Source organism: Pseudomonas sp. BLCC-B112, assembly GCF_028550695.1.
GTDB lineage: Bacteria > Pseudomonadota > Gammaproteobacteria > Pseudomonadales > Pseudomonadaceae > Aquipseudomonas > Aquipseudomonas danubii.
The window spans coordinates 1-56,584 of record NZ_JAQQGK010000013.1 but is presented as its reverse complement, the minus strand read 5'-3'; the positions used below and the strand labels follow the sequence as shown (position 1 = coordinate 56,584).

Here is a 56,584-nt window from a genome sequence, read left to right as displayed (position 1 = left end):
GCTTGAGCTGGAAGCTGCGGGCGCCAAAGACCTGTCCCTGGTTCAGGCGCTGGTTGAGGGCGGCGAACTGCTCGTCCAGGCTGCCGCTGCTGCCCAGGTGCTGGGCCTGGATTTCCACCGCGCCGCCGAGGAACGGCACCAGGGTGCCGCCGGCATCGTACTGGCCACTGCTGCCGCCGAGGATGCTGCCCGCCAGGTCGACCCGCCCGGCCGCGCTGTCCAGAGCCACCACCCGCAGCTTGCCGGCCTGGTTGTGGCTGGCCGAAAGATCAATGGTCGAGCCGGCCGCCTGCAGCACGTTGCCGCTGCGGCTTTGCAGCAGCACTTCGCCGCCGGCGCCGTATCGGGTCAGGTCGTTGAACGCGATGGCGCGACCGGCCACATCGACCCGCGCCGCGTCGGTCAGCAGCACATCGCCACGGGCGCCCAGGGTCACCTTGCCGCTGGGCAGGACCACGGCGCTGGCCAGACGGATGCTGTCGCCCTGCAGGGACAGTTCCGCGCCCTGGCCATTGGCCGCGCCACGGGGGCCCGCCGAGGCACCGATGTCGATGGCGCCACCGGCAGTGATGCGGTTCACCGAGCCGGCCTCGCCAGTCATCAGCGGGGTGAGGATATTCAGGTTGCCGCCACTGTAGGCAAAGCCGCTGAGCGGGTCGAAGGCGCCCTGGCTCTGGTAGACCGCCAGGCTGCCCTTGTGGTTGGCGGTGATGCGCTGGCTGGCATTCAGGTTGACGTTGGCAAAGCCCAGGGCCAGGCGGTCGAAGCTCTGGGTGGTGCTGGGCTGGGCGAAGGCGCCGTAGCCGAACTCGATGCGCTCGGCGTCGATCGCAAGACGCCCGCTGCCGGTCCCGGCCCCTCCGGCCACCACCGCCCCGGCCGGGGTCACGGCGCCCTGCCAGATCAGGTTGGCGGTGTGGATGCTGGCCACGTCATTGGCCCCGCCCGCGCCGTAGATCGCCGGAGTGGAGAGCATCAGGTTGCTCAGCAGCGACTTGCCGGTCAGCGGGTCGTAGGTGTCCAGGGTGGCGCTGCCGTAGAAGTTGAAACCATCCCGCGCCGAGAGCTGCAGGGTCTCCAGGGCCGGCGCACCGAACTGGGTGTCGCCGCGCAGCAGGCGGTCCAGTACCTGCTGGGTCAGGGTCATGCCACTGGGCAGGCGGTTGCCCGCCGCCGCGGCCGCCAGGGCTTCGGGGCTGCCGACATTGATGTTGTTCAGGCCCAGGTTCAGGTGGCGGGTGCCGTAGCGCACCTGATCGCCCAGTTCGAAGGTGTTGTCGGTCAGGGCGACGATGCTGCCGTCGGAATACAGCGCGGTCTGCCCGCTGCAGGGCGCGCTGGCGCAGGAACCGACCTTGATGCCGCCGCTGCTTTGCCCGCCGGCCTGGACCTTGCTGATGACATTGAGCAGGCCATTGGACACCGCCAGCATATTGGCCACCTGGTAGGTGAAGCCGTCCCGGGCGTCATAGCTGGCCTTGCCGCGACCCAGGGTGTTGATCGAGGCGCCCTGCTCCAGGACGATCTCGCCGCTGTTGCTCACCAGGAACACTTCCGGCGCGGCCAGGGTCACGCCTTCGCGCAAGGTGATGGAGCCCTTGGGCGTGTTGATGCCTTCGGCCAGGGTGATGTAGTTGCCGCCCTGGCCGTATTTGACCAGCGTCAGGCCACCGAGCATCAGCCGCGCCGCGCCCAGGGTATTGAGGCTGTCCGCGTCCAGGGTGACGCCGCTGAAGCCGCTGGTGGCCGACTTGCCGGTGGCCACCACTTCAATGCCGCCGCTGCCCATGTTCAAGATCGCCACGGTGCCGCCGTAGCCGCCCTGGGCGGCGTCGAAGCGACCGATGCCGCGGAAGGAGAAGGCCTCCGCCCCGGCCCCCGCTTGCAGCGCCAGCTTCAGGGTCTTGGCGTCCACCGGCAGCATCGGCCGGGGCACCCCGAGGCGCGCCGCATCGGCCAGGGCGAACTGGGCGTAGCCGGTTTCGTTGTACTGGGAATAGCGCCGCAGGGTATCGGCCGAGGTCAGGATCAACTGGCTGGCCACGCTGTTGCTGATCCCGGTGTTGGCGATCGACAGGCGCCCGGCGGTGGACCAGGAGCCATTGCGCAGCTGCTGGGCCGCGCTTTCGCTGCCAAGCCCGGCCAAGCCGTTGATTTCGACGCGAAAGGCCCCCGGCATCAGCGCATAGGTGGACGGCATCAGGGTGTAGGTGCCCGCCGCCAGCCCCGGCACGCCACTGCCGATGGTGATCTGCTGGCCGATCAACGGGTCCACCGCGCCGCCTTCCGGGGCCACCGGCGCATAGCCCGGCTGTGCCCCGGGGACAATGGCGTAGATCGGGTTACTGCCCAGGCCCGGCAGGATGAAGCTGCCGTTGGCGCCGATCTGCACCAGCGGGCTGTAGCGCGCATCGGTGGAACCGCCGCGCCCGGAAATGAACCCGGCCCCCAGCAGCTCGCCGCCACCGGACAGGTCCACGGTGGCATTGGGTTGCACCTGCACCGACTGGCCGCCGAGGATCACCCCGACGCTCAGGTCGCTGTTCTCATTCACCAGGGCACCCTGGCCGAGGAAGGTCACGGTCTTGCCGTTGTACTTGTAGACCTGACCGTCGACGGTGCCGCCGTAAGGCAATACCAGGCCCTTGCCGCTGACCGAGGTCAGGCTGCCGGGCAGCAACTCCACCTGGCTGGCGCCCAGGTTGCCGATCTCGATCAGGCCCAGGGGCGCACGGATCACCCCGCCCTGCTTGATGCTGGCCGCGCCCAGTTGCAGGCGGCCGAAGGCCGAGTACGGCACCGCCGGGTCGCCATTACCGGTGCGGCCGATGGTCAGGGTACGGCTGGGGTCGAAGTTGATGCGGGTGCCGGAGATATCGTTGAGGTAACCGGCAATCACCCGGGCCCCGACCTCGGTGGCCGGGTACAGCTGCGCGGCCCGCAGGGTCATGTCGCCCTGGGTCAGCAACTGGGTGCTGATGCCCTTGGCGATCACATCGGCACCGGCCCCGGCGAGGAAACGCATATCGCCCTGGCTGGTCAGTTGCACATCGTCGAAGCCACGGCGCTCGACGCTCAGCAGGCTGTTGTCGGCCTGGCGCAAGCTGCCCTTGCTGCCGAACACCACGTTGCCGCGCACATCGATCAGGTTGGCGCTGGCGTTGAACTGGGCCTGGGTGCCCCGTTGCGACGGCGTGCCGGTGGACACCGGCCGCAGGTACTGGTCCTTGGCTTCCAGTGGCGCGAGGATGCCCGCCAGCAACAGGTAGGGCGCCGACAGATTGACCCGGGCGTTGGCCGCGGCACTCTCGCTCAGGTTCAGCGCGCCGCTGTACAGGCGCAGGCTCTGGCCCATGTTCAGCGACACATCGCCGTCGAAGCTCAGCAGGCCGTTGCTCAGCAGCGCCAGATTGTCGAAACCGCCAGCCGTGACCTGATCCACCCCGAGGCGGCCATGGCCGTACTCCAGGCTGGCGGCTGCGGCGTCGGCGCTGGCGGGTAGCCCACTGCCCTGGTGGACCTGGCTGAGCACCAGCTCCCGCGCCTTGAGCACCCGGTCGTTGACCGCGTTCTTGATGTAGTACGGGCTTTCCAGGGCCAGGGACAAGGTGCCACCCGCCACGCCGGCGCCCCCGGCCCGGGCGACGAAGCTGCCGTCCAGGTACAGGCCGTTGTTGGAGGCGAAGCTGATGCTGCCACCGTTGCTGGCCACCTGCACCCGGCCCTGGCCGGGAATGTCCAGGGCCGCCTGGGCCCCGGAAGCGTCAAGACGCGCACCGTCGCGCACCACCACAAACAGGTCGCTGGCCTTGGCAATGCCGCTGGCCAGGTCGATCTCGCCGCCGATGGCGATCTTGCCGCCATTGCGCACCTGACCGTAAAGGCGCCCGCGATTGTCCACCGCGCTCACCGCCCGCGCCGCCACGTCGATCAGCGCCTGCTCGCCGACCCAGATCGAACGCCCGTGACCGGCGGCATTGGCGGCCTCGGAACTGGCCACGGTCAAACCACCGAGGCTGACGCTGCCACCCCAGGCATTGAGGGTGCCGTTCATCGTCAGTTGACCGACGCTGCGCAGGTTGATGGCCTGCCCCGGGTCGACACTGATCACCGCGCCCTGCCCCACGGTCAACGCCGTGGTGGCCAACTGGGCAGCCGTGGAGTACTGATTACCGGCGCTCAGGGTCAACCCGGCGCCACGGCGCTGGGTCAGCACGCCCTTGGCCGCGTCCTGCTGGTACAGGTCCGGCAGCCAGGGCTGCAGAACGCTGGCCGGATCGCTGCCAGTGGCACTGCTGCCAGCCTGGGCTCCGAAGCGGTAGACCGGCATCTTGACCTCGACCTGGGCGCCGTCGGCCACCGTCAGGCCTTCATTGCCGGTGATGTCGTAGGCACCGAAACCCTTGTTGAAGAAGTCCCCCGCCAGTTGCAAGGTTCCGGCTTGCGGGGCCACGTCCTTGGCGCCGATCAGCACCTTGTGCGCCTGCAGGGCCAGGGTGCCGCCACCGTTGACTCCATGGCCGTGCAGCTCGCCCTTGAGGTCGAGCTGGCCGTCGGCGGCCAGGGTCACGTCGCCGCCCTTGCCACCGCTGGCCTTGCCGTCATAGCCGAGGCTGGCGCCGGAGCTGGCATCCACCAGGGTGCCGTTGCCCAGGTTGAGGTCGCCGCTGCTGCGCAACGACAGCTTGCCACCGTTGATAAAGGCCAGGCCGCTGCTGTCCGACGGGTCCAGGGCCAGGTTGCTCCAGCGTCCGCTGACATCCAGCTTGACCCCATCGGCCACATTGACCCGGGCCTGGGCGCCGCCGCTGGGCGCGAGGATCACATCGCCGACCACGAAGTTGCGGTTCACATCCACCTGGTTCAGCACGTTGCCGGCGTTGATGCTGCCGCCGTGGGCCGTGAGGTTGGCGTTGAGCTGGACCTGGGGGCCGAACAGAGTGATGTCGCCACCGTGCGCCACCTGCAGCGCGCCGTTGACCTGAATCTGCTGTTTGGCGCCGACCTTGATCGCCCCCAACTGGAAGCCGTTGAGGGTGTCGCTGTCGAGCACCAGCTGGCCCTGGCGGTTGGCCGGCAGGGCTGTGGTGAGGTCCAGGCCGGCGGCAATCTGCTGCTGGTTGGCCTCGATCAGCACCTTGTCCACGGTCGGGCTCAGGGCATGGCGCAGGGTGCCGCTGGCCTTGTTGTAGATCGGCGTGTAGTTGCCAATGATCAGTTGCGCGCGCTGGGCCGCGGCCTTGTGCGATTGCTGGTAGCCGTCGAGGTTGACGTTGGGCGCCTGGGTCTGGCGGTCGCCCTTGAACACTTCGCTGACCAGCTGGCCTTCAAGCACTGCATTGCCGGTGCCGATCACCAGCTTGCCGGCGTCGCGGCCCACGGTATAACCGGCCTCGTAGCGGCGCTGCTGGGCAATCAGCGGGTTGTAGTAGTAATCGGTGCGGCCCCAGCGCGGGCTGCTGTCCACGTAGCCCTTGTAGATGCCGGTGTAGAGCAAATCCCCCGGGGCCCGGGACAGCTCGTACAGGCGCCCGTCAACGCCCTTGAGCCAGGTCTGCTGGATGTAGCCGGCCTGCACGTCGACGGTGCCGCCGGACAGGTTCAACTGGGCCCCAGACTGGGTCACCACCTCCTTGCCGGTGAAGGTCAGGGTGCCGCCCTGGGCCATCCACTCGCCAATGTTGTGGCCCTGGGTGCCCAGGTAGCCGCCCACTTCCAGCAGGCCGCCGGCGGTGTACCAGCGATCGGTGGCATAGCCGTTGGTGCCCGCCGGAACGAACACCAGCTCGCGCAGGTCGACCCAGACGTCGTTGTTGATCAACTGGCCGCTGTCGCGGTTGCCCGCCGAGTCGCGCTGCTCGTTGCCCTGGACGTTGATCTTGATGGTGTTGGACTCCATCGCCACCTTGACCCCGACCGCGCCGGCCACGTCGATCACCGCACCGTCGCGCACCAGGCTGCGCTGCCCGGCACTGACCGCCACCTGGCCACCGGTGGCCAGGGTGATGGAGCCGTTCTGGAAGTCCACGCTGCCGCCGCTGACGATCTCCACCCGCGACTGGTCGCTGCGGTCGGCCACGCTGCTCAAGTTGTTGAACTGCCCGGTGATCAGGTTGGTCGGGGTGCCGTCGAGGTTGATCAGGCCATTGTTGCGCTGGCTGTCCAGGGCGGTGTTGCCACTGCTGTCCAGCAGGATCGCGGTGGTGCTGCCCTGCCCCAGGGTCACGCTGCCGGTGCTGTCGCTGGCGGCGTTGAGCAAATGGATGGTGCCGCGGGTGTCCACCGAGGTGCTGGCCAGGGCCACGCCGTTCTGTTGCACCCGGTGCCCGGTCAGGGTGATGTCGCCGGTGGACGCCATGATCAGGCCAGTGTTGTTGACCGTGCCCGCCGTGCTGCCGGGCTTGAGCGAGGTGGCGACCTCGTTGCCCCGTGTCGTCGAGTGCTGGTTGCCGCTGGTGCCGACCCCGCGGCGGATGTAGAAACTGTCGCCGGCAGCCAGGGTGGTCTGGCCCTTGGCGGTGACGATGGTGCCGGCGTTTTCCACTTCCGACCCCAGCAGCAAGGCGTAGCCACCGGACTCGGTGGAGCTGGCCGCCGGGTGGGTCTGGATCAGCGCACCGCGCTGCACCTGGACCTTGCCCAGGGCATCGGTGAAGGTCGGCTGGGTGCCGTTGGCGTCCACATAAAGGCCTTGCTTGGTGAACTGCTCGTCGCTGATGGTGGCCGCAGCCGCCACCAGGTTGCGCACGTTGACCTGGCTGGTGCCGCTGAAGATCACCCCGTTGCGGTTCATGATCATCACCGTACCGGCGCCCTTGATCTGGCCCTGGATCTCGCTGGGCCGACCGTTGGGGTCGTTGACCTTGTTCAGCAGCGCCCAGTTGGACTGCTGCTGGAAATCCACGGTGGTGTTGCGCCCGACGTTAAAGGTCTCCCAGTTGAGAATGGCTTTGTCGGCGGTCTGTTCGATGGTCACCGTGGTCTTGCCGCCGGACTGGCTCTGCACCGGACCCTTGGCGTTGATCCAGCCCTGGGCCAGGCTGTTGTCGACCTTGAGCCCGCCCTGGCCGAGGCCATCGGGAATCTGGCTCACCGTGCCGAACGCCGCCTGACGCGCTGCGGCCTGGGCCGCCTGCTGGGCGGCAATGGCGGCGACGCTGGCGTTGAGATTGCTCAAGGAACGCTGCAACTGCTGGTTGGCACGGGTCTGCTGGGACAACGACGGAATCCCCGGCACCTGGCCGTTGGTGCGCGCGGCGGTGGCGGCCTGGGACGCGCCCTTGGCGGCAAACCAGCCGGAACTGAAGGCCGTGGCGCCATGGGCACTGCCCGCCACCATCAGCAAGGCAATGGCCTGGGCCAGGGGCTTGAGCCGCAGGCTCGGCATCTCGCCATCAAGGCGCAGGGCTGGGGATTTGACCGGTGGTTTGCAGCGAACCATGACTACTCATCCTTTGTTATGACGCCCACGGGAGCGCGACGCTGATAGGGCCCAGGGCACGCGTCACTGCTTTAGGGGATAGGCCGTTGGCGCGGGGCGCGACCGAACGGATGTCACGGAAAATTCATCTAGCGGGTGTCACTGGCTGTGCGCAGGGCGTAAGCCCGCTGGATGCGCGCTCTGAACAGATGCTGGATGAAAAAATCAGCAACGACCGAAACCGTTGCTGATCGGGTGTTGCCGCTCGGTGGGGTTCGCCGTTACAGCGGACGACCGATGTTGTTGCAGACGTTGGTGTTGCCGATGCTCAGGGTGTTGGAAGCGGTCACGAAGGTGGTGCGGATCGCGGTTTTCCAAGCGGTAGGCAGTGGTACGAAACGGTTGGCGGTGATGGCCGCGTCGTTGTTGGTGGTCGCGCCGTAGTGACGGGCGAAGAAGTTACGTACCTGGGTGCTCTGAGTGGCGTCGGCATAGCACTGGCTGAAGATCAGGTTGGTGAAGCCCAGGATTGGGTAGCCAGTATCGGGATAAGGCACGGTGCCGGTCGCGCCGGCCTTGCCGAAGACAGGTACCCACTTGTCCGGATTGCCGCGATCGGCCGCAGCTGGAACCGGAACGCCACCGATGGCGGCGGAAACGTTGGCAGGTGCAGGCGAAACGCCGGCCACCTTGGCCACCTTGGTGGCGTCGTCCAGACCGGCCAGGCTTGGCGCGGCGTAGTCCGGGCTCATGTAGGTGATGCGGCCGTCGCCGGCGTTCAGGGCATCCATCACGCCTTGGCTGCCCACTGCGGCCACAGCGCCGGCAGGCAGGCCACCGGTGTAGCTGGTAGCGAAGTTGGTGGTCACGCCGAAGGTGCCGGTCTCGGCGCATTTGGCGTTCAGGAAGCGGGTGAACAGCTCGGTGGTGCCGCTGCTTTCGTTGCGGTAAACCACGGTGATGGTGCCAGTACGGCCTGAACCGGCGATCTGGCTCCAGTCGGAAACACGGCCGGAGAACACGCCGCACAGGTCATTGACGCTCAGGTTGACCGCAGCAGTGCCGGCCTTGTTGAACGGAATGGCAACCGAAGTGGCCACCGAAGGCACCTGGATCAGTTTGCCCCAGGCCGCTTCGTGACCGGTGGCGTAGGCGCTCAGTTCAGCGGCAGAGAGCTTGGAATCGCTACCGGCCCAGTGCACGTTCTTGCCGGTAGTGCCGGCCACGAACTTGGTGTAGTCGTTGTTCAGGAAGGCAGCCTTGCCGTTGCCGCTGCCTACGCCGATGTAGGGAGCGAAGCCGGCGGTCAGTACGCCAGCGGTCTGGTACAGCGGTTGTGGCAGGGTGGCGCCACCGCCGTTGATATCAGCCAGGGCAGCCTGTGCCGAGCACAGGGCAGCCAGGGTCAGGGATGCCGCGAGAACGTTGCGCTTAAACATGAAGAATCTCCTTTCGTCGTGTTCGTACGTTGGGTGAATAGCTCTTGCATGACGCCATGGCACTCGGGCCAGAAGCCTTGATCCAGAGGGCTTGAGGGGTGAGGCCATGGAGAGAGAAGTTCGCAGCTTCCGGTGACAGATAAAGGAAAAAACCTCGGGAGAAACCGACTGTTTTGGCAAAAGATTCTCGGGTGTTTGGCGCCGTTTTCCGGGCCTTTCCCGGGTAGGTGAGCGCCAGGTTGCCCGAGCTGGCGCCGGCATCGCTCTGCAAGCGCCGAAGCTAGTGCAGACAGCGCCGGAACATGACAGAACAAGGAACCCGAGCTTGGCCGATTGCCGGGTCGGGAGTGAGGCAGGCCGCGTGAAATTTTCCAGCTGCCCTGCGCTTCGGACCACACCTTCGCTACGCCCCTCGTAGGAGCCGGCTTGCCGGCGAAGGGGCCCGCGAGACCTGCATCGCCGGGGCCGACGCCTTCGCTAGCAAGCCAGCTCCTACGGACCGGCCCAGACCGGGCCGGACGGGGTCAGGTCCGGTCGGGTTGTGCGGTTCAAGTGACCAACTGGTTGATCTCGATGATCGGCAGCATCACCGCCATCACGATCACCAGCACCACACCGCCCATGACCACGATCATCAGCGGTTCGAGCAACGCGGTCATGCCCATGGCCCGGCGTTCGATATCCCGCGACAGGGTCAGGGCCGCCCGCTCCAGCATCGGCGGCAAGGCCCCGGTCTTTTCACCACTGGCGATCAGGTGGATCAGCACCGGCGGGAAGACTTTCTCCACCCGCAGCGCAGCCGCGAGGTTGGCCCCCTCGCGCACCTTGGCCGTGGCCTCGCTGACGCTCTGGCTCAGGCGGTCGTTGGACAGGGTCTGGCGCGCCGCGTCCAGGGCCCGCAGCAGCGGCACCCCGGCGCCACTGAGAATCGCCAGGGTCGAGGCGAAACGCGCGGTGTTCAACCCCAGGACAAAACGCCCGAACAGCGGCAGGCGCAGAATCCGGCTGTGCCAGCTCAAGCGTGCCCGGGGGTTGCGCAGGTACAGCCGCCACCCCCAGAACCCCGCCACCAGGGCGCCGAAACACTGGATGCCCCAGGCACGAATGAAGTCGCTGGCATTGAGCATGGCCAGGGTCAGCCCCGGCAGATCCTGGCGGGCCTGGGAAAAGGCGCTGACCACCTGGGGCACCACATAACTGAGCAGAAAGATCACGATGCCGATGGACACCAGGCCCACCACCCCGGGGTAGATAAAGGCAGTGAGGATCTTGCCCCGCAGGCCGTTGCGCTCCTCGATATAGTCCGCCAGCCGCTCCATGACCTGGGCCAGGTCGCCGGACTCTTCACCTGCGGCAATCAGTGCCCGGTAGATTTCCGGAAAGTCCCGGGGACGCGCCGCCAGAGCCTCGGCCAGGCGCATGCCGCTGCGCACATCCGCGCGCACCGCGCTCAGGGTCTGGGCGATGTGCTTGCGCTCGGCCTGCTCCACCGTGGCGCTGAGCGCCGCCTCCAGAGGCAGGCTGGCCCCCAGCAGGCTGGCCAGCTGGCGCGTGGCCCAGGCCAGGTCGTTGTCGCTGAGCCTGGGGCTGAAGAGCCCCCCAGCTGCGCCGCTGCCTGGGTTGCTGTCCAGTTGCACCTGCAGTGCGGTCAGGCCGCGGCTGCGCAGGCTGGCGAAAGCCGCGCCCTGGCTGTCGGCTTCCAGGTGGCCGGACTCGATCTTGCCGAGGGCGTCGGCGGCTTCGTAGCGATAGCGATTCATCAGGCGTCCCGTGTCACACGTAGGATTTCTTCCGGTGCGGTGGCGCCGCTGCGTACCCAGCGCTCGCCATCCTCACGCATGCTCAGCATCCCCGCCCGCCGCGCTGCTGCCCGCAGGGCCTGCTCGTCAGCGCCCTGGTGGATCAGGCTGCGGATGTCATCGTCGATGCAGAACAGCTCATGAATCCCGGTGCGGCCGCTGTAGCCAATGTGGTTGCAGGCCGGGCAACCCACCGGGTGCCAGGTGCCGGGATTGGCCGGATCAGCTTGCTTGCACTGGTTGCACAAGCGCCGCACCAGCCGCTGGGCCAGCACCCCGAGCATCGACGAGGCCAACAGGAACGGCTCCACCCCCATGTCGATCAGGCGGTTGACCGCCGACACCGCGTCGTTGGTGTGCAGGGTGGCCAGCACCAAGTGCCCGGTAAGCGAGGCCTGGACCGCGATCTGCGCGGTTTCCAGGTCGCGGATCTCGCCGATCATGATCACGTCCGGGTCCTGGCGCAGGATCGCCCGCAGCGCCAGGGCGAAGGTCATGTCGATCTTGGCGTTGACCTGGATCTGGCTGATGCCCGGCAGGTCGTATTCCACCGGGTCCTCGACGGTGAGGATATTGCTGGTGCTGGCATCCAGCCGGGCCAGGGCGGCGTAGAGGCTGGTGGTCTTGCCGCTGCCGGTGGGCCCGGTGACCAGGACGATGCCGTGGGGCTGGCGGATCAGGCCATCCAGACGCGCCAGCAGGTCCGGGTCCATGCCCAGGGTTTCCAGTTGCAGGCGCCCGGCCTGCTTGTCCAGCAGCCGCATCACCACCCGCTCGCCATGGCCGGTGGGCACCGTGGACACCCGAATGTCGATGGGCCGCCCGGCCACCCGCAAGGCGATGCGCCCGTCCTGGGGCAAGCGTTTTTCGGCGATATCCAACTGGGCCATGATCTTGATCCGCGACACCAGCGCCCCGTGCAGCGCCTTGCGCGGCGAGACCACATCGCGCAGGGTGCCGTCGACCCGGTAGCGCACCACCGAGTGGGTTTCAAAGGGCTCGATATGAATATCACTGGCCTCGTCCCGCGCGGCCTGGGTGAGCAAGGCGTTGATCATGCGGATCACCGGGGCGCCGTCCTGGGTGTCCAGCAGGTCGGTGATTTCCGGCATGTCCTGCATCAGGCGGTCCAGGTCCACCTCATTCTCCGCGGCCCCGACCACCGCTGCGGCGCTGCCGGTGTCGGCGTAGGCCGTGGCCAACAGACCGTCGAGTTCGTCGTCGCGGATGCGCTCCAGGCGTGCGGGGCCGAACTGGCGGCGGGCTTCGCTGATGGACCAGCCGGGGGTCGAGGGGCAGACCAGCAGGGTGGCGCCCTGCTCGCTGTGGCGCAGGAGAATGCGTTGGGATTTGGCCCAGGCGTAGGGGAGCTGGAGGGGCTGAGTGGGCATTGTTTGGGTCTCCTGATTGGGGGGCATATCCGTTGCTGCGGTCACGGCCACTTATGGTTTCGCTCTTACAGCCATCCCTTTCAAGGTCTTTGGAAAAAGCCCCAAAGCATGATCATTTTTTGACCAAAAGAGATGCTGGCTGAGCTAAATTCAACTCGTTTTTTTCTTAATTTCATCCTGGAATTGGCGTAGGACGCGATTTAGGCAAAGACCTTGAAAGGGATGGCTCTTACAGCGACTCACTTTTGAAAATCCGGAATGCCGGCCCAGACAAAAGTAAGCAAAACGCTCTGCCCCTCCACTCGGTGCCTCGCCTAGGCTCGGCATGCCCTCACTCCGGCATTGATCCGTGGGCCGCCGCCACCGGCCATCCATGGCCGGGTGGCGGCTAACCCGGCATCCCTGCCGGGTTACCCACGGCTCAATGCCTGCGTTCGGCCATCGTGGTTAACGGGGCGTTCAGATCAAGATCAAGATCAAGAGCCAGACGGCGGCCTTGCGGCCGGCCTGAAGCTAGGGGGCGTGCGTTTCTGTAGGAGCTGCGGTGGTTGGGCCTCCGTGGGAGCTGGCTTGCCAGCGAAGGCGCCCGCCCAGGCGCTGCAGGTCTTGCGGGGCTCTTCGCCGGCGAGTCGGCGCCTGACCTGACGGAATGGATCAACAAGGTGGGCAATGAGGCGCTGGGCGAAAGGCGTTCGATCAAGGCGCTCAGGCTTTGCCCACGCTGCCCACTGGTTGATCGAGGGGCGCTTTCTTTGGCCCGTCGCTATCCAGTTCGATCAGTTCGGCCAGGGGGACTGCCGGGGAGAAGATGTAGCCCTGGGCGCAGCGGATGCCAATGCTCTGGAGAATGTCGATCTGCTCCTGGGTTTCAACCCCTTCGGCTGTCAGTGTCGCCTGGTACAGGCGTGCGCTTTCCTGGGCGATGGAGACCGCGGTGCGCATCCGTTCATAGTGCAGCAGGGAAATCATCGAGTGGTCGATCTTCACTTCGCTGAAAGGATACTTGGCCAGGATGCTCAGGGCCGAGTAGCCGGTGCCGAAATCGTCCAGGGACAATCCCACGCCGTGATCCTTGAGCAGAAGCATGTTGTGCGCCACTTGCTGGGTGTCTTGCAGCAGGGTGCTCTCGGTCAGTTCCAGGGTCAGGCGAGCGCCGGGAAGCCCGGCTTCCTTGAGGCGCTGGATCAGCAGGACGGCAAAGTTGGCATCGCTCAGGGTCGAGGACGAGACGTTCACCGCCAGCGGTCCCTTGAGTCCGGCATCGATGTAGTACCGGGCGTCGCGGATCACCGCTTCGATGGTCGCCCATTCGAAGGCTTGCTGCAGGTCGTGGTGGCGGATCACTTCCAGGATCAGCAAGGGGGAAATCGCCGCGCCCTGGTCGTCCTGGGCCCGCAGCAGGGCTTCGGCGCCGATGATCGTGCGTTGGCTCAGGCAGAACTTGGGCTGGTAATACAGCGGCGGGGTGTTCGATCGCACCCACTCCAGCAGTTGCTGGCGGATGCGTTCGTTGCTCTGGGCCTGTTCGATCAGCGACTGGCGCAGGTAACGCACCGGCTGTCTGCTGTCCTGCAGGGCCAGGCTGATGTTGCGCAAGGTGACGTTGGCGCTGTCCCCGGCACAGGCATCGATCACGCAGAACTGCAGCTTGGGCGACAGGCTGCCGTCGCTGGGCAAACCGGCCTGCAAGGTCATCTGCAGGGTGGCGAGCAGCGCCGATTCTTCGACCTGCTGGATGGAGCGGTACGGCACCACCAGTGCCAGGCTCAGGTCCGAGAACATGAAGGCGCGGTGGGCGGCACTGGCTTGCAGGGCATGGCTGGAGGCGCCGCTGCTGAATTCTTGCGCCAGGGAGATCAGCAACTGGTCGGTCCAGTCATGGCCGTGGATGGCGACCAGGTCCTTGAGGTTGCTGATTTTGATCACGATCAGGGTGTGGGGGACGCGCCGCTCTTTGTTTTGCTCCAGCACCTGGTCGAGGTGGTCGCGCAGGGCACGGCGATTGGGCAGTTGGGTGGTCGGATCGGTCAGGGCCTGTTGCAGCAGGCTTTGCTGGGCCAACTGGTAGCGCGCTTCGCGGCGCAGCATGGCGAATATCAGGATGATCATGGGCAGGGAGAACAGGGTCGAGCTCAGTCGCAAGGACAGCAGTTGCGCGGTGATGCTGGAGCTGACCGTGCCCATCCAGTCGATGATCTGCATCGGGACGATGGCCGCGCCGAGGCGCATCAGGATCACCAGCAGCATGTCCTTCAGGCTCAGGGCGCTCAGGTCGCGGGTTTCGAACCAGCGATGGAGCAGCATGCCCCCCAGGGCCACCAGGCTAAAACTGAACAGCGCCTCTTCGAACTGCGCGGCGCCGGCAATCCAGTAACGAGCCAGTGCCACCAGGACCAGGCAGGTCATGCCGCCCCACCAGCCTCCCAGCAAACCGGCGAGAAACAGCATGTCGTTGCTCAGGAAAATCTTCACCGGGGTCTGCATGAACCCGGAGGCGAGGGCGATCAAGGCGGCGTTGCTGGTGCCCAGGATCAAACCCAGCAGGATCTTTTTCGACTTGATCAGCCGCTGGGCGTCCTGACGCAGCATCAGCAGGATGCTGAAGATCCCTACCAGGGCAACGTATTGCAGCAGGACGATGGGCTGGAGCGAGGCGTTGAGCGCAAGGTCGAGAGACAGGAGCTCCCACATACCGCTGTGCATGGTGTCGAGGTACCTGATTCGAGTCGAAGTGTGGGAACTTCGCGGAGAATAAAGGCCTGCTGCTTGGGTTGCCTATAAGCCATTTCTTGTTTGGTGATCAGGCGTTTCTTGAGTTTCTCAGGAATTTTCAACCTGTCTCCTGCTGGGAAATAGCCCCGTGGTCGTGCTAAAAAACCGGCCTCAGCCCTGATGTTCCTTTGTCGAGATAACCCCTTGCCGGCCACCCGTTTGACGCTGATCTGCCACGCCCGTACCGCCGCCCAGAAGCTGGGGCGCTTTCCCCTGGACGAAGCCGTGGAGATGGATTGGCAGGCCCAGGCCCTGAGCCGGGCGGCGCAGTTCAGGCACCATCCGCAGGTGCTGTGCGGGCCGGAGCGGCGGACCTGTCAGACGGCGGCGCTGTTCAGCGCAGCGCCGCAAGTGCAGGAAGCCCTGCGTGACTATGGCTTCGGTGCCTGGCAGGGGATGGGGATCGGCGATCTGCAACGCCAGCAGCCGCAAGCCTTGCAGGCCTGGCTGGATGACCCTCACAGCGCTCCGCCGGGAGGCGAGTCGGTCGCCGGGTTGTGCCGGCGCGTGGCGCAGTGGCTGGAGCAGATGGCCCAGCGTCCGGGGCACTGGTTGGCAGTGACCCATCCCTTTGTCATGCGTGCGGTGCTGCTGCAGTTGCTGCAGGCGCCCCTGGGCAGTTTCAACCTGATGGATATCGAGCCCCTGTCGCGGATCGATCTCAGCCATGCCGGTCGCTGGCGCCTGCGCCTGGATGGCCGTGACTGAGACCTGTGCCGGGCGTTCGGGGCATTTCTCCGGGCGTCAAAGCCGCCCATACTTGCCCCCTGGCACAGCAGCGAGAACCAGATCCCCATGAAAACCCTCCTGATCATCGGCATCGGCGCCGGCAACCCCGATTTCATCACCATTCAGGCGATCAAGGCGCTGAACCGCAGTGACGTGGTGTTCCTGATGGACAAGGGGCCGAGCAAGGACTCGCTGATCGATCTACGGCGCGAGCTGTGCCAGCGTTATCTCACCGAGCGTCCTTATCGCTTCGTCGAAGCCCAGACCCCGGAACGCCAGCGCGGCGATGTGGACTACCAGGCCAGCGTCCAGGCCCTGAACCAGGACAAGCAGCAGGTCTTCGAGCGGCTGATCAACGAGGAACTGGCAGAGGGCCAGACCGGTGCCTTCCTGGCCTGGGGCGACCCGTCGCTGTATGACAGCACCCTGCGCATCCTGCAGCAGATCCTGGCCAGTGGGGCGGCGCAGTTCGAGTATCAGGTGATCCCCGGCATCACCAGCGTCCAGGCCCTGGCCGCGCAGCACAAAGTGCCGCTCAACCGCATCGGCCGCTCTGTGGAAATCACCACCGGCCGCCGTCTGGCGGCGGGGCAGGCCGGTGATGCCGACAGCCAGGTGGTGATGCTCGATGCCGAGGACGCCTACCGCCAGCTGCGCAATCAGGATCTGGACATCTATTGGGGTGCCTACCTGGGCACGGCGGACGAAATCCTCATTGCCGGGCGCCTGGACGAGGTCGCCGACGACATCCAGCGGGTCCGTCGCCAAGCACGCGAGGCGCATGGCTGGATCATGGATACCTACCTTCTGCGCAAACCGGAGCCTTAGACACTGGCCGCAATGGACGCCACCGGATAAGCGTGGTGTTCTTCGCCGGCAGCGGGCTCTCCCTCTTTTCCCGTAGGAGCGGGCTTGCCCGCGAAGAGGCCGGGATGGACACCACCGGATGAACGTCGTGTTCTTCGCCGGCAAGCCGGCTCCTACGAGGGGGATTTTTGGCCGAAGCGTTCGCGGTAGGCCGAGGGCGGCAGGCCCACCAGGCTGCGAAAAGCCACGCGAAAACTTTCCACCGAACGATAACCGCAATGCAGGGCGATGCTTTCCGTGGTCTGGCTGCCGCTTTCCAGCAGTTCCCGGGCCCGGGCCAGTCGCTCATGCTGCAGCCAGGCCTTGGGCGTGGCGCCGGTGGCGGCGCTGAAACGTCGCAAGAAGGTGCGTTCGCTCATCAGCGCCCGGGCCGCCAGGTCGCTTACCGTCAGCGGCTCATGCAGGCGCTCCCGAGCCCATTGCATGACCTGCGACAGGTCGCTGCGCGGGGTGCGGCTGACCGGAGCCGGAATGAACTGGGCCTGGCCGCCGGTACGCTGGGGCGACATCACCAGGCGTCGGGCCACGCTGTTGGCCACCCGAGTGCCAAAGTCCCGGGCCACCAGGTGCAGGCAGGCATCGATCCCGGCGGCGCTGCCGGCAGACGTGATCAGTTGGCCGGCGTCCACATAGAGCACGTCCGGGTCCACCCAGATGTCCGGGAAGCGCTCGGCCAGCTCTTGGGTGTAGCGCCAGTGGGTGGTGGCGCCCAGGCCGTTGAGCAGGCCGCTGGCCGCCAGAGCGAACACCCCCGAGCAGATCGACAGCAGCCGTGCGCCGCGCTGGTAGGCCCGCCGCAGGGCTTCCATCAGCTCGGGCGGCGGCGCCTGGTCGCGGCTGCGCCAGCCGGGAATGATGATGGTCCGGGCCTGCTCCAGCAGTTCCAGGCCGCCATCGGCCAGTATCCGGATACCGCCCGCAGCGCGCATCGGCCCCGGGTCCACGGCGACGATGCAGTGCTCATACCAGGGAAAATCGAACTCTGGCCGGGCCAGGCCGAAGATTTCCACGGCGATGCCGAATTCGAAGGTGCAAAGGCCGTCGTAAGCCAGGATCGCGACCAAACCGGGAGGATTGTGCATTTGGCGGAAAGTTACCAGTGGGTGTCCGGGGCGCCACTTTAACGCGGTGGGGCAGGGCCGATAAAGTTCTTCCCATCTTAATCGCGACGTTCTGGAGACGCCCATGACCAGCCTGGTCCGCAGCATTGCCGCCGCCCCTTCGGCCATTGCCCTGATGCATTTTTGCAACCGCCTGACCTTTGAAACCGACTGTTCTGACGTCTACAGCAGCCAGGAGGCCGGTGAAGTGGATTTTGTCCTGGTGGATGTGCGGGGCCCCGAGGCCTTTGCCCGCGGCCATGTCCCCGGGGCGATCAATCTGCCCGGGCACTTGCTCACCGTCGAACAGCTGGCCGGTTATCCCCGCGACACCCTGTTCGTGGTGTATTGCGCCGGTCCTCACTGCAACGGTGCGAACAAGGCGGCGGTCAAGCTGGCGGCCCTGGAATACCCGGTCAAGGAGATGATCGGTGGGGTCACCGGCTGGCTCGATGAGGGCTTCGAGCTCAGCACCGGGCAACCGCGCAGCGAGGGGCCGGATCTGTCCTGCGCCTGCTGAGGGGCCACTGCGCTGGCGGCGGCCCCAGGCTACGGCTAGCGCAGGATGTGTCGGTAAAAATGGTCCGTTCTGAGGCGAACGTCGGGTGGTTCAGGGACAAACGCACCACGCCGGGGCGAGGGGGAGGGCACAGAATCGCGGCTGCATGTTTTTTATAAGTATTTGTCGCATAAACACAATTTGCTTCCCGGGAGCCGCTCTAGACTGCTGGCCACTTCGATTTGCCCATAATCGAAACCAGCCAATAAAAGTCTCCGCCTCCTGGAGTTATAAATGAATAAGTTTGCGCTGTTTGGTGCCTTGGCACTGTCGCTGTTTTCCCTGACCGCTTCGGCCGATGAGGCCAAGCCGATCCGTATCGGTATCGAAGCCGGCTACCCACCGTTCTCGATGAAGACGCCCGACGGCAAGCTCACCGGTTTCGACGTGGACCTGGGCGATGCCCTGTGTGAGCAGATGAAGGTCAAGTGCACCTGGGTCGAGCAGGAGTTCGACGGCCTGATCCCGGCGCTGAAGGTGAAGAAGATCGACGCCATCCTGTCGTCCATGACCATCACCGACGATCGCAAGAAGAACGTCGATTTCACCATCAAGTACTATCACACCCCGGCGCGCTTCGTGATGAAGGCCGGCACCACGGTCAAGGACCCGCTGACCGAGCTCAAGGGCAAGAAAGTCGGCGTACTGCGCGCCAGTACTCATGACCGTTTCGCCACTGAAGTGCTGGTGCCGGCCGGCATCGACCTGGTGCGCTACGGTTCCCAGCAGGAAGCCAACCTGGACATGGTGTCCGGTCGTGTCGACGCGCTGCTGGCGGACTCGGTCAACCTCGACGACGGTTTCCTGAAAACCGACGCCGGCAAGGGCTTTGCCTTCGTCGGTCCCGAGTACAACGATCCGAAGTACTTCGGTGGCGGCGCCGGCATTGCCGTGCGCAAGGGCGACAAGGAGCTGGCAGAGAAATTCAACACGGCCATCACCGAGATCCGCGCCAACGGCAAGTACAAGCAAGTGCAGGACAAGTACTTCGACTTTGATGTCTACGGCGAGTAAGCCGCAGGCTGCAAAGCTTGGGTAAAAAAGGTGGCGCCCGTGATCCGGTCGCCACCTTTTTTGTGCGCCGCTGTTTTATTCTGCGCCACGCCTTTTTTGATCCCTGGAGCCACTATGCAACGCATCGACCATTCCTTGCCCTGGGGCCACCTGGGCACTGCACGCCAGCTCAGCGTGTTTCGCTTCGGCAGCGGTGGCCGCAAGGTGTACATCCAGGCCAGCCTGCACGCCGATGAACTGCCGGGCATGCGCACCGCCTGGGAGCTGAAGCAGCGCCTGACGGAACTGGAGCGCCAGGGGCGTTTGCAGGGCGTGATCGAACTGGTGCCGGTGGCTAACCCCATCGGCCTCGACCAGCAGGTTCAGGGCAGTCACCTGGGGCGTTTCGAACTGGGCAGCGGCAAGAACTTCAACCGTGCCTTCGTCGAGCTCAGTGGTCCGGTGGGCGACTTGATCGGCAAGCAACTGGGCACCGATGCCGCCGTCAATATCGCCTTGATCCGCCGCACCATGGTCCAGGTGCTGGATGAGCTGCCGGCTCCGGGCTCGCAGCTGCAGGCCCTGCACCGGTTGCTGCTGCGCCATGCCTGCGACGCCGATATCACCCTCGACCTGCATTGCGATTTCGAAGCGGCGATCCACCTCTATGCCTTGCCCCAGCACTGGCCGCGGTGGCAGTCCCTGGCGGCGCGTCTGAAGGCTGGAGTGGCGTTGCTTTGCGAGGATTCCGGCGGCAGCTCTTTTGACGAATCCTGCTCCTCGCCCTGGCTGCGCCTGGCCCGGGACTTTCCTCAGGCGGCGATTCCCCCGGCCAACCTGGCCGCCACCCTGGAGCTGGGCAGCATGGGCGATACCCGGGTCGAGCAAGCGCGAGCCAACTGCGAGGCCATCCTCGGCTTTCTGGCCGAGCAGGGCCTGATCAGTGGCCAGTGGCCCGCTGCACCGGATCAATGCTGTGAAGGCATGCCTTTCGAAGGCACCCAATACCTGTTCGCCCCGCACCCTGGAGTGGTCAGTTTTCTGCGCGATGCCGGCGAGTGGGTGGAGCGCGGCGACGCCCTGTTTGAAGTGGTGGACCCCTTGAACGACAGGGTCAGCACCGTGCGTGCCGGCACCAGCGGCGTGCTCTTTGCCCTGGACCGCGGGCGCTACACCCAGCCGGGCATCTGGCTGGCCAAGGTGGCCGGCCGCGAGGCGATTCGCGCCGGCAAGCTGATCAACGACTGAACCGCCAGGGGCGACGCTGACGAGGCGCAGCAACTGGTTTGCCAGGGAACGCTCGGCTACGTCGGCCCTCGATCCGCCATCGCGCCCTTCGCCGGCAAGCCGGCTCATACAGTAGATGTGTCCATGTCCCGAGTGTCCGTGTCTATCCGCCTGCTGTTCACCCTGTGCCTGCTGGCGGCCAGCTTCAATCACCTGCGCGCCGCCCTGGACCATGGGTTGCTCTGGGACTATGGCTACGGCGCCGACACGCCCCTGACCAGCCGGGCTTTCTGGGGCGCTCTGAGCTTTTTCGATCCGCTGGCGGCGTTGCTGCTGTGGGTGCGCCCGCGCTGGGGGTTGGTGCTGACCCTGGCGATCATCGTGCTGGATGTCGTGCACAACAGTTTCTATGTGGCGGCCCACAGCCAGTGGCTGGAAACCTTCTACCTGTCTCAGGTGGGGTTCGGGCTGGCGGTGCTGGTGCTGCTGCCTTTGGCCTGGAGGGGGCTGGGCTCACCCCCTGAGTCGAAGCGGGTCTACTGACCGAGGATGTGCTTCATCAGCGCCGCATGGCCGGCCTTGTCCGCGGCCCGGGAAATCACCTGGATCACCGCCATGCGGGTGCCGGAGCCGGCGATCAGGGTCGAGTTCAGGGTCTGGCCGCCGCCCTGGGTCGCGGTGCTGTCGATCTGCCGCACACCGAGGCCCTTGAGGGTCATGCTCTTTTCACTTTGCTTGCTGAAGTCCGGCAGCGCTGCGGCCTGTTGCGACAGGAACCCGCTGACCGCGGCATCGAGAAAGGCGCTGTCGTTGTCCTTGACCTGAGCGGCATTGGGAATGCTGTTCTGCGCGGCGATCACCACGGTGCGGGTGGTGGCGTTGGAATACAACGTGCCGCTGGCGCCCGCGGTGCCGTCGGCCTCGCTGCCGGCTGGCAGGGCCGAGGCGCTGAAGCCCTTGGGCAGGGTGAAGGACAGCTTGCCGTCGAGCATCGAGACTTTTTCTCCCGGCGCCGCTTTGGCCGTGGACTTGTCGGCGGCAACCGCGTTCAGCGCACCGAAGCCCGCCACTGCGGCGAACACCAGGATCAGGGCTTTTCTAGCGAAGGATGACATGCACAATCTCCAGGCATGGGATCAAGGGGGCGCATCATCCCACGGCCATCACGGCCTGCTCCAGAGGGATTTTTCTCGACGGACTAATAACCGAGAATGCGTGCCGGCGCGGCTTGTGCTGGAGCGGCGAGCGGCGAGCAGCGTTCCGCTTGCCGGCGTAGGAGTTCGCGGGAGGGCCTTCGCCGGCAGCCGGCGCCTACGTGGCGGCGCGGGGTGTGCTCAACAATCGTTTACTCAGGGCCAGCACCAGCATTGATACCGTCACCCCCAGTACGAAGGCCCACAGCCCCATAGAAGGCAAGGCCAGGGCCAGTACCAGGCAGAACGCCGCAAAGGAATACAGGCCGGTGCTCAGCGAGCGCAGCAGTACGGTGGTGAAGGCCACGCCGTGACTCTGGTGGGAGAACACCGCCAGCACGCTGCCGAGCACCGGAAAGACTGCGAGCATGCCGCTCCAGCGTTCGCCAACGGTGCTGGCCAGCAAGGTGACCGCCAGGGTCAGCAGGGCCCCGGCGAACATGCGGTAGACCAGCTTGTCCGACTGGGTGCCGGGCAGGGCGGGCACAGTCTTGACCCGGGGAAACACCCGGGGCGCCAGCAACAGGGCGCTGGCGGCACAGAAAATCGAGAACTCCAGGGAGGGCGGGACTTGGGCGATCACGCTGGCCAGCAGCACCCAGACCAGGGTGGCGATGCTCAGGGCTCCAGGCCAGGCCAGGGTCTGCGCGGCATGGGTGTAGGCAACGCTGAAAGCGATCATGGCGAACAATGCCGAGAGGGCAGCCACTGCCGCGTGGGTGGCGAACACCGGGCCTTGCTCCAGGGCCAGAAACAGCAGGATCGGCCCCACCACCACGGGAAAACCCGCAAGCCAGCCGGCAACATTCGGCCCCCAGCGCTTGCTCGCCAGGGAGATCAACAGCAGGAATCCGGGAACTGTCAGCAGTTTCAACAGCAGCATGGGGGACTCGGTGGATGAACGGTGCGCCACCCTAGCATCCAACCCGGCATTTGGCGCGTATCTGGCACGTGTATCTGGCAAAAAGCGAAGCACCGGAGAGAGCAGGGTGGTGCGGGGTTTTCTTGTACGAAACATTGAGGCTGAATCGGTTTTTGAGCTTTTTGTACAAGTATTTACGGGTTTTATCGGGTTTTTATCGATAAAAGTTGTACAAAAATGAAATTCTCGTATAGGTTTTTCAGTGTGAGATGAGGTGATCACTGGCCAGTTTTAGCTGTCCAGGCTGTCACTCTCCACACTTTGGGGTTCCCGAGGTCAAGCCCTGGTGGAATCAGGGCTGGGCCAGTTGTGTGGTTGGTCACCTCGGGGCCCTTTTTTTCCCCTTGGCGCGTGCAAGGATTTGCCCGCCTCATTCACTTTGCGGAACCTGTGCGCCATGTACGATCCTCTCTCCGAGCATTTCCACTGCATTCTTCAGGGGCTGGGTGAAGATCCATCCCGCGAGGGCCTGCGGGATACCCCGCAGCGAGCGTCAAAGGCCTTGCGTTATCTGTGTCACGGTTACGACACCAGTCTCGAAGAGTTGGTCAACGGCGCGTTGTTCAGCTCCACCAGCGACGAGATGGTGATGGTTCAGGACATCGAGCTGTATTCCCTGTGCGAGCACCATCTGCTGCCCTTCATCGGTCAGGCCCATGTGGCTTACATCCCCACCGGCAAGGTGCTGGGGCTGTCCAAGGTGGCGCGGATCGTCGACATGTATGCGCGACGCCTGCAGATCCAGGAAAACCTGACCCGGCAGATTGCCGAGGCGGTCCAGGAAGTGACCGGGGCGGCCGGGGTGGCGGTGGTCATCCAGGCGCGGCACATGTGCATGATGATGCGCGGGGTCGAGAAGCAGAACTCGCTGATGAACACCTCAGTGATGCTCGGGGCCTTTCGCGACTGCGCCAGCACCCGCCAGGAATTTCTTCAGCTATTGCCCAGGCGGTCTTGAATGAACAGTATCCGGCGAGTGCTCGCGGCGCGGTTGTTGTGGCTGCTGGTGTTGTTCAGCGCCACCGCCAGTGCCGGCTGGCAAGAGTCGCTGCCCAATGCACGGCTGCTGGGCAGCGGTGAGTTCAGCTGGTTCGGCTTCAAGGTCTACAACGCGCGGCTCTGGGGCACGGCCTTGCCGTTGACGGCCGAAAGCCCCTTTGCCCTGGAGCTGACTTATCGGCGCACGATCCGCCGTGACGAGCTGGTACAGACTAGCCTGGATGAGATCCAGCGTTTGTCCGGCACTGCAGTCAGCCCGGAGCAACTCAAGGATTGGCAGGCGCAGATGCAGCGCGCCTTCGTCGATGTCGAACCGGGCCAGCGCATTACCGGGGTGTTTCTGCCCGGTCGCGGGGTGCAGTTCTTTGTCGACCAGCGCTTGCAGCACGTGGTCGACGACGAGGCCTTCGCCCGAGCGTTCTTTGCCATCTGGCTCGACCCGCGCACCCGCAATCCGCAGTTGCGCGCACAACTGCTGGGCCGATAGCGGGCGCAGCACAGGAGATGTTCCATGTTCAAGAAATACTTGCTGGTGCTGTGCCTTGGCCTGGTTGCTTGCAGCGACACCGACGTCAAGCAGTACCGTGACCAGAAGCCCGAGCTGGAACTGCGGCAGTTCTTCAGTGGTCGGGTCGAGGCCTGGGGCCTGTTCCAGAAGCGCTCCGGTGAAGTGATCAAGCGCTTCCATGTGCAGATCAACAGCCGCAGCGAAGGCGAGAAACTCATCATGCATGAGGACTTTACCTACAGCGATGGCACCCGCCAGACCCGGATCTGGACCCTGGTCCCGACGGGGCCCGGCCTGTGGCGCGGTACCGCCGACGACGTGGTCGGCGAGGCCCGTGGCGAAGTCTCCGGCAATGCCCTGCGCTGGCGTTACGTGCTCAACCTGCCGGTGGATGGCACCACCTATCAGGTGCATTTCGATGACTGGATGTACCTGTTGGACGAAAACACCCTGGCCAATCGTTCCTACATGACCAAGTTCGGTTTTGAGCTGGGGCAGGTGACCCTGTTCTTCCGCCGTCAGCCCGGCTGAGGCGCGCTGGCCGGCTCCGGACTCAGGACGGGTCGTCGAGAAAGCGCCCGCGATGGTCGGGGCTGGGCAGCAGGCAGACGTCATGCCGGCCGAACCAGCGGTAGCGGTTGCCGGCGATACGGTCGTAGCCCCAGTCCCGCAGCGGCCGGGGAATCCAGCGCAGCAGGCGCAGCCAGCGCCAGGGGGCAGGCAGTTGCGCCATCAGGCGGATAAAGGCCTCGGAGCGTTGCGACAGCCCCTGGTCCTCGATCAGCAACACGCTGTCGAACTGCTCGGTGGGCTGGCCGAACCATTTCAGCAGCGCCTGGCCCTGGGGCGATTGCATCGATGCCAGTTTGATACGCCGCTGGCGGTCGTGGCGGATGACGAAGCGCACCGAGGCGTTACACAACTTGCAGACCCCATCGAACAGCAGCACCCGGTCGCCGGGTTGCAGGAAGGGGGGCTGGGTGTCGGGTTCGGGGAGTGTCGCAGCGCTGTTCACGGGGTTACCTTGGGCGGGAAATCGATACCTGCAGCAGGCGTCGTAAGAGGCAGGAGTGGCAGCAGCATACTCGCCTTCAGGATGAAAAATCAGGCTTGGGTGGCTGTGCTGAAACCTCTAAGCTGAGCCCTTGCGTCAATTCGTCGTGGAAATCCCCGTGAAATTCAGCCTACCGAAAATAGCCACCGCCCCCTTTTGTCCGCCGGAGGTGGCGGGCTCCGTGTCCGTCGATCCCGGCGCTTCGCTGTTCAAGCGCCTGCTGCGTTTTGCCGGCCCCGGGTTGCTGATTTCCATCGGCTACATGGACCCGGGCAACTGGGCCACCGCCATCGAGGCGGGGTCGCGCTATGGCTACAACCTGCTGTTCGTGGTGTTGCTGGCGAGCCTGGCGGGGATGGCGGTGCAATGCCTGTGCTCACGCCTGGGCATCGCCACCGGGCGCGATCTGGCGCAACTGTGCCGGGAGCGCTACAGCCGCCGTTCGGCCCGGGCCCAGTGGCTGGCGGCCGAGGTGTCGATCATCGCCACCGACCTGGCCGAAGTGCTGGGATGTGCCCTGGCGTTCCACCTGCTGCTGGGGGTGTCCCTGAGCACCGGGATTGTCATCACCGCTTTCGATACGCTGTTGGTCCTGGCCTTGCAGAACCGCGGTTTTCGCCGGCTGGAAGCGATCATGCTGGCGCTGGTGGCGACCATCGGCGTGTGTTTCTTCATTGAACTGCTGCTGATCAAACCCTATTGGCCGGACGTGGCCCGGGGGTTCACCCCGTCGCTCTCGGCCATCAGCGATGCGGCGCCGCTGTACCTGGCGATCGGCATCCTCGGCGCCACGGTGATGCCCCACAACCTCTACCTGCACACCTCGGTGGTGCAGACCCGCTTGATCGGCCAGGACCGGGCCAGTCGCGCCGACGCCATCAAGCTGGCGCGCATCGACACCATCGGCTCCCTGGCCCTGGCGCTGCTGGTCAACGCGGCGATCCTGATCCTCGCCGCCGCGGCTTTCCACAACACCGGCCACAGCGACGTGGTGGAGATCCAGGATGCCTACCATCTGCTCGACCCACTGGTGGGCGGAGCCCTGGCCAGCGTGCTGTTCGGCGTGGCGCTGCTGGCCTCGGGGCAGAGTTCGACCTTCACCGGGACCATTGCCGGGCAGGTGATCATGGAGGGCTACCTGAACCTGCGGATTCCCTGCTGGCAGCGACGCCTGATCACCCGGGGGCTGGCGCTGATTCCGGCGTTCATTGGCGTCTGGCTGCTGGGGGATGGCGCAGTGGGCCAACTGCTGGTGTTGAGCCAGGTGGTGCTGAGTCTGCAACTGCCGTTTGCCCTGTACCCGCTGATCCGCATGACCAACGACCGGCGCCTGATGGGCGAGTTCGTCAACCGTTGGCCGACGCGATGGCTGGCCTGGAGCCTGTTCGCCGTCATCAGCGCAGCCAACGCCTGGCTGATTGCTCAACTCTTCCTGTAGGAGCCGGCTGGCCGGCGAAGGGGCCGCTGAGTCTTGTGCAGGTCTTGCCGACGCTTTCGCTGGCAAGCCAGCTCCTACGGTTACGGGGCGGGGACGCGGCGATCCCAATAGGGCTCCGGGCCGAATTTCTCGACGAAGAAGTCGATCACCGTGCGCACTTTCAGTGAGAGGCGCCGGCTGCCGGGCCAGAGGGCGGCAATCTGCTGCGGCTCGAGGCTGGTGGCCACGTCGAAGCCTTCGAACAAGGCCACCAGGCGGCCTTGATGCAGGGCCTCGCCAATCAGCCAGGAAGGAAACATCACCAGCCCCAGGCCCTGTTCGGCGGCCTGGGTCAGGGTGTCGGCGTGGTTGCCGGTCAGGGGGCCCTTGACGCTGTAGGGCGTCCAGTCTTCCCGGCCCCGGCGAAAGAACCAGCGCTGCTGGCCGGTTTCGCCCTTGTAGGCCAGGCACTGGTGCTGCTGCAACTGCTGCGGGTGCTGTGGCGTGCCATGACGTTCCAGATAGGCGGGGCTGGCCGCCACCCGGTAACGCTGCGGGGCCAGCAGGCGTGCCTGCATCGAGGAATCTTCCAGGGTGCCGATGCGAAACAGCAGGTCGGTGCCGTCCTGCAAAGGATCGATGTAGTTGTCGGTCTGCTGGATGTCCAGTTGCAGCTTGGGGTAGCGGCCCAGTAGCTCGCCCAGCCAGGGCGACAGGTGCCGCTGGCCAAACACTACCGGGGCATTGATCCGCACCAGCCCGGCGGGTTCGTCCTGCTGTTCCTGCAGCGCCTGTTCGGCTTCTTCCCATTGCGCCAGCACCCGCCGCGCATGGTGGCCCAGCAAGCGCCCGGCCTCGGTGGGGCTGACGGCGCGGGTGTGGCGATAAAGCAACTGCTGACCCAGGGCCTGTTCCATGAGCTGGATCTGCCGCGAGATGGACGAAGGCGCCAGCCCCTCGCGGCGTGCCACGGCGGAGAAACTGCCCTGGTCGAGCACCGCGATGAACAGGCGCAGGGCCTTGAAACCCAGGTCGTTGAAGCCTTGCATGGGAAATCCTTGCTGTGCGTTTTACGCAAAGGTGTTGTCGGCATGCTCCCATTTATCGCAAAGAGGGCGCAATCGATAATGCCCGCCATTCCTTGATCCCCAAGCAGGTGTTGCATGTCTTCCAATGTGTTAGATCCAGCGCTGCCGACCCCGGCGGCCCAGGTTGAACCCCGCGCTGGCTGGCAGCGCTTGATGTTGTTGCCCCTGGTGATTCTGGCGGGCATGGGCCTGTCGGTGGAGGCCGGCTTGCTCGGCCCGCTGGGCGCCCAGGTCGGGCATTTGTGGGCGACCTTGAGCATCTTCGGCGTGGGCACGGCGTTGTTGTTTCTGCTGCTGTTGTTCAGCGGTCCGCAGCCGGGGCCGGCCTTGAGCCAGTTGCCGCGCTGGCAGCTGCTGGGCGGGGTGTTGGGACCGATCTACGTGGTGGTGCTGACCCTGGCCACGCCCCATATCGGCATTGCCATGACCATGATCGCGATCCTCTCCGGGCAAGTGGGCAAGAGCGTGCTGATCGACCATTTCGGTTGGTTCGGCAGCGCCCGCAAGCCGGTCAATGGCGAACGCTGGCTGGCCCTGGTGCTGATTGTCGTGGCCCTGATCCTGATCGCCCGAGGTTGAACATGAACCTGATTCTTTTGCTGGTCCTGGTGGTGGCTGCGGGTGCGGTGCTCAGTGTGCAAGCGGCGATCAATGGCCGCCTGGGTGAAAGCGTGGGGGTGTTGCGCAGCAGCCTGCTGACCTTCGCCGTGGGCGCCCTGATCACCGGGCTGCTGATTGTGTTTTTCCAGCCCCCTCAGGCCATGAGCCTGTTGCAGGCGCCGAAATGGCAACTGACTGGCGCGCTGTTTGGCGTGGTCTACATGCTGGTGATGGTCGGCGCGGTGCCTCGGGTCGGCACCGCGGTGGCCACGGTGGCGGTGATCCTCGGACAACTGGGCATGGGCATGCTGATCGACCACTTCGGCTGGTTCGGCAACCCGGCCATCGAGCTGTCACCCCACCGCGTGCTGGCGATGCTGTGCCTGGCCCTGGCGTTGCTATTCATGTACCGGAGCCGCACACCGCAAGCCGTGAGTGACAAGCCACGAGCTTGAAACCTGGCGCTTAGCTCAGCGCGTCTTCCAGCACCTCGATCCAGTGGCGGACCGGGGTGCGGCCGGCACTGTCGAGGTGGATCTGGCAACCGATGTTGGCGGTGGCGATCAACTCCGGCTGGCCGCTTTCCAGGGCCCGCAGCTTGTCGTCCCGCAGTTGCCGCGCCAGTGCCGGCTGGGTCAGCGAATAGGTGCCCGCCGAGCCGCAGCACAGGTGGCTGTCGGGCACGGCGGTAAGGTTGAAGCCCAGGCGTTGCAGCAGGCTTTCCACGGCGCCGCCGAGCTTTTGCCCATGCTGCAGGGTACAGGGGCAGTGGAAGGCCAGACGCTGTTCGCTGTGGGCGCCGAGCTGCTCCAGGGGTTCGGCGCGCAACACTTCCACCAGGTCCCGAGCCAGGGTGCTGATCTGCCGGGCCTTGTCGCGGTAGGCCGGGTCATGGGCCAGCAGGTGCTGGTAATCCTTGATAAAGGCGCCGCAGCCGCTGGCGGTCTGGATGATCGCTTCGGCGCCCTGTTGCAGGTGCGGCCACCAAGCGTCGATGTTGCGCCGGGCGCGATGCAGGCCGGCTTCCTGGGCGTCCAGGTGATAGTCCACGGCGCCGCAGCAGCCTGCCTCGGCGACCGGCTGCACGCTGATGCCCAGGCGATCGAGGACTCGCGCCGCCGCGGCATTGGTATTGGGCGACAGCCCCGGTTGCACGCAGCCTTCGAGCAACAGCACGCGCCGTGCATGGCGCAGGGGCGGACGCGGCTTGGCGCTGGGCAACTGGCGCGGCAGTTTGTCCTGCAGCGCCTGGGGCAGCAGCGGACGCAGGCGGCTGCCGCCCTGGATCAGGGCCTTGAACAGCTGCGGGTTGGCACTCAGCGCTCGCAGCCCGCGGCGCAGCAGTTGCTGGCCGGCGGGCCGGGGCAGGGCGGCATCCACCACGGCGCGGCCGATGTCCAGCAGGTGGTGATAATCGACCCCGGACGGGCAGGTGGTTTCGCAGTTGCGGCACGACAGGCAGCGGTCCAGGTGTTGCTGGACCTGTGCGGTGGCGGTGGCGCCTTCGAGCACTTGCTTGATCAGATAGATGCGCCCTCGTGGGCCGTCCAGTTCGTCGCCTAGCAACTGGTAGGTGGGGCAGGTGGCGTTGCAGAAACCGCAATGCACGCAGCTGCGCAGGATGCGCTCGGCTTCGGCGGCCCGGGGCAGTTGCCGGGCCTCGGGGCTGAGGGTGGTCTGCATGGTCTAGAGCTCCGCGTAGAGTCGGCCGGGGTTGAAGATCCCTTGCGGGTCCAACTGCGCCTTGAGCCGTTGGTGGTAGTGCAGCAGGGGCGGCGCCAGGGGCTGGAACGGACTGTCCTGCAGGCCGTGGCTGTAGCAGCTGGCGTGGCCGCCAACGGCGCTGACGGCGGCGCGGATCTCGCTGGCCGTGGCAGCGGTTTTCAGCCAGCGCTGGGCGCCGCCCCAGTCCAGCAGTTGTTCGCCGGGCAGTGCCAGCAGCGGCGTGTTGTGCGGCAGCGACAGGCGCCACAGCGGCAGGCCGGGGTTGAAGAAGTCCAGTTGCTGTTCATTGAGCTGGCTCCAGTAGCCCGCGTCCAGGGGCTCGCCGCCCAGGCGTTCATGGGCGGCGGCCACCGAACCTGCGCCGCCTTCCAGGCGCAGGTGCAGGCGCTCGCCGTCGTGGCAGGCGGCGCTGATCGGCAAGGGCTGTTGGCCCCATTCGGCGAGCTTGGCCAGGGCTTGGCCGGGCGTCATTTCCAGGCTCAGGCTCAGGCATTGCCGGGGCTTGGGCAGGACCTTCAGCGAGACTTCGGTGATCAGCCCCAGGCAGCCGTAGCTGCCGGCCATCAGCCGCGACAGGTCATAACCGGCGACGTTTTTCATCACCTCGCCACCAAAGCGCAGGTGCTGGCCGCTGCCGCTGATGATCCGGGTGCCGAGGACGAAATCGCGCACCGCGCCGGCCCAAGGCCGACGCGGTCCGGACAGGCCGCTGGCGAGCATGCCGCCCAGGGTGGCGCCAGCGCCGAACGATGGCGGCTCGCAGGGCAGCATCTGCCCGGCGGCCTCCAGGGTGGCGTGTAACTCACTGAGCGGGGTGCCGGCCCGGGCGCTGATCACCAGCTCCGTGGGGTCGTAGCTGACGATGCCGCGATGGCTGCGGGTATCGAGGATTTCCCCAGCGCACTCGCGGCCGAGAAAGGCTTTGCTGTTGGAGCCCTGGATACGCAACGGGGTGCTGTCCTGCAAGGCGTTGCGGACCTGTTCCAGCAGCGCGGCGCTGGCATCGCCGTCGGGTGGCGCCGTCATCAGAAGCGCTCCAGTTCGGGGAAGGGCAGTTGCCCATGATGGATATGCATGGCGCCGAATTCGGCGCAGCGTTGCAGGGTCGGGATGTTCTTGCCGGGGTTGAGCAGGCCGCCAGGATCGAAGGCGGCCTTGACCCCATGGAACAGCGCCAGCTCATGGGCGTTGAACTGGGCGCACATCTGGTTGATTTTCTCCCGGCCCACGCCGTGCTCGCCGGTGATGCTGCCGCCCACCGCCACGCACAGTTCGAGGATCTTGCCGCCCAGGGCCTCGGCCCGCGCCAGCTCGCCCGGCCGGTTGGCATCGAACAGGATCAGCGGGTGCATGTTGCCGTCCCCGGCATGGAACACGTTGGCCACCCGCAGTTGATGCTCGGCGGCGAGACGGGCAATGCGCCGTAACACCCCCGGCAGTTGGCGCCGGGGAATGGTGCCGTCCATGCAGTAGTAGTCCGGGGACAAGCGGCCCACCGCTGGAAAGGCGTTCTTGCGCCCGGCCCAGAAGCGCACTCGCTCGGCTTCGTCCCGGGCCAGGCGTACCTCGCTGGCGCCGGCGCGTTCCAGCACCTGGCGCACCCGCTCGCAGTCGTCATGCACATCGGCCTCCACCCCGTCCAGCTCGCACAGCAGGATGGCTTCGGCGTCCACCGGGTAGCCGGCGTGGATGAAGTCCTCGGCGGCGCGGATCGCCAGGTTGTCCATCATCTCCAGGCCACCCGGGATGATCCCGGCGGCAATGATGTCGGCCACGGCGCGGCCGGCGGCTTCCACTGAGTCAAAGGCCGCCAGCAGCACCTTGGCGATCGGCGGCTTGGGCAGCAGCTTGACCGTGACCTCGGTGATTACCCCCAACAGGCCCTCGGAGCCGGTGACCAGCGCCAGCAGGTCGAACCCCGGCGCGTCCAGGGCCTGACTGCCCAGGGTCATGGCTTGGCCGTCGACGCTGAGCATCTGCACCTGCAGCAGGTTGTGCACGGTCAGGCCGTATTTCAGGCAATGCACGCCCCCGGCGTTTTCCGCGACGTTGCCGCCGATGGAGCAAGCGATCTGTGATGAAGGATCGGGGGCGTAGTACAGGCCCAAAGGCGCCGCCGCCTGGGAAACGGCCAGGTTGCGCACCCCCGGCTGGAGCCTTGCGCAGCGGGCGGCCGGGTCGATCTGCAGGATGTCCTTGAAGCGCGCCATCACCAGCAGCAGGCCTTTTTCCAGGGGCAGGGCGCCTCCGGACAAACCCGTACCGGCCCCTCGGGGGACCACTGGCACCCGGTGCTCATGGCAGATCTGCAGCAAGCGCTGGACCTCGTGCAGATGCCGCGGCAGGGCCACCAGCATCGGTGTGGTGCGATAGGCACTGAGGCCGTCGCATTCGTAGGGCTTGAGCTGCGGCTCCTGGTCCAGCAGTTCCAGGTCCGGCAATTGGCTGCGCAAGGCCCGGATCAGGGCCTGCTTGTCGACGTCGGGCAGGGCGCCGTCGAGGGTTTCGTCATAGAGAATCGTCATGGGCGGCGAATGACCTTGGGTTGTTCTTGTCAGGTCGAGACAGCATGACCACGTCCTGCATCATTGGCTGGCCGGGCCGGGGTGGCCATCGGTCCATGCGGGCGCTGGCCGAATCACTTTAGTCGCTGTTGGCGTGGCGGGGGGGCTGGGTTGGCCTAGTCTTTGGAGTGCTCGCACCGTGCAGTGGCCGCCATTGTCTGAGGTGGCGCGGTGATCGAGTCCCCTGAAAGACTGATAAAAAGGAACCCTGCCATGTCCAATGAAACCTGCGCCTGTCCGGCCTGCACCTGCAAGCTGGGGCCCCATGCGATTGTCCGTCACGGCAAGCACTACTGCTGTCAGGCTTGCGCCGATCATCACGCCCACGGTGAGCCTTGTGCTTCCACCCAAGGGTGCAAATGCGCCCAAGGCGCCCACGGCTGAAGAGCGCAAACGGGTGGGGCTGCGGCTCCACCCGTTTGCGGCGGGCCTAGACCGAAGGCCGCCAGGTGACATTCTCGATACCGAACTTTTCCGCCATGGGCTTGCTGGTCTTCTTCACCCGTTCCCGGCCGAAACGGCCGATGCGGCCCACTCCCGCATCACAGCTTGCCCAGTGCCAGGCCTCGGCGTTGTCCATCTTTTCCTGGCGGATGATGAAGGACTTGGGAGCGCCGTGAAGGGTGTATTCGATGACGAAGAGTTTTGCGTTGTTCATAAAGCCTCTGTTCCTCCCTGTGATCCTTGAGTGATCCCCCGCAGGCGCAAAAATTCACTTTGATTGGCCGACTCTGGCGCCAACGGTCATGGCCCTGAGCGCGCCTTCGTCGGCACGCCGGCTCCTGCGGGTTGCGGGTTGGCACGGATCAGGCTTCGGGGACGCCTTTTTCCCAGGTCGACCAGTTGTTGAGAATGTCCTGCACCAGCGGATTGCCGGCCCGGTAGAGGTTTTCCAGGGCCGGGACAAAACCGCCCTGGTCGGCGTACTTGAGCAGGTTGTCCACTTCGCTGGCCCCTGGTGCCGGGCGGTCGAAGTCGGAACCGGCGCGCAGCACTGCCAGGCGCTGGATGTCCACCAGACCCTCGCGGCTGGCCCGCAGCAAGGCTTCGTAGGTGGAGTTGTCTTCCTGCTGGGTGGTGCAGTAGGTGCCTTTGTTGTCGGTCAGCAGGCGCGTCCAGACTTCGGCCCGTTCGCTCAGGCGAGTGCCGGAGAACCAGGTGTTGCCCGCCAGGGTGTCGCAGCGGGTCACCACCGGCGGCTGGTTGGCCGGGGCCTTGGGGTATTTCAGGCGCCAGGCTGCTGATTGCTGGCTTTCGCTCAAGCTCACCTTGTGGCTCAGGGCGAAGGCCTTGGCCTGGAGCTTGGGGTTGAGCTCGAAGACTTCGGTCTTGTAGTCCAGGGGCGGTTTTTCGTTGGGGCCCTTGGTGTTGATCCCCAGGTAGCCGGTGGGCCAGTCCTTGGGCGCATCCCGGGAGTCGAGTTCCCACTGGGTGCCGAACTCCACCAGGTAATGAGCCCAGGCGGCCGTGCCGATGGTGCCGTGGTGCGGGCTGATGCCGGCGATCCCGGCAATCAGGAAATAGCTTTTGCGCAGGTCGAACTTCGGCGACAGGGCCAGCGCCAGGGTCGACGCCGCGGCATTGGTCTGGCCCATGCCGGTGGTCAACAGGCACACGTCCCGGTCATTGCAGCGAATGCTCGGATACTCCGCCGCCAGCCCCGGCACGCGGATCTCACGCTTGAGCTCCAGGCGCTCGATCCAGTGCTGCGCTTCCGGCGCGAACATGCTGATCAGCACCACCTTGGGCTTGATTGGTGCCTCGTTGGCCCAGGCGCCGCCTGCCAGCAGAGCCCCCAGTCCCAATACCCACGAAACCTTTTTAATCCCACGCATACAACCTCCATGACTGCCGTTAACCGGCGCTTATCCTGCCTGATCCAGGTTGCAACTCATCGCAACCGTTCTTGTCTTGCCGTTTGCCGCTCGAAGCTTGCCTCAGCTTCTAGAACTGATACCCGACCCCGGCGTAATAGCCCCAGCCATTGGAGCGGGCACGGAACTCGCCGTCGCCGAAATTCAGCACGCTGCCGTCTTCCCAGTTGCCGCCGTTGTGGAAGTAACGGCCCACCAGGGTGAAGCGCAGGTGAGTGAAGGCGTACAGCAGCACGTTGGTGGCCACCGTGGCATTGGCGGTGCGCGCCGGGTTGTCCTTGTGCAGGTCGGAGCCGAAATCGAAATTGGTGAAGCCGATGTAGGTCAGCGAGGCGCCGTTGCTGTAGCTGTCGATGGGCACGATGTATTTGAGCTGGGCGCGGTAGCCGTCCCAGGAATACTCGTTGCTGGCGCCGTAGTTTTCCCACTGGTAGCGGCCATAGAAGTTGGCCGAGAGGTTGACCCGGGAATGGGTGTCGATGTCGGTGCCCAGGCCGCTGTACAGGGTGTTGGCGCGGTTGGCGGTGCGGCTGCCGTGGTCGTAGATCCAGTCGAAGGCCACATACCACTCCTTGATCGGGCCGATGGCCAGGCTGCGACCGGCCAGGTAATCGATGGAGATTCGCGGTTCGTGCTCCATGAACAGCGGCGAGCCGTGGTCCCAGATGCCTTTGTCGTGGCTGTTGCCGATGTCGAGGATCTTCGGCAGGTCGATGTAGCCGTACAGCTCGAAGGGGCCCTTGCGCCCGAAGTATTCGTACTCCAGGTAGATGTCGTCCGCCGGGCGCGGGCCGAAGCTGATGTCCTTGCTGCCGATCAGCATCAGGTCCTGGTTGTACCAGTCGGAAAGGTAGGCGCCCTGTTTCGCGGATTGCACATCGGCGCTCAGGCTTTCGCCCTGGGCTGATGCGTCCGGGGCGGGGGATTGGGCCAGTGCGGCGTGACTGAGTAGACCCGTAACGCCGGCCAGCCCGAGGGAAACAGCCCATTGGCCATGACGGGGGAAGCGGTTGTGCATGGAAAGTCCCTGTTCGTGCGGTGTGAAGTCCCTGATGTCCGTTCGCGCGCGTGGCGGTGGCGAACACCCACAAAATTGCAACTCGCAAACGTTTGCACATGGCGTACCAACTTGAAATAGCCTTCGCAAATAAAAGCTGCAATCAATCGTCGACGGGGCTTTTGCGTCAGCGCTGTTGCGGCTGCGGCGCTACCGAGCGGCCCGCCGATGGAGGGCAGGCGCTGAGCAGGATTGGGTATTACCAGCGGGAATATAAAGGGCCGCCTTTTCTATTATCCAGTAATGACGGCCCTGGCTAGCATCCGGACTCGCTGGTGGCCGTTTGCTGCGACCCCGGCGCCCAATCATCGATACCGAGGGATCGTCATGAGCCGTTCCGCGCCCTGTACCCGGGAGCAGATCCAGCAGTTGGATCAGTCAGACCCGTTGGCCTTCTGTCGCCAGCGTTTTACCTTGCCGCAACACAAGATCTACCTCGACGGCAACTCCCTGGGGGCCATGCCGGCCCATGTTCCGGCACGCCTGGAGCAGGTGCTCAAGGTGGAGTGGGCCGAGGGCCTGATCAACTCCTGGAACGACGCCGACTGGTACCCCGCGCCGCAGCGCACCGGGGCCCGCATCGCCGGGCTGATCGGGGCCCAGGGACACGAAGTGATAGTGGCCGATTCCACCTCGATCAACCTGTTCAAGGTGCTGGTGGCGGCCTTGCGCATGCAGCCGTCGCGCCGGGTGATCCTGGCGGAGAACGGCAACTTTCCCACCGATGTGTACATCGCCCAGGGCGTCGCGGAGCTCACCGGTTGCCGGTTGCAGTGTGTTGACCCGGAGCAGGTCCTCGACGCCCTCAGCGACCAGGTGGCGATCCTCTCCCTGACCCACGTCAACTACAAGACCGGCCGCCGCTACGACATGGCGGCGATCACTGCGCGGGCTCACGAGCTGGGGGTGCTGGTGGTCTGGGACCTGTGCCACTCGGCCGGGGCCATGCCAGTGGAGCTGAACGCGGCCGGCGCGGATTTTGCCGTGGGCTGCGGCTACAAGTACCTCAATGGCGGCCCTGGCGCGCCGGCCTTTGTGTTTGTCGCCGAGCGTCACATCGCCCAATTGCGCCAGCCGTTGACCGGTTGGCACGGGCACGCCAAGCCCTTCGATTTCAGCCATGACTACCAGCCCCACCCGAGCCTCGACCGGATGCTGGTGGGCACCGCGCCGCAGTTGGGCGTGCTGGCCCTGGAAGCGGCGCTGGAGGTGTTCGACGGCGTTGACCTGCATGCCTTGCGCAGCAAGAGCCTGGCCTTGTCCGAGCTGTTCATCCGCCTGTGTGACGAGCAACTGGCCGGGTTGGGCGTGCAGTTGCAGACCCCGCGCGATGCCGAGCAGCGCGGCAGCCAGGTCTCCCTGAGTCACCCCCAGGCCTACCCGGTGATGCAGGCCCTGATTGCCCGGGGCATCGTCGGCGACTTCCGCGCGCCGGACATCCTGCGCTTCGGTTTTGCCCCGCTGTACAACCGTTTTGAAGACATCTGGACCTGCGTCGACGCACTGCGCGACATCCTCGTCAGCGAGGCATGGAACCAGCCGCAGTTCCTGGCCCGCAAAGCGGTGACCTGAACCCCGTGCCCAGCCTTGGAGCAAGAGTGTCATGACAAAAACAATACGCACCTTCAAACAAGTGGCAGACCGTGAACACGGCCTCAAGCAAAGCCTGAGCAGCGGCCAGCTGTCGATGATCGCCATCGGCGGGGCCATCGGCACCGGGCTGTTTCTGGGCAGCAGTTTCGCCATCGGCTTTGCCGGGCCCAGCGTGCTGGTGAGCTACGCCATCGGCGCGGTAATCGCCCTGTTGCTGATGGGCTGTCTGGCGGAAATGACCGTGCGCCATCCGACGTCCGGCTCGTTCGGTTCATTCGCCGAATTCTATGTGGCGCCCTGGTTCGGCTTTGCCATCCGCTACGCCTACTGGGCCTCCATCGTGTTTGCCGTGGGCACGGAAATCACCGCGGCGGCGATGTACATGAAGTACTGGTATCCCGAGGTGCCCGGCGGTTACTGGATGCTCGGTTTCTCCCTGGCGCTGATCCTGGCCAACGCCTTCAGCGTCAAGGTGTTCGGCGGCATCGAGTATGTGTTCTCGCTGCTCAAGCTGTGCGCCATCCTGGTGTTCATCCTGCTCGGGGCCTGGGTGGTGTACGGCGCGGCGCCCGGCTCGGGCATCGGTTTTGCCAACTACAGCAACGAGGGCGGCTTCTTTCCCAACGGCGCCTGGGGCACCTGGGTGGCGGTGATCGTGGCCTTCTTCAGTTACCTGAGCATCGAGATGATCGCCGTGGCCGCGGGCGAGGCCAAGGACCCGGAACGTGCAGTGACCCGGGCCTTTCGCATCACCATGGTGCGCCTGGTGGTGTTCTACCTGCTGACCATTGCCCTGGTCCTGGCCATCGTGCCCTGGAGCCGCAACACCGGCGGTGAAAGCCCCTTTGTCATGGTCATGGCGGCCACCGGCATTCCCTATGCCGGCGGGGTGATCAATGCGGTGATCCTGGTGGCGGCGCTGTCGGCGATGAACAGCCAGCTGTACATCACCACGCGGTTGATGTTCAGCCTGTCCCGGGCCGGCCAGGCGCCGGCGCTGTTCGGGCGCCTGAGCCGCAACGGCGTGCCCCTGGCGGCGCTGCTGCTGTCGTCCCTGGGGATTGCCCTGGCCACCTTGCTGTACCTGGCCTACGCCGACCAGGCCTTCACCCTGATGATGTCCATCGCCATGTTCGGCGCCATGTTCACCTGGGCCGGGATCTTCCTTACCCACCTGTTCTTTCGCCGGCAACAGGGCTCCGAACCCCTGGCGTTCAAGCTCTGGGGCTACCCCTGGACCAGCCTGGGAGGGCTGTTGCTGATGTTGGCGGTGATGATCACCACGCTGTTCACCGAGCAGTTCTTCCTGACCCTGGTCTGCGGGCTGCCGTTCCTGGCGCTGATCCTGCTCATCTACTACCTGCGCTTTCGCGGCCAGCGACCGCTGGATGCCGCGGCGCCCAAGCCGTTGCCGATCCAACCCTGAGTCCCGAACCACCCCGCTCGCGGGAGCCGGCTGGTCGGCGAAGCGGTCTGCGTGATCGCTTCGCCGGCAAGCCGGCTCCTACGGGGCCTTTGGGCCCCTGTCGATCCCTGTCGCCACTTCTACAAAAACAATAATCCACAAGGGTTTTGCCATGTCTGACGTAATGCGCCGTTCACCGCTTTTGCTGTTGCCGCTGCTGGGTTGCCTGCCCTGGACCGTCCACGGTGCCGAGGAGGAGCCGGCCGGTTTCATCGAGGACAGCCATCTGCGCATCCAAGCCCGCAACTACTACCTCAACCGCAGCGTCCAGGACGGCCGTGCCGACCGCAAGGACTGGACCCAGGGCTTTATCGGCCGCTTCGAATCCGGGTTCACCCAGGGCACGGTCGGCGTCGGCGTGGATGCCTTCGCCACTCTCGGGCTCAAGCTGGATGCCTCCGGGGGCAAGACCGGCACCTACAACCTGCCGATCCACGACAACGGCAAGCCGGCGGACCAATACGCCAAGGCCGGTGCCGCGCTGAAACTGAAAGTCTCCGAAAGCGTGCTGCGTTTCGGCGAACAGTCGGTGGACACCCCGGTGTTCGCCGTCGGCCACAACCGCCTGATCCCGGAAACCGCCACCGGCTTTGCCCTGGACAGCCAGGAACTGGACAAGCTCAAGCTGCAGGCCGGGCATTTCACCTCGGCCACCGGCCACGTCACCACCAACAGCAACGGCGACCTCTGGGCCTTCTATGCCGGCGTCACCACGCCCTCGGTGGACTACCTGGGCGGCCAGTACGCGTTCACGCCTGACTGGGGCGCCAGCTTCTATGCGGCGCGTTTCGCCGACATCTGGAACCAGTACTACGCCAACCTCAATGGCCGTACCGACCTGGGGCAGGGCCAGCAGGCCGGTTTCGACCTGAACCTCTACCGCACCCTCGACACCGGTCGGGCCAGAGCCGGCGCCATCGACAACACCACCCTGGGCGCCTCGGTGTTCTATGGCCTGGGCGCCCATCGCCTGACCCTGGCGCTGCAGAACGTCGACGGCAACACCCCGTTCGACTACCTGGGGGTGGGCGACCTGGACCGCAACGGCCGCAATGGCCGCGACCAGGGCGCCTCGATCTACCTGCCCAACTCGGTGCAGTACTCGGACTTCAACGGCCCCAACGAGCGTTCCTGGCAACTGCGCTACGACCTGTCGCTGGCCGGCTACGGCATGCCCGGCTGGAACCTGATGACCCGCTACCTGCGCGGCTCCGGCATCGACGGCACGCACACCCCGGCAGGCAGCGCCTACGCCGGGATGTATGGCCAGGACGGCGTGCACCGCGAGATCAACTTCGAAGCGCGCTATGTGGTGCAGAACGGCCCGCTCAAGGACCTGAGCTTTCGTCTGCGCCAGACCTGGCACCGGGCCAACGTGGCTCAGGGCGAGGGCAATATCGATGAGTTCCGGCTGATTACCGATTACCCGATCGATCTCTTCTGAATCGACCCGGCCTGACAGCAGCGAGCCGCGCCCCCGAAGAAGGCGCGGCTCGCTGCTGTTGGACGATAACCTCGGTTTGGGCTCAGTCCTGTTCCACGGCCTTGCTCGCCGGTATTGCGGCCGAATGCCCCAGACGCTTCATCCAGCCCAGGGCCAATCCCGCCAGCAGCACCGGGATGGCAATCCACATGAAGAATTTTTCCAGGCCCCCGGCGTTGTTGAACAGCCAGCCACCGAGCAGCGAGCCGATGATCGAGCCGGCACGGCCCGCCGCCAGGGCCCAAGCCACGCCGGTGGCCCGGGAGGCGGTGGGGTAGAGGGTGGCGGCCACCACGCTGAGGTTGTTCAGGGTGCCGGTGAGGCTGAAGCCGGCCAGGAACACGATGGCCAGGGTGCCGGCGGCGCTGTGCAGTTGGCTGCCGGTCAGGGCCAGGGCGCAGGCGGCGATCAGGCACAGCCAGGGCAGGATGCGCAGGGCGCCGATACGGTCCATCAGCAGGGCCATGGCGATGCCGCCGAGCACGCCGCCAAAGGGAATCATGGCGCTGATCCGTGCCGCGCCGCCGGTGTCGTAGCCGCTGGCCCGCAGCACCGTGGGCAGCCAGTTGGTCAGCAGGTAGAACACGAACAGGCAGCAGAAGAAGGTCAGCCACAGCAGCAGGGTGCGGGCCAGCTGGCCGGGGCTGAACAACGCTGAAAGTGGCGAGCGTGCGCCGGCCTCGCCGCTATCGCCCACCAGTCGCACCCGTTCCCAGTCGGACTGGCCGCTGATGCGGGTGATGATGCGGCGCAAGGTGGCGGTGTGGCGCGGGCTGTTGGCCATGAAGCACACCGATTCCGGCAGCGCCAGGTACAGCACCGGCAACAGCAGCAGGGGCGCCAGGCCGCCGATCAGCAGCAGGCCCTGCCAGCCCACCCGGGGCAGCAGCGCGCCGGCCACCGCGCCGCCCAGCGCCAGGCCCAGGGTGAAGCCGGAATAGCTCAAGGTCACTAGCAGCATGCGCCGCCGCGCCGGGGAGTATTCCGAGCTCAGGGTGATGCAGTTGGGCAGCACGCCGCCCAGGCCGATGCCGGTGACAAAGCGCAGGATGCTCAGCACTTCGATGTTCGGTGAAAGCGCCGTGGCCAGGGTGCCCAGGCCGAAGATCGCCACGCAAATCAGCAGTACGCTCTTGCGTCCGTGGCGGTCGGCCAGGGGGCCGAAGCAGAAGCTGCCCAGGAGCATGCCGAACAGCCCGGCACCGAAGGCCGGGGCCAGTTGCGCGCGTTCGATGTTCCAGCTGTGGATCAGCTCCGGGGCGATGTAGCCAATGGCGGCCGTGTCGAAACCGTCCAGCAGGACGATCAGGAAACACAGCAGCAACACGCGTATCTGCAAGGCGCCCAGTGGGCTGCGGTCGATGAGTTCACTCAGGTGTTGCGTTCGCTCGTACATGGGTGGCTCCTTATAGGTTTTGTTCGAGGCGGGCATGGGGTGCCCGCCGGATGACCACGGTGACGGGTGCAGCGAGGGGGATGAGGGGCTGAGTGCGGGCACTCAGTACAGGTTGAAGAAGTCCTGGGCGTTGCCGCCGAGCAGGCGTGCCTTGTCGGCTTCGGCCAGGGTCGGGTGTTCGGCGATGCCGCTGCCGATGCGCTGTTCGCCGAGGGGGAAGGGTGAGTCCGACCCCAGCATCACCCGTTCACTGCCCATCACCTCCACCAGCAGTTTCAGGGCGCCGGGATCGAACACCGCCGAGTCGACGCAGAAGCGTTTGACGTAGCTGGACGGCAACTGCGGGCAGTCTTCGCGGACGATGTCGCGGTGACGCCAGGCGTTGTCCACCCGGCCCAGGAGAAAGGCGAAGCCGCCACCGCCGTGGGCGAAGCAGATGCGCAGGGATTCGGGCAGGCGCTCGAAGGCTCCAGAGAGGATCAGCGACAGAATCCCCAGCTGGGTTTCCGCCGGCATCGCCACCAGCCACGGCAGCATCCATTTGCGCATGCGCTCGCCGCCCATCATGTCCCAGGGGTGCACCAGCACCGGGATCTGGTTACGGGCGCAGTGATCGAGAAAGGTCACCAGATGATCATGGTCCAGGTCGTGATTGCCCACGTGGTTGCCGATCTGCACGCCGACGTGGCCGATGGCCTGGGCCCGGCTGGCTTCGGCGCAGGCGGCGTCCAGGTCCTGCAGCGGCACCTGGGCCAGGACCTTGAGCCGCCGTTCGTGGCCGGCGGTCATGGCCATGGCCCGATCGTTCATCAACTGGGCCCAGGGCAGGGCCCGTTCGATGGGCGCGTCGTAGGCGAACATCACCGGCGTGGCGCACATGATCTGCAGGTCCAGGCCTTGCTCATCCAGGTGTTCGACGCGCCGCGCCGGGTCCCAGAGCACGTCGTGCACCGGACGAAAGGCTTTGTCGCCGACCATGATCTGGCCCCGGGCGCCGTCCTTGTGCAGCCAGGGCGCGCACACCGGGTCCAGGCGCGCGGCCTCGGCCTGGCTGATGTCGGGGAAGAAGTGCGAATGCATGTCGATTTTCATAAGGGGGTCGCTGCCTTGAGGGTGTGGTGCCAGGTCTGCCAGTCGCGGCCCGGATGGATTTCGCCGCAGCCGGTGCAACGCCGCTGCTCCTGGCTGGTGGCGTAGAACTCTTCGTAGACCGGTGGCAGGTCGTTGACGATGCTCTGCAGCTGCATTTCATAGCGCTGGATCAGCGTGCCGCAGCGTGCGCAAGACCATTGCAGGGCGTCCAGCAGGCCCTTGGGCCGTTGGCGCTCCACCACCAGGCACAGGCTGCCGGGCTCTGGGCGTTGCGGGGAATGAATGACGTGGGGCGCCATCAGGTAGATGTCGCCCTCGCGCAGGTCGATGCGCTCGTAGCGGCCGCGGTCCCAGATGTTCAGGTAGGCATTGCCCTTGAACTGATAGAAGAACTCTTCCATGGGGTCGTCGTGAAAGTCGGTGCGCTGGTTGGGGCCACCGACCACGGTGACCATGAAGTCGGCGTCCTGCCACACCTGACGGTTGCCCACCGGCGGTTGCAGCAGATGGGCATGTTCGTCCAGCCAACGGTTGAAGTTCAGCGGTGCGCTGTAGTGGTGCTTGTCCATTGTTATTGTTCTCGGCGATTGAGCGGGGCGTAGGCCACCGCCTTGATTTCGATGCGCAGGTGCGGATGCGGCAACTGATGCACGGCCACGGTGGTGCGGGTCGGGCCCTGTTCGTCGAAGTACTCGGCGTAGACCTGGTTGTAGGGACCGAAGTCGTTCATATCCACCAGGAAGGCGCTGATTTCCACCAGGTCCTGCAGCCCGGCGTTTTCGCTGGCGAGGATATCGCGGATGTTCTCGATCACCGCCCGGGTCTGGGCGCGAATGTCCAGGCGGGTGGTGCCCAGCTCGTCCACTTCGACGCCGTCAAAGCTGTTGTCCGGACGCCGCGAGCTGGTGCCGGAGACGAACAGCAGATCGCCGGCGCGCTTGATATGGGGGAAGCGGCCCCGGGGCTTGGCCTTGCCCGGCACCAGGGTCGCGCGGTTGACGGTCATGAGCGTTCCCCTTGTGCCTGGCCGCTGCAGGTGAAGGCGCATTCGCCGTAGCCGGCGATCTCCACTGTCAATTGCGCGCCGGGTGTCAGGGCCACGGCGGCGGTGGCGGCGCCGGCCATGATCAGGCTGCCGGCGGGCAGGCTGATGTCGGCCCGGGCCAGCAGTTGCGAGGCGTGCACCAGGCTGCGCAGCGGATGGCCGAGGATCGCCGCGGTCGAACCGGCCTCCACCAGGGCACCATCCAGGCGCATCAGGACCCCGGCGTTGGCCAGGGTGGAAAAATCCCGGGACCAGGGGCCGACCACCAGCCCGGCCGAGGAGCAGTTGTCCGCCACCACGTCTTCCAGGCTGAATTTGAACGCCTCGTAGCGCGAGTCGATGATCTCGATGGCCGGGGCCACGGCCTCCAGATAGTCCACGGCTTCGAGCTGGGTCAGTGGCCGGTCGATGGCGCGCCGGGTGAGAAAGCACAGCTCCGGTTCGGCCCGGGGGTGGATGTAGCGATCCAGGTTCAGCTGGCCGCCGTCCTCTTCCAGCATGGCGTCGGTGAGCCAGCCCCAGATCAGGCTGTCGACGCCCATCTGCTGCATCTTGGCGCGGCTGGTGAAGCCCAGCTTGAGGCCGATCATGCGTTCGCCATCGGCGTAGCGGTGGGCCATGGAGGCGCGCTGGATCTGGTAGGCCTGCTCCAGGTTGAAGGGCGTGTGCCGGCTGAACTGGGGCAGGGCGCGAGCCTTGCGTGCGGCCTGATCCAGGGCGCTGGCGATGGGGGCAAGATCGAGGTTCATGGGCGGGACTCCCGGGCAGCGAGCAGGTCGAGGGCGACGTCGACGATCATGTCTTCCTGGCCGCCGACCATGCGCCGGCGGCCGAGCTCGACCAGGATGTCGACGGTTTTCAGGTCGTACTTGTGGGCGGCTTGTTCGGCGTGGCGCAGGAAGCTGGAGTAGACCCCGGCGTAGCCCAGGGCCAGGGTTTCGCGGTCGACCCGCACCGGCCGGTCCTGCAGGGGACGCACCAGATCGTCGGCGGCGTCCATCAGGCGATAGAGGTCGGTGCCGTGGTTCCAGCCCAGCTTGTCGGCGGCGGCGATGAACACTTCCAGCGGCGCATTGCCGGCCCCGGCGCCCATGCCGGCGAGGCTGGCGTCGATGCGCTGGCAGCCTTCTTCCACCGCCACCAGGGAGTTGGCCACCCCCAGGCCGAGGTTGTGGTGGGCGTGCATGCCGGTGGCGGTGTCCGGCTTGAGCACGGCCTTCAGCGCCCGAAAGCGCAGGCGGATGTCCTGCATGTTCATGGCGCCGCCGGAGTCCACCACGTAGATGCAGGTGGCGCCGTAGCTTTCCATTTTCTGCGCCTGGACGGCGAGATTTTCCGGGCTGGTCATGTGGCTCATCATCAGAAAGCCCACGGTGTCCATGCCCAGTTCCCGGGCGCATTCGATGTGCTGGCGCGAGACATCGGCCTCGGTGCAATGGGTGGCGACCCGCACCACTCGGGCGCCGGCCCGGTAGGCGGCCTTGAGGTCGTGCACGGTGCCGATGCCGGGCAGCAGCAGAGTGGCGATGCGCGCGTGTTCGAGCACATCGGCCGCCGCTTCGATCCATTCCAGGTCGGTGTGGGCGCCGAAGCCGTAGTTGAAGCTGGAGCCCTGCAGGCCGTCGCCGTGGGCCACTTCAATGCTGTCGACCCGGGCCGCGTCCAGGGCCCGGGCGATGGCCTGGACCTGATCCAGGCTGTACCGGTGGCGGATGGCGTGCATGCCGTCACGCAGGGTCACGTCGGAAATGTAGAGCTTGTTGCCGGAGGTGGAGGTCATGGCGAAGCTCCTTCAGCGGTTGAGCAGCGACTGGGCCATGCGCTCGGCGGTGGCCAGCGCGGCGCAGGTCATGATGTCGAGGTTGCCGGCGTAGGCGGGCAGGTAATGGGCGGCGCCCTCGACCTCCAGGAACACCGAGGTCTTGAGCCCGCTGAAACGCCCCAGGCCCGGGATCAGCAGCGGCGCCGAGGCCGGGATCGGCTCGAACTGCACCTGCTGCTTGAGCCGGTAGCCGGGCACATAGGCCTGCACCGCCGCGGCCATCTCGCCGATGGAGGCGGCGATCTCCCGCTGATCGGCGGCGGCCGACAGCATCAGCACCGTGTCGCGCATGATCAGCGGCGGTTCGGCCGGGTTCATTACGATGATCGCCTTGCCCCGGGTGGCGCCGCCGAGGGTTTCGATGGCGTGGCGGGTGGTTTCGGTGAATTCGTCGATGTTGGCCCGGGTGCCGGGGCCGGCGGATTTGCTGGCAATCGAGGCGACGATTTCCGCGTAGTGCACCTGGGCCACCCGCGACACCGCGGCCACCATGGGAATGGTCGCCTGGCCGCCGCAGGTGACCATGTTCAGGTTGAGGCTGTGCAGGTGTTGCTCCAGATTGACCACCGGAATGCAGTAGGGGCCGATGGCCGCCGGGGTCAGGTCGATCAGGCGGATGCCCGGCTTGGCCTGGCGCAGCACGGCCTCATGGTGCTGGTGGGCGGCGGCCGAGGTGGCATCGAACACGAGGTCGATGGCGGCAAATTCGGGCATGCGCAGCAGGCCTTCGACGCCTTCGTGGGTGGTGGCCACGCCCAGGCGCCGGGCCCGTTCCAGGCCGTCGGAAGCCGGGTCGATGCCGACCATGGCGCTCAGTTGCAGGTGCCGGGCCTGACGCAGGATTTTCAGCATCAGGTCGGTGCCGATATTGCCCGAGCCGATGATCGCGGCCTTGAGGGTTCTGTTCATGCGTGGCTCCGGTTCATTGGACGCTGGCGAAGGCGGCGCTGACGCTGCCCAGGCCCTGGATGTGCGCGGTAAAGCGATCTCCCGGCTGCACCGCGACCATGGGCCCGAGGGCGCCGGTCAGGAGGATGTCGCCGGCCCGCAGCGGCGTGCCCAGGCGGGCCAGGGTGTCGGCCAGCCACAGGACGGCGTTCAGCGGGTTGCCCAGGCAGGCAGCGCCGGCGCCCACCGACACCGGCTCGCCACGCCGAGTCAGGCTCATGCCGCAGCGCACCAGATCGAGTTTTTCCAGAGCCACCGGCTGGCTGCCGAGCACGAACAGCCCGGACGAGGCGTTGTCGGCGATGGTGTCGCTCAGGCGGATGTCCCACTGGGCAATGCGGCTGCCGACAATCTCGATGGCCGGCAGGGCAAAGGCGGTGGCGCGGATCAGGTCGGCCACCGTGTGGCGCTCATGGTTCAAGTCATGTTCCAGCACCAGGGCCACCTCGGCTTCGACCTTGGGCTGGCAGGTGTCGCTCCAGGCGATGGGCTGGTCGTCACCGCGGGCCATATCGGCGAACAGCTGGCCGAAGTCCGGCTGGTCCACCCCCAGTTGCTGCTGCACGGCGCGGGAGGTCAGGCCGATCTTGTGGCCTACCGGGCGGCGTCCGGCATCGATGGCCGCCAGGTTGTTGTAGTGCTGCACCTGGTAGGCCAGGTCGGCCAGGGAGGTGTGGGGTTGTGCGGCCTGGGCCTGGGCAATCAGCTCGCGCACCGGGGCGCAGGGCTGGCCGTTGAGCTGGGCCTGGCGCAGGTGGTGCGCCGCTTCAATCAGGTCTGCATGCATGTCGGGGTGCCCCTCAAGGGTTGACGCAGATGGTGGTGATCTCGGAGTAGAAATCCAGGGAGTGACGGCCGCCTTCGCGCCCCACGCCCGAGAGCCTTGTGCCGCCGAACGGCGTGCGCAGGTCGCGCAGGAACCAGGTGTTGACCCAGACCATGCCCACACGGAAGCGCCGGGACAGCTGATGGGCGCGCTTCAGATCGCGGGTCCACAGGGCCGTGGCCAGGCCATAGGCCGAGTCGTTGACCCGGCGCAGCACTTCGTCCTCGGTGTCGAACGGAGCGATGTGGCAGACCGGGCCGAACACCTCTTCACGCAGGCAACGGGCGTGGTCCGGCAGGTCGGTCCAGATCGTCGGCTGGACGTAGGCGCCCTGGTCCCGGGCATCGCCGAACTGCGGAATGCCGCCGCCGCTGACCAGGGTCGCGCCTTCCTCCAGGGCCAGCTGGAAGTAGCCCAGGACCTTGTCCCGGTGCTTGTGGGAAATCAGCGAACCCATGTTCACCCCGTCTTCATCGGGGTAGCCGATCTTCAACTGTTCGGCGCCGGCCTTGAGGGCCGCGACGAAGCGCTGGTAGATCGGCCGTTCGACGTAGACCCGCTCCGAGCACAGGCACACCTGCCCGGCGTTGGTGAAGCTTGAGCGCAGCACCCCGGCCACCGCGGCGTCGAAATCGCAGTCGGCGAACACCACCGCGGCGTTCTTGCCCCCCAGCTCGAAGGACACTTCGCGCACGCCTTCGGCGGCGGCTTTCATGATGGTGGCGCCGGTACGGGACTCACCGGTGAAAGTGATGGCGTCGACGTCGCGGTGGGCGGTGAGGAATTCCCCGGTCGAATTCGGCCCGAAGCCGTGCACCAGGTTGAACACGCCGGCCGGCACCCCAGCGTCGCGCATCACTTCGGCCAGCAGGGTGGCGCTGGAGGGGGTGTCCTCGGACGGCTTGACCACCACCGAGTTGCCACAGGCCAGGGCCGGGGCGACTTTCCAGGTGAGCAGCAACAGCGGCAGGTTCCACGGCGAGATGATCGCCACCACGCCGTGGGGCTTGCGCACGCTGTAGCTGAACACGTCATTGCCGTCGGCGCCGCGCATCTCGAAGATTTCGCCGCCGGATTGGCGCAGCAGCTCGGCGAAGGTGCGGAAATTCTGCACCGCGCGGGCCACGTCCAGGGTCCGCGCCTGTTGCACCGGGCGCCCGGTGTCGGCGACTTCGGCGGCGACGAACGCCTCGAAACGCGCCTCGATGCCGGCGGCAATCCGCAGCAGCAGGTCGGCGCGCTGGCTGGCGCTGTAATCAGCCCAGGGGCCGGACTGCGCCGCCTTGGCCGCGGTCACGGCGCGGTCCACCTGGGATCGGTCGGCCTCGCAAACCTGGCCCAGCACGCGGCCGTCGACCGGGGAGATATTGGCAAAGGTCTGGGGGCTGGCGACGAACTCGCCGTCGATGAAATGACGCAGCAGGGCAGTGGACACTTGAACCTCCGAAACATGGGTTTCGGGGCGAGTGTAGGAAGGCCTGGTATTAGTGAATAATCAAAGATCGGCCGCTAACTATTAACAATTGGAATATCAGGGCGAGGCCTGGATCGGCGCTTGCCCGCTGTCGGCTCCCGCCCGGGCCAGGTCCAGGCATTCGCGAAACAGCCGGGCCGCCGGGCCCAGATTGCGCTGGGCGGCGTAGAAGCAACCGATCTCGCCGAACTGCAGCGGCGTCCCCAGATCGAAAGCCTGGAGCATGCCGGCCTGGATGAACTGCAACGAGGCCTCGTAGGGCATCAGGGCCACGGTGCGCTGATCCTGCATCAGGGTGATGTTGGTGAGGATCGACAGCGACTCGGCAACATTGTCCGGCGTCGGCAGGCCATTGTCGGCGAACAACCGGTCGGCGGTGCGCCGCAGCAACGAGTCGCGGGTCGGCAGCACCCAGGGGTAGGCGTGCAGGTGTTCCAGGCTGACCGGCGTCTGCTGGTGCAACGGGTGATGGGCGCCGGCGACGATGCTCAAGTCCTCGCGGTACAGCACGTCGACCTCCAGGGCCTCGCTGCGCCGGTGCCAGTCGTCCGGCACTCGGCCCACCACCAAATCGACATCGCCCACCGCCAGCGCCGGGAACAACTGGTCCATCTGCCCGACCCGCAATGACACCAGCACCCCCGGCGCGCGCTGCTTGAGCAACTGGATGGCCCGGGGCAGCAGCGAGGTCGAGGCCGAGATCAGGGTGCCGACCATCACCTGCCCCGAGGTGCCTTCCTGGAAAGCGTTGACCTCGTCGGTCAGGGCCCGCAGTTCCGCCAGCAACGACTTGGCTCGTTGCACCACCACCTGGCCCAGCTCGGTGGCGCTGACCCCGCGGTTGCTGCGCACCAGCAGCGGCGCCTCGAAGTAGGATTCCAGCTCGTGAATGATCTTGGTCACCGCCGGCTGAGTCAGGTTCAGCGCCTGGGAGGCGCGCACCAGCGAGCCGCTTTGCAGCACCTGCTCGAACACCACCAACTGGTGGAACTTGAGCTTGCGGGCGATGGACTGGGTGGTGAATTTCATGGCGGGCTCCGTCAGCGTCTTGCCCTGGCCTCGGGTGAGGGTCGGGGGGGCGCTTTTGTGGGTATGAGGACAAGCGTGCCCGGGCAGGGCGCTGCAAGCCTAACCAAAGTCCGGCGCATTTGCTTGGTTCAAGCGCTACCGCAGGTGTCCGGTCTTGAGGGGCAGGGCGCGGATGCTAGAGTGCGCCACTGATCCGCCGCCCCGGGAGTGACCATGGAATTGTCCGACCACCTGTTGATGCTCGAACGCCAACTGCAACAAGCCGAAGTGCGCGCCGATCGCCAGGCGCTGGAGGCCTTGCTGGCCGATGACTTTCTCGAATTCGGCGCCAGCGGCGGACGTTGGAACAAGGCCCAGGTGCTGCACAGCCTGCCGCAGCAGGACTTCATCGAACGGCGCATCAGCGAGTTTGCGCTGCAGCGCCTGGCGGCCGATCTGGCCCAGGTCACCTACCTGTGCCATAACGCCGCAGCCGGCGGGCGGGCGGCCAGCAGCGCCTGGCGCAGTTCGCTGTGGCGCTGCCGCGAAGGGCGCTGGCAGATGCTGTTCCATCAGGGCACGCCTCGGCCCAGTGCCTAAGGGCTCTGCTAGAATCCCGGTCCCAGACTTGACGAGGTGCCCCATGAGCGAGCCGATTCGCCTGACCCAGTACAGCCACGGAGCCGGCTGCGGCTGCAAGATTTCACCCCAGGTGCTGGAGGTGATTCTGGCCGGCAGCGGGGCGCAGAACCTCGATCCCAAGCTCTGGGTCGGCAACGCCTCGCGCGATGACGCGGCGGTCTACGCCATCGACGAAGAGCGCGGCGTAGTCTCCACCACCGACTTTTTCATGCCCATCGTCGACGACCCCTTCGACTTCGGCCGCATCGCCGCCACCAACGCCATCAGCGACATCTACGCCATGGGCGGCGACCCGTTGATGGCGATCGCCATTCTCGGCTGGCCGGTGAATGTGCTGGCCCCGGAAATCGCCCGGGAAGTGATCCGTGGCGGCCGCGCGGTGTGCGACGCGGCGGGCATTCCCCTGGCGGGCGGCCATTCCATCGACGCGCCGGAGCCGATCTTCGGTCTGGCGGTGACCGGGCTGGTGGAAAAACGCTTCATGAAACGCAACGACACGGCCACCGCTGGCTGCCTGCTGTACCTGACCAAGCCCCTGGGGATCGGCGTGCTCACCACCGCCGAGAAAAAGGGCAAGCTGCGCGACGCCGACATCGGCCTGGCCCGCGACTGGATGTGCACCCTGAACAAGCCCGGCAGCCGTTTCGGCAAGCTCGAAGGGGTGACCGCGATGACCGACGTCACCGGTTTCGGCCTGCTCGGGCACCTGGTGGAAATGGCCGACGGCAGCGGCCTGACCGCGCAGATCCACTACGACCGCGTACCGCGCCTGCCAGGGGTCGAGTACTACCTGGATCAGGGCTGCGTGCCCGGTGGCACCTTGCGCAACTACAGCAGCTACGCCGAGAAGATCGGTCGGGTCCAGGAGCTGCACAAACGCGTGCTCTGCGATCCACAGACCAGTGGCGGCCTGCTGGTGGCGGTGACCCCGCAAGGCAATGCCGAGTTCCTCGCCCTGGCGGCGGAGCTGGGCCTGGAACTGGCGCCCATCGGTGAACTGGTGGAGCGACAGAGCCTCGCGGTCGAGGTGTTCTGATGCCTCTGGACTGCACCGACTACCGCGAGATCTTCCTCAACGACCGGCCGATGATGGACACCCGGGCGCCGATCGAATTCACCAAGGGCGCCTTTCCCGGGGTGCTCAACCTGCCACTGATGACTGACCAGGAACGCCAGCGGGTCGGCACCTGCTACAAGCAGCAGGGCCAGCAGGCGGCCATCGTGCTCGGCCATCAACTGGTGTCCGGCGACATCAAGCAACAGCGCGTCCAGGCCTGGGCCGACTTCGCCCGGGCCCACCCCGACGGCCTGCTGTACTGCTTCCGTGGCGGCCTGCGCTCGCAGATCGTCCAGCAGTGGCTCAGGGACACGGGCATCGACTACCCGCGGGTTGGCGGCGGTTACAAGGCCATGCGTACCTTCCTTCTGGACACCACCGAACAGGCGTTGCAACAGTGTGATTTTGTCCTGCTGGGGGGCATGACCGGCACCGGCAAGACCGAAGTGCTGGGCCAGCTGGACAACGCCCTGGACCTGGAAGGCCACGCCAACCACCGTGGCTCCAGCTTCGGCCGCCGCGCCACCGGACAGCCAAGCAACATCGACTTCGAAAACCGTCTGGCGGTGGACCTGCTGAAAAAGCGTGAGCGCGGCGTGCAGGCTTTTGTTCTGGAAGACGAGAACCGCATGATCGGCAGCTGTGCCTTGCCATTGCCGCTGTATCAGAGCATGCAGGGCCTGCCCATGGTCTGGCTGGAAGACCGCCTCGACAGCCGGGTGCAGCGCATCCTCGACGATTACGTGGTCAACCTCAGCGCCGAGTTTGTGGCCGTGCATGGCGAAGAAGGTTTTGCCCTGTTTGCCGAACGCCTGCTGGAAAGCCTGAACAAGATCCACAAGCGCCTGGGTGGCGAGCGTCACCAGCGCCTGTTCCTGCTGATGGAAGCGGCCCTGGCGGAGCAGGCCCGCAGCGGTGACGTGGAGCTGCACCGGGCCTGGATCGAAGGCTTGCTGGGCGAATACTACGACCCGATGTACGCCTTCCAGCGCGAGAGCAAGGGCGCGCGGATCGAGTTCAGCGGCGACCACGGCGCCGTGCTCGATTACCTGCGCCAGCGCCAGCCGCCATCGCGCTAGCGCTCAATAACCCGCGCGCTCGCAGCACCTGAGCGCGCGGTATGCGTGGGCGTCAGCCGGCAGGGCGTGGACGGTCGAGCAAGGCCTCGACCACGGCCCTGGCCATTTCCACGGAATGCACCATGGACCAGATCAGGCCGCGTTCGATGCCGCTGGCGCGCTCGGTGATTTCATCGGACACCTCCTCGGCGCACTTGAGCAGCAGGGCGACGTGCCTCAAGGCCTCTTCGGCGTTGACCCCGGCTTGCACGCTGAACAGGGTATTGCCCTGGGCATCGCGCAGGCCGAACGGGCGTGCCTGGGTCGGTTTCAGCGCGCTGAGCAGGTTGGCGTTGGCGCGATCCAGTTCGGGGTCGCGCAGTGGGCGGGGTGGATTGGGGACGAGCTTTTTCATTGGGGTACCTACGACTCTAAGGCTAAGTAGAGCCGCCGGTCTCGCTTCCACACGAGAGGGTGGCAGCCGTGCGTGGGTGTGGAAGACCGGGGGTCTTTTGGTACCCAAAACCCGGCGCACCCGAAGGTGCCCCACGCATGGCCGCCATAACACGTATCCGCAGGCGCAAAGCGTCGGCAGGCGCGTTGAAGCGTTGTACCTATGACCCTTCCGGACTTCCACATCCGAGTCGCTGATGGTGCAGCGACCGGGGGAGACTGCCTGACGAACACCAAGGGCACAAGCCGCTCAAAGGCGTTGGCGATTCTCTCGGACAAGCCTTACAAAACAAAGCGAAAACTCTGGTTTCGGGAGCGCCATTCCCTGACCAGTGTGTTTCAAGACGATGCGGTGGAGGAGGCGCGGCACTTCGATTGGAAACCTGTACTCAACGGAGTTGAGCGGGGACAGCCGAGTGTTTGCAGGTGCTCAAATAGTCATCGACCGCCTCTTTGAATGCGACCTCCAGCTCAGCCAGGGTTTGTCCTTCATAGCTCACCAGGGCACTGATGAGCTGGAGCCTGCCAAATAGGCAGTGGTCCTCGGCGCTGACTTCGATAGAGCCGTAGACGCCCTTGTGTTGCAGCAAGTTGTTCACGGTAGCAAGGCCTCCGAGTCTGTGTTGTTCGATGACGTGGCGACGTATCGCGGTCTTTGGCTCATGACCGGGGTGCGCTTTGTGCAGGTTGCACATTGCGCCGAGATCCAGTCGATGCCAATGCCAGGAGTCGATGTGTCGCTGCCTATCCGGGGCGGGCCCGAAACGGAGGCAGCGACCACCAGGGTTCTACAACAACACCGCACCAATCAACCCGCAAACAATCCCCACCAGCATGGTCAGCACGGCCACGGTCACCAGCACTCGGGCATCGAAGTCTTTGCGCAGCATCAGCAGCGACGGCAGGCTGATGCTCGGCAGGGTCATCAGCAGGGCCACCGCCGGCCCGGTGCCCAGGCCCAGGGTCATCATGGTCTGGACGATGGGAATCTCTGCCGCTGTAGGGATCACGAACAGGGTTCCGGCAATCGCCAGCGGCACCAGCCACCACAGGCTGTCACCCATGGCGCCGTCGATATGGGGGAACAGCCAGACCCGCGCCGCGCCCAACACCAGTACCGCCAGCACGTAGATTGGAATGGTGCTCCAGAACAGTTGCCACAGGGTCTTGCCCCAGCGGCTGAGGAACGGCTGGTCGTTCACCGTGCTGGCTTCCACCACCGCATCCACCGCGGCTTCCGGCAGTTGCTCGGGGCCGGCGACCCGCTGCGCCACCAGGGACACGCCCAGCACCAGGACAATGCCCGCCACCAGGCGCAAGGCGGAAAAGCCCCAGCCCAGGACAAAGCCCATGAACACCAGGGTCGCCGGGTTGAGCACTGGGTTGGCGATCCAGAACGCCAGGGCCGCACCCACCGAGACCTTCTGCCGCCGCAGGCCGGCAGCCACTGGGGCGGCGCAGCAGGAACACATCATGCCCGGCAAGGCGAACAGCCCACCGCGCAGGGTCGAGCCGAAACCGGCGCGGCCAAACAGGCGCAGCAGCCAGTCCCGGGGAATCAATACCTGCAGCAGGGAACCCAAGATCACCGCCAGCACCGCGGCTTTCCAGATGGCCAGGAAGTACACCTGGGAATAGGCCAGGGCGGCGCTCCAGGGCGAGCTTTGCTGATCGTTGAGGATCGACGCGCCGATGCTGTGGCTGTCGGCGGCGACAAAGGCCTTGAGGTAGTAGGGCGACCACTTCACGTAATACAGGCCGATGGCGGCCACGAGCAGGAACAGCAGGGGTTTGCACCAGAACGCCCAGCCGCGAGCGGGCTGGGTGGAGGCGAGGTTGGACATGAAGGGGTTTCCGCACAAAGACAATAAGCGCGAATTGTAGCCGCTGGCGCCGGTGCGCCGCGAACCGATCTCGTCCGGCCTTGCCTGGCGATCCCTCGTCGGAGCGCTGTCGGCCTTGAGAGCGTCGCGTCCCTACGGGCCGTTCGCAGCCTGCGGCAGCGGCTACAGGGACGGAGGGCGCCTGTAGTCCGGAACCATCAGCTCGGGCAATCCTGCTCGCCGCCGTCCAGGCCCTGCTTGTAGCTCTGGCTGTGCAGGCTGGCCTTGCCGTTGCGCCAGGTCAGGGTCAGCACGTACAGCGAGTCGAAGTCGCTGGAGGCCCAGTCTTCGGTGATCGCGCGTTTTTCGCCCACGGCCTCTTCGGCGACTTTGTTGATCAGTTCCGGCAGGTAGCCGTGGGACCAGGCGGTGTAGATGATCGAGTTGTGGTAGCGGTCGTGCAGCAGCTCGTCCGCCAGGTCGCTGGTGTCATTGGCGGCAAAATCGATGTTCACCGGCAGGCCGAGCTTGATGGCGCTGGGGCTGATGGTCATCAAGGGGCGGATGTAGCTGTAGGAATTGTCCAGCTCGCCTTCCTCGACATTGCGCGTCGGGTTGGCGGCGAACACGTACTGCGCCTTGCCGAACTTTTCCGGCAGCAGCGAGGCCAGGTCGATGGCTCGGTTCAGGCCCTGGCAGTTGAGCTGGCCGAGGCCGCCGGCGGGCTTTTCCGCATGGCGCAGGAACACCAGGGTCTGAGTGCCGTCCACCGGTTGTGCGCGGCTGACGCTGGACTCAAGCGACAGGCACAGGGCACTGCCCAGCAGCAAGGCCGGTAGCAGCAGGTAGGCACGGTTCTTGATGCGGTGGAGCAGGGGCATGGCGGGATTCTTCAGCGCAAGGGGTGGAGGCTGACAAACCTGTGTATTCCCTGTCATCACGGCCGGTGAAGGCAGTGCTTCTGAGTCCCTGGACGGCGTTTGGTTCGATGAGGCACCAGACTAACCGCGGTATGTTGCCGATTTAAGAAAACCCGGCGGATAATCGCCGACCGTTGCCTCGTGTGGCGCCCCCCTTTTGACTGTCATTGGAAGCCTGTCATGACCGATCTTTCCGCCTTTGCCGTTACCCAGAAATGGCCTGCGCAGTTTCCCGAATGGATTCAACTGTATTCCCTGCCGACCCCCAATGGGGTCAAGGTTTCGATCATGCTCGAAGAGATCGGCCTGCCTTATGAAGCGCACCGGGTCAGCTTCGAGACTCAGGATCAGATGACCCCGGAGTTTCTCAGCGTCAGCCCGAACAACAAGATCCCGGCGATTCTCGATCCCCATGGTCCTGGCGACCAGCCTTTGGCGTTGTTCGAATCGGGGGCGATCCTGATTTATCTGGCGGACAAGAGCGGGCAGTTGCTGGCCCAGGAATCGGCGGCGCGTTATGAAACCATCCAGTGGCTGATGTTCCAGATGGGCGGCATCGGGCCGATGTTCGGGCAGGTGGGGTTCTTCCACAAATTCGCCGGCAAGGACTACGAGGACAAGCGGCCGCTGGAGCGTTATGTAAACGAGGCCAAGCGCTTGCTGGGGGTGTTGGACAAGCATCTAGAAGGACGCGAGTGGATCATGGGTGAGCGTTACACCATTGCCGATATTGCGACCTTTCCGTGGATTCGGAATTTGGTCGGGTTTTATGAGGCGGGCGGGTTGGTGGGGATTGATAGCTTCCCGCAGGTGCAGCGGGTGCTGGCCAAGTTTGTGGCGCGGCCGGCGGTGATCCGTGGGTTGGAGATTCCCAAGGTGGTTTGAGGTGTTTTTTTGGGGTGGGGCGTGAAGGGGGGTACATATTCGGTGCTGCGGTAACGGCCGCTTAGGGTTTCGCTCTTGCAGCGAGTGGGATGGGGGACATATCCATTCCTGCGGGTGCGGCCACTTAGGGTTTCGCCCTTACGGCGAGTCCCTTTTTACAAACGCCTAAAAAGGAACCAAAAACGCTTGCCCCTCCATGGGCCCCTCGCTAGGGCTCGGCGTTCCCTCTCTCCGGCATTGCTCCGGGGGCCCGCCGCCAACCGGCCATCCATGGCCGGGTGGCGGCTAGCTCGGCAT

50 protein-coding genes (1 of these 50 cut by a window edge) are annotated in these 56,584 nt (G+C 65.6%); 20 read left to right on the top strand and 30 right to left on the bottom strand.

Annotated features, from left to right (window positions below):
- The 5 genes from PQT43_RS27810 to PQT43_RS27790 form a co-directional block, all read right to left on the bottom strand.
- A protein-coding gene (locus PQT43_RS27810) for a filamentous haemagglutinin family protein (RefSeq protein WP_272755193.1) crosses the window boundary here: on the bottom strand, positions 1-7,441 show its 5' portion. 4,940 nt of this gene lie to the left of the window's left edge; 7,441 of the gene's 12,381 nt are visible here — the first part of the coding sequence; the start codon lies at positions 7,439-7,441; its stop codon lies beyond the left edge, outside the window.
- Between the two features lie 260 nt (positions 7,442-7,701).
- Positions 7,702-8,859, bottom strand: coding sequence for a substrate-binding domain-containing protein (locus PQT43_RS27805; RefSeq protein WP_272755191.1), 1,158 nt, complete (start codon positions 8,857-8,859; stop codon positions 7,702-7,704).
- A 548-nt stretch (positions 8,860-9,407) separates the two neighbouring features.
- On the bottom strand, positions 9,408-10,619 hold the full coding sequence (gspF, locus tag PQT43_RS27800; protein WP_102863338.1) for a type II secretion system inner membrane protein GspF: 1,212 nt from the start codon (positions 10,617-10,619) through the stop codon (positions 9,408-9,410).
- A complete protein-coding gene (gene gspE / locus PQT43_RS27795) occupies positions 10,619-12,049 on the bottom strand; it encodes a type II secretion system ATPase GspE (RefSeq protein WP_123390513.1) in 1,431 nt (476 codons plus the stop codon). Before gspE ends, gspF begins: the two co-directional genes overlap by 1 nt.
- A 705-nt stretch (positions 12,050-12,754) precedes the next feature.
- Positions 12,755-14,752, bottom strand: a complete 1,998-nt coding sequence (locus PQT43_RS27790) for a GGDEF domain-containing phosphodiesterase (protein WP_272755189.1) — start codon at positions 14,750-14,752, stop codon at positions 12,755-12,757.
- A 213-nt stretch (positions 14,753-14,965) separates the two neighbouring features.
- On the opposite strand from PQT43_RS27790, the gene PQT43_RS27785 reads away from it, so the two are divergent.
- Both PQT43_RS27785 and cobF read left to right on the top strand, forming a co-directional pair.
- On the top strand, positions 14,966-15,529 hold the full coding sequence (locus tag PQT43_RS27785; protein WP_102864115.1) for a histidine phosphatase family protein: 564 nt from the start codon (positions 14,966-14,968) through the stop codon (positions 15,527-15,529).
- An 87-nt stretch (positions 15,530-15,616) separates the two neighbouring features.
- A complete protein-coding gene (gene cobF, locus PQT43_RS27780) occupies positions 15,617-16,378 on the top strand; it encodes a precorrin-6A synthase (deacetylating) (RefSeq protein WP_272755187.1) in 762 nt (253 codons plus the stop codon).
- Positions 16,379-16,530: 152 nt separating this feature from the next.
- On the opposite strand, the gene ftrA is transcribed toward cobF, so the two are convergent.
- The gene (gene ftrA, locus PQT43_RS27775) at positions 16,531-17,499 is read right to left on the bottom strand and encodes a transcriptional regulator FtrA (RefSeq protein WP_110594960.1); all 969 of its coding nucleotides are present in this window, start codon (positions 17,497-17,499) and stop codon (positions 16,531-16,533) included.
- A 103-nt stretch (positions 17,500-17,602) separates the two neighbouring features.
- Between ftrA and PQT43_RS27770 the strand changes: the two genes are divergently transcribed.
- The 4 genes from PQT43_RS27770 (at position 17,603) to PQT43_RS27755 (ending at position 20,839) form a co-directional block, all read left to right on the top strand.
- Positions 17,603-18,037 (top strand): rhodanese-like domain-containing protein, encoded by a 435-nt coding sequence (locus tag PQT43_RS27770; RefSeq protein WP_102864118.1) that lies wholly within the window; start codon positions 17,603-17,605, stop codon positions 18,035-18,037.
- 273 nt (positions 18,038-18,310) lie between these two features.
- Positions 18,311-19,090, top strand: coding sequence for an ABC transporter substrate-binding protein (locus PQT43_RS27765; RefSeq protein ID WP_102864119.1), 780 nt, complete (start codon positions 18,311-18,313; stop codon positions 19,088-19,090).
- Between the two features lie 114 nt (positions 19,091-19,204).
- Positions 19,205-20,317, top strand: coding sequence for a M14 family metallopeptidase (locus tag PQT43_RS27760; RefSeq protein ID WP_102880038.1), 1,113 nt, complete (start codon positions 19,205-19,207; stop codon positions 20,315-20,317).
- 123 nt (positions 20,318-20,440) lie between these two features.
- Entirely contained in the window at positions 20,441-20,839 is a 399-nt protein-coding gene (locus tag PQT43_RS27755; protein ID WP_272755185.1) for a hypothetical protein, read from the top strand.
- Here the strand turns inward: PQT43_RS27755 and PQT43_RS27750 are convergent.
- Positions 20,833-21,411 carry a hypothetical protein gene (locus PQT43_RS27750; protein WP_102880036.1) on the bottom strand — a complete coding sequence of 193 codons (579 nt, stop codon included), beginning with the start codon at positions 21,409-21,411 and terminating at the stop codon, positions 20,833-20,835. The two genes, PQT43_RS27755 and PQT43_RS27750, sit on opposite strands and share 7 nt — an antisense overlap.
- A gap of 196 nt (positions 21,412-21,607) precedes the next feature.
- Positions 21,608-22,372 (bottom strand): hypothetical protein, encoded by a 765-nt coding sequence (locus PQT43_RS27745; protein WP_102880035.1) that lies wholly within the window; start codon positions 22,370-22,372, stop codon positions 21,608-21,610.
- A 436-nt stretch (positions 22,373-22,808) separates the two neighbouring features.
- Here PQT43_RS27745 and folE point away from each other — a divergent pair, with 436 nt between their 5' ends.
- The 3 genes from folE to PQT43_RS27730 are packed head-to-tail and all read left to right on the top strand — an operon-like array spanning position 22,809 to position 24,449.
- Positions 22,809-23,369, top strand: a complete 561-nt coding sequence (gene folE / locus PQT43_RS27740; RefSeq protein WP_102864126.1) for a GTP cyclohydrolase I FolE — start codon at positions 22,809-22,811, stop codon at positions 23,367-23,369.
- Entirely contained in the window at positions 23,370-23,897 is a 528-nt protein-coding gene (locus tag PQT43_RS27735; protein ID WP_102880034.1) for a chalcone isomerase family protein, read from the top strand.
- Between the two features lie 24 nt (positions 23,898-23,921).
- Positions 23,922-24,449, top strand: coding sequence for a DUF3833 domain-containing protein (locus PQT43_RS27730; protein WP_102880033.1), 528 nt, complete (start codon positions 23,922-23,924; stop codon positions 24,447-24,449).
- Between the two features lie 22 nt (positions 24,450-24,471).
- Here PQT43_RS27730 and PQT43_RS27725 read toward each other — a convergent pair whose 3' ends face one another.
- Entirely contained in the window at positions 24,472-24,933 is a 462-nt protein-coding gene (locus PQT43_RS27725; protein WP_272755183.1) for a thiol-disulfide oxidoreductase DCC family protein, read from the bottom strand.
- 157 nt (positions 24,934-25,090) lie between these two features.
- Here PQT43_RS27725 and PQT43_RS27720 point away from each other — a divergent pair, with 157 nt between their 5' ends.
- Positions 25,091-26,410 carry an Nramp family divalent metal transporter gene (locus PQT43_RS27720; protein WP_102880031.1) on the top strand — a complete coding sequence of 440 codons (1,320 nt, stop codon included), beginning with the start codon at positions 25,091-25,093 and terminating at the stop codon, positions 26,408-26,410.
- A gap of 80 nt (positions 26,411-26,490) precedes the next feature.
- Here PQT43_RS27720 and PQT43_RS27715 read toward each other — a convergent pair whose 3' ends face one another.
- Positions 26,491-27,438 carry a LysR family transcriptional regulator gene (locus PQT43_RS27715; protein ID WP_123392918.1) on the bottom strand — a complete coding sequence of 316 codons (948 nt, stop codon included), beginning with the start codon at positions 27,436-27,438 and terminating at the stop codon, positions 26,491-26,493.
- Between the two features lie 192 nt (positions 27,439-27,630).
- Between PQT43_RS27715 and PQT43_RS27710 the strand changes: the two genes are divergently transcribed.
- Positions 27,631-28,056 (top strand): DMT family transporter, encoded by a 426-nt coding sequence (locus PQT43_RS27710; protein ID WP_372859302.1) that lies wholly within the window; start codon positions 27,631-27,633, stop codon positions 28,054-28,056.
- A 2-nt stretch (positions 28,057-28,058) separates the two neighbouring features.
- On the top strand, positions 28,059-28,532 hold the full coding sequence (locus PQT43_RS27705) for a DMT family transporter (RefSeq protein WP_272755182.1): 474 nt from the start codon (positions 28,059-28,061) through the stop codon (positions 28,530-28,532).
- Between the two features lie 10 nt (positions 28,533-28,542).
- Here the strand turns inward: PQT43_RS27705 and glcF are convergent, their stop codons facing one another.
- Genes glcF through glcD form a run of 3 tightly spaced genes read right to left on the bottom strand, consistent with a single transcriptional unit; the run spans position 28,543 to position 32,327 of the window.
- On the bottom strand, positions 28,543-29,760 hold the full coding sequence (gene glcF, locus PQT43_RS27700) for a glycolate oxidase subunit GlcF (RefSeq protein WP_272755181.1): 1,218 nt from the start codon (positions 29,758-29,760) through the stop codon (positions 28,543-28,545).
- A gap of 3 nt (positions 29,761-29,763) precedes the next feature.
- Positions 29,764-30,828 (bottom strand): glycolate oxidase subunit GlcE, encoded by a 1,065-nt coding sequence (gene glcE / locus PQT43_RS27695; protein WP_267269774.1) that lies wholly within the window; start codon positions 30,826-30,828, stop codon positions 29,764-29,766.
- On the bottom strand, positions 30,828-32,327 hold the full coding sequence (glcD, locus tag PQT43_RS27690) for a glycolate oxidase subunit GlcD (protein WP_272755179.1): 1,500 nt from the start codon (positions 32,325-32,327) through the stop codon (positions 30,828-30,830). The genes glcE and glcD overlap by 1 nt, the downstream gene beginning before the upstream one ends.
- 252 nt (positions 32,328-32,579) lie before the next feature.
- Between glcD and PQT43_RS27685 the strand changes: the two genes are divergently transcribed.
- Entirely contained in the window at positions 32,580-32,750 is a 171-nt protein-coding gene (locus PQT43_RS27685) for a metallothionein (RefSeq protein WP_102864137.1), read from the top strand.
- Between the two features lie 46 nt (positions 32,751-32,796).
- Here PQT43_RS27685 and PQT43_RS27680 read toward each other — a convergent pair whose 3' ends face one another.
- The 3 genes from PQT43_RS27680 to PQT43_RS27670 all read right to left on the bottom strand — a co-directional run bounded on the left by PQT43_RS27680 (position 32,797) and on the right by PQT43_RS27670 (position 35,258).
- Positions 32,797-33,024: a DUF6555 family protein gene (locus tag PQT43_RS27680; protein WP_011060569.1), complete on the bottom strand. Its 228-nt coding sequence runs from the start codon at positions 33,022-33,024 to the stop codon at positions 32,797-32,799.
- Positions 33,025-33,172: 148 nt separating this feature from the next.
- Positions 33,173-34,201 carry a purine-nucleoside phosphorylase gene (locus tag PQT43_RS27675; RefSeq protein WP_272755176.1) on the bottom strand — a complete coding sequence of 343 codons (1,029 nt, stop codon included), beginning with the start codon at positions 34,199-34,201 and terminating at the stop codon, positions 33,173-33,175.
- Positions 34,202-34,310: 109 nt separating this feature from the next.
- Positions 34,311-35,258, bottom strand: coding sequence for a nucleoside-specific channel-forming protein Tsx (locus tag PQT43_RS27670; RefSeq protein ID WP_102880023.1), 948 nt, complete (start codon positions 35,256-35,258; stop codon positions 34,311-34,313).
- A gap of 366 nt (positions 35,259-35,624) precedes the next feature.
- On the opposite strand from PQT43_RS27670, the gene kynU reads away from it, so the two are divergent.
- The 3 genes from kynU (at position 35,625) to PQT43_RS27655 (ending at position 39,799) form a co-directional block, all read left to right on the top strand.
- On the top strand, positions 35,625-36,869 hold the full coding sequence (gene kynU, locus PQT43_RS27665; RefSeq protein ID WP_110653023.1) for a kynureninase: 1,245 nt from the start codon (positions 35,625-35,627) through the stop codon (positions 36,867-36,869).
- Positions 36,870-36,900: 31 nt separating this feature from the next.
- Positions 36,901-38,316, top strand: a complete 1,416-nt coding sequence (locus tag PQT43_RS27660; RefSeq protein WP_110594942.1) for an amino acid permease — start codon at positions 36,901-36,903, stop codon at positions 38,314-38,316.
- A 151-nt stretch (positions 38,317-38,467) separates the two neighbouring features.
- Positions 38,468-39,799 (top strand): OprD family porin, encoded by a 1,332-nt coding sequence (locus PQT43_RS27655; RefSeq protein WP_267269776.1) that lies wholly within the window; start codon positions 38,468-38,470, stop codon positions 39,797-39,799.
- A gap of 82 nt (positions 39,800-39,881) precedes the next feature.
- On the opposite strand, the gene PQT43_RS27650 is transcribed toward PQT43_RS27655, so the two are convergent.
- The 10 genes from PQT43_RS27650 to PQT43_RS27605 form a co-directional block, all read right to left on the bottom strand.
- Positions 39,882-41,234 carry an MFS transporter gene (locus PQT43_RS27650; RefSeq protein ID WP_267269777.1) on the bottom strand — a complete coding sequence of 451 codons (1,353 nt, stop codon included), beginning with the start codon at positions 41,232-41,234 and terminating at the stop codon, positions 39,882-39,884.
- 102 nt (positions 41,235-41,336) lie between these two features.
- Positions 41,337-42,326, bottom strand: coding sequence for an amidohydrolase family protein (locus PQT43_RS27645; protein ID WP_267269778.1), 990 nt, complete (start codon positions 42,324-42,326; stop codon positions 41,337-41,339).
- The gene (locus PQT43_RS27640; protein WP_016965505.1) at positions 42,323-42,895 is read right to left on the bottom strand and encodes a 3-hydroxyanthranilate 3,4-dioxygenase; all 573 of its coding nucleotides are present in this window, start codon (positions 42,893-42,895) and stop codon (positions 42,323-42,325) included. Before PQT43_RS27640 ends, PQT43_RS27645 begins: the two co-directional genes overlap by 4 nt.
- 2 nt (positions 42,896-42,897) lie before the next feature.
- Positions 42,898-43,332 carry a RidA family protein gene (locus PQT43_RS27635; RefSeq protein WP_016965506.1) on the bottom strand — a complete coding sequence of 145 codons (435 nt, stop codon included), beginning with the start codon at positions 43,330-43,332 and terminating at the stop codon, positions 42,898-42,900.
- Positions 43,329-44,120: a 2-keto-4-pentenoate hydratase gene (locus PQT43_RS27630; RefSeq protein WP_265074579.1), complete on the bottom strand. Its 792-nt coding sequence runs from the start codon at positions 44,118-44,120 to the stop codon at positions 43,329-43,331. The genes PQT43_RS27635 and PQT43_RS27630 overlap by 4 nt, the downstream gene beginning before the upstream one ends.
- On the bottom strand, positions 44,117-45,151 hold the full coding sequence (gene dmpG, locus PQT43_RS27625; protein WP_265074580.1) for a 4-hydroxy-2-oxovalerate aldolase: 1,035 nt from the start codon (positions 45,149-45,151) through the stop codon (positions 44,117-44,119). Before dmpG ends, PQT43_RS27630 begins: the two co-directional genes overlap by 4 nt.
- 12 nt (positions 45,152-45,163) lie before the next feature.
- On the bottom strand, positions 45,164-46,102 hold the full coding sequence (locus PQT43_RS27620) for an acetaldehyde dehydrogenase (acetylating) (protein ID WP_267269779.1): 939 nt from the start codon (positions 46,100-46,102) through the stop codon (positions 45,164-45,166).
- Positions 46,103-46,115: 13 nt separating this feature from the next.
- Entirely contained in the window at positions 46,116-46,928 is an 813-nt protein-coding gene (locus PQT43_RS27615; protein WP_267269780.1) for a 2-keto-4-pentenoate hydratase, read from the bottom strand.
- A gap of 13 nt (positions 46,929-46,941) precedes the next feature.
- On the bottom strand, positions 46,942-48,402 hold the full coding sequence (locus PQT43_RS27610; RefSeq protein ID WP_267269781.1) for a 2-hydroxymuconic semialdehyde dehydrogenase: 1,461 nt from the start codon (positions 48,400-48,402) through the stop codon (positions 46,942-46,944).
- 96 nt (positions 48,403-48,498) lie between these two features.
- Entirely contained in the window at positions 48,499-49,470 is a 972-nt protein-coding gene (locus PQT43_RS27605) for a LysR substrate-binding domain-containing protein (RefSeq protein WP_267269782.1), read from the bottom strand.
- Positions 49,471-49,683: 213 nt separating this feature from the next.
- Here PQT43_RS27605 and PQT43_RS27600 point away from each other — a divergent pair, with 213 nt between their 5' ends.
- The 3 genes from PQT43_RS27600 to mnmH are packed head-to-tail and all read left to right on the top strand — an operon-like array spanning position 49,684 to position 52,227.
- A complete protein-coding gene (locus tag PQT43_RS27600; RefSeq protein ID WP_047303466.1) occupies positions 49,684-50,049 on the top strand; it encodes a nuclear transport factor 2 family protein in 366 nt (121 codons plus the stop codon).
- Between the two features lie 43 nt (positions 50,050-50,092).
- Positions 50,093-51,127, top strand: a complete 1,035-nt coding sequence (gene selD / locus PQT43_RS27595; protein ID WP_272755170.1) for a selenide, water dikinase SelD — start codon at positions 50,093-50,095, stop codon at positions 51,125-51,127.
- Complete coding sequence (gene mnmH, locus PQT43_RS27590; protein ID WP_272755169.1) at positions 51,127-52,227, top strand: tRNA 2-selenouridine(34) synthase MnmH; 1,101 nt, start codon at positions 51,127-51,129, stop codon at positions 52,225-52,227. Before selD ends, mnmH begins: the two co-directional genes overlap by 1 nt.
- Positions 52,228-52,279: 52 nt before the next feature.
- Here the strand turns inward: mnmH and PQT43_RS27585 are convergent, their stop codons facing one another.
- The 4 genes from PQT43_RS27585 to PQT43_RS27570 form a co-directional block, all read right to left on the bottom strand.
- The gene (locus PQT43_RS27585; protein ID WP_253085964.1) at positions 52,280-52,621 is read right to left on the bottom strand and encodes a DUF3077 domain-containing protein; all 342 of its coding nucleotides are present in this window, start codon (positions 52,619-52,621) and stop codon (positions 52,280-52,282) included.
- 427 nt (positions 52,622-53,048) lie between these two features.
- The gene (locus PQT43_RS27580) at positions 53,049-53,258 is read right to left on the bottom strand and encodes a hypothetical protein (RefSeq protein WP_410897075.1); all 210 of its coding nucleotides are present in this window, start codon (positions 53,256-53,258) and stop codon (positions 53,049-53,051) included.
- A 189-nt stretch (positions 53,259-53,447) separates the two neighbouring features.
- Entirely contained in the window at positions 53,448-54,503 is a 1,056-nt protein-coding gene (locus tag PQT43_RS27575; protein ID WP_047303474.1) for a permease, read from the bottom strand.
- A 197-nt stretch (positions 54,504-54,700) separates the two neighbouring features.
- The gene (locus PQT43_RS27570; RefSeq protein ID WP_272755167.1) at positions 54,701-55,363 is read right to left on the bottom strand and encodes a histidine phosphatase family protein; all 663 of its coding nucleotides are present in this window, start codon (positions 55,361-55,363) and stop codon (positions 54,701-54,703) included.
- 219 nt (positions 55,364-55,582) lie between these two features.
- Here PQT43_RS27570 and PQT43_RS27565 point away from each other — a divergent pair, with 219 nt between their 5' ends.
- Positions 55,583-56,287, top strand: a complete 705-nt coding sequence (locus tag PQT43_RS27565; protein WP_102864156.1) for a glutathione binding-like protein — start codon at positions 55,583-55,585, stop codon at positions 56,285-56,287.
- Positions 56,288-56,584 lie beyond the last annotated feature (297 nt).

Bases quoted from the DNA above. Each gene is read 5' to 3' on its own strand.
- PQT43_RS27805 (WP_272755191.1), bottom strand. From the start codon at position 8,859: ATGTTTAAGCGCAACGTTCTCGCGGCATCCCTGACCCTGGCTGCCCTG.
- gspF (WP_102863338.1), bottom strand. From the start codon at position 10,619: ATGAATCGCTATCGCTACGAAGCCGCCGACGCCCTCGGCAAGATCGAG.
- gspE (WP_123390513.1), bottom strand. From the start codon at position 12,049: ATGCCCACTCAGCCCCTCCAGCTCCCCTACGCCTGGGCCAAATCCCAA.
- PQT43_RS27790 (WP_272755189.1), bottom strand. From the start codon at position 14,752: ATGCACAGCGGTATGTGGGAGCTCCTGTCTCTCGACCTTGCGCTCAAC.
- cobF (WP_272755187.1), top strand. From the start codon at position 15,617: ATGAAAACCCTCCTGATCATCGGCATCGGCGCCGGCAACCCCGATTTC.
- ftrA (WP_110594960.1), bottom strand. From the start codon at position 17,499: ATGCACAATCCTCCCGGTTTGGTCGCGATCCTGGCTTACGACGGCCTT.
- PQT43_RS27770 (WP_102864118.1), top strand. From the start codon at position 17,603: ATGACCAGCCTGGTCCGCAGCATTGCCGCCGCCCCTTCGGCCATTGCC.
- PQT43_RS27765 (WP_102864119.1), top strand. From the start codon at position 18,311: ATGAATAAGTTTGCGCTGTTTGGTGCCTTGGCACTGTCGCTGTTTTCC.
- PQT43_RS27760 (WP_102880038.1), top strand. From the start codon at position 19,205: ATGCAACGCATCGACCATTCCTTGCCCTGGGGCCACCTGGGCACTGCA.
- PQT43_RS27755 (WP_272755185.1), top strand. From the start codon at position 20,441: ATGTCCCGAGTGTCCGTGTCTATCCGCCTGCTGTTCACCCTGTGCCTG.
- PQT43_RS27750 (WP_102880036.1), bottom strand. From the start codon at position 21,411: ATGTCATCCTTCGCTAGAAAAGCCCTGATCCTGGTGTTCGCCGCAGTG.
- PQT43_RS27745 (WP_102880035.1), bottom strand. From the start codon at position 22,372: ATGCTGCTGTTGAAACTGCTGACAGTTCCCGGATTCCTGCTGTTGATC.
- folE (WP_102864126.1), top strand. From the start codon at position 22,809: ATGTACGATCCTCTCTCCGAGCATTTCCACTGCATTCTTCAGGGGCTG.
- PQT43_RS27735 (WP_102880034.1), top strand. From the start codon at position 23,370: ATGAACAGTATCCGGCGAGTGCTCGCGGCGCGGTTGTTGTGGCTGCTG.
- PQT43_RS27730 (WP_102880033.1), top strand. From the start codon at position 23,922: ATGTTCAAGAAATACTTGCTGGTGCTGTGCCTTGGCCTGGTTGCTTGC.
- PQT43_RS27715 (WP_123392918.1), bottom strand. From the start codon at position 27,438: ATGCAAGGCTTCAACGACCTGGGTTTCAAGGCCCTGCGCCTGTTCATC.
- PQT43_RS27710 (WP_372859302.1), top strand. From the start codon at position 27,631: ATGTTGTTGCCCCTGGTGATTCTGGCGGGCATGGGCCTGTCGGTGGAG.
- PQT43_RS27705 (WP_272755182.1), top strand. From the start codon at position 28,059: ATGAACCTGATTCTTTTGCTGGTCCTGGTGGTGGCTGCGGGTGCGGTG.
- glcF (WP_272755181.1), bottom strand. From the start codon at position 29,760: ATGCAGACCACCCTCAGCCCCGAGGCCCGGCAACTGCCCCGGGCCGCC.
- glcE (WP_267269774.1), bottom strand. From the start codon at position 30,828: ATGACGGCGCCACCCGACGGCGATGCCAGCGCCGCGCTGCTGGAACAG.
- glcD (WP_272755179.1), bottom strand. From the start codon at position 32,327: ATGACGATTCTCTATGACGAAACCCTCGACGGCGCCCTGCCCGACGTC.
- PQT43_RS27685 (WP_102864137.1), top strand. From the start codon at position 32,580: ATGTCCAATGAAACCTGCGCCTGTCCGGCCTGCACCTGCAAGCTGGGG.
- PQT43_RS27680 (WP_011060569.1), bottom strand. From the start codon at position 33,024: ATGAACAACGCAAAACTCTTCGTCATCGAATACACCCTTCACGGCGCT.
- PQT43_RS27675 (WP_272755176.1), bottom strand. From the start codon at position 34,201: ATGCGTGGGATTAAAAAGGTTTCGTGGGTATTGGGACTGGGGGCTCTG.
- PQT43_RS27670 (WP_102880023.1), bottom strand. From the start codon at position 35,258: ATGCACAACCGCTTCCCCCGTCATGGCCAATGGGCTGTTTCCCTCGGG.
- kynU (WP_110653023.1), top strand. From the start codon at position 35,625: ATGAGCCGTTCCGCGCCCTGTACCCGGGAGCAGATCCAGCAGTTGGAT.
- PQT43_RS27660 (WP_110594942.1), top strand. From the start codon at position 36,901: ATGACAAAAACAATACGCACCTTCAAACAAGTGGCAGACCGTGAACAC.
- PQT43_RS27655 (WP_267269776.1), top strand. From the start codon at position 38,468: ATGTCTGACGTAATGCGCCGTTCACCGCTTTTGCTGTTGCCGCTGCTG.
- PQT43_RS27650 (WP_267269777.1), bottom strand. From the start codon at position 41,234: ATGTACGAGCGAACGCAACACCTGAGTGAACTCATCGACCGCAGCCCA.
- PQT43_RS27645 (WP_267269778.1), bottom strand. From the start codon at position 42,326: ATGAAAATCGACATGCATTCGCACTTCTTCCCCGACATCAGCCAGGCC.
- PQT43_RS27640 (WP_016965505.1), bottom strand. From the start codon at position 42,895: ATGGACAAGCACCACTACAGCGCACCGCTGAACTTCAACCGTTGGCTG.
- PQT43_RS27635 (WP_016965506.1), bottom strand. From the start codon at position 43,332: ATGACCGTCAACCGCGCGACCCTGGTGCCGGGCAAGGCCAAGCCCCGG.
- PQT43_RS27630 (WP_265074579.1), bottom strand. From the start codon at position 44,120: ATGAACCTCGATCTTGCCCCCATCGCCAGCGCCCTGGATCAGGCCGCA.
- dmpG (WP_265074580.1), bottom strand. From the start codon at position 45,151: ATGACCTCCACCTCCGGCAACAAGCTCTACATTTCCGACGTGACCCTG.
- PQT43_RS27620 (WP_267269779.1), bottom strand. From the start codon at position 46,102: ATGAACAGAACCCTCAAGGCCGCGATCATCGGCTCGGGCAATATCGGC.
- PQT43_RS27615 (WP_267269780.1), bottom strand. From the start codon at position 46,928: ATGCATGCAGACCTGATTGAAGCGGCGCACCACCTGCGCCAGGCCCAG.
- PQT43_RS27605 (WP_267269782.1), bottom strand. From the start codon at position 49,470: ATGAAATTCACCACCCAGTCCATCGCCCGCAAGCTCAAGTTCCACCAG.
- PQT43_RS27600 (WP_047303466.1), top strand. From the start codon at position 49,684: ATGGAATTGTCCGACCACCTGTTGATGCTCGAACGCCAACTGCAACAA.
- selD (WP_272755170.1), top strand. From the start codon at position 50,093: ATGAGCGAGCCGATTCGCCTGACCCAGTACAGCCACGGAGCCGGCTGC.
- mnmH (WP_272755169.1), top strand. From the start codon at position 51,127: ATGCCTCTGGACTGCACCGACTACCGCGAGATCTTCCTCAACGACCGG.
- PQT43_RS27585 (WP_253085964.1), bottom strand. From the start codon at position 52,621: ATGAAAAAGCTCGTCCCCAATCCACCCCGCCCACTGCGCGACCCCGAA.
- PQT43_RS27575 (WP_047303474.1), bottom strand. From the start codon at position 54,503: ATGTCCAACCTCGCCTCCACCCAGCCCGCTCGCGGCTGGGCGTTCTGG.
- PQT43_RS27570 (WP_272755167.1), bottom strand. From the start codon at position 55,363: ATGCCCCTGCTCCACCGCATCAAGAACCGTGCCTACCTGCTGCTACCG.
- PQT43_RS27565 (WP_102864156.1), top strand. From the start codon at position 55,583: ATGACCGATCTTTCCGCCTTTGCCGTTACCCAGAAATGGCCTGCGCAG.